The sequence below is a fragment of the Thorsellia anophelis DSM 18579 genome (assembly GCF_900111395.1).
GTDB classification, from domain to species: Bacteria; Pseudomonadota; Gammaproteobacteria; order Enterobacterales; family Thorselliaceae; genus Thorsellia; species Thorsellia anophelis.
On sequence record NZ_FOHV01000007.1, the window covers coordinates 115,343 to 173,013 of the forward strand.

Genomic DNA, 57,671 nt, shown 5'->3' on the forward strand with positions numbered 1-57,671 from the left:
AAGAAAGTTACCAGAGAAAAAATTTTAGCGATTGCAAAAGAACTCAATTATGTGCCCAATGCTTTTGCAAAAGGACTAAAAAGCAATAAGAGCCAAATTATTGGTATTGTAGCAAGTAGTATATATAACCCATTCTACTCTACACTGATTAAAACTGTTTCAAGAATTGCACATGAACAAGGCTATCAAATCATGATTTTTGATTCAGATGGTAAACAAGATGTTGAACACCAGGCGATTAAAACATTATTAAGTTATCAAGCAGAAGGAATTTTATTGTCAGTGATTAGGGATGATAAAATGTATAAGCCAGATTATTTAGACATGCTTGATGAATATAATATTCCAATTGTTTTAATAGACCGGGATATTCAAGATAAGACATTGAGTGGTGTTTTTTTGGATAATCATCAAATTGGTGTTGATTCGGGTATCTACATTGCAAAAAAACAAATTGACCGTTTATTGATTATTGGTGGACCTAAAGACTCTTTGATTACGCAAACTCGTATCAAAGGTATTAAACACGGCCTAGGGAATCTAAAAGATGAAATCATTATTGATAAACTATTTGGGGATTATTCATTTATAGAGCAAAAAGAAGCCTTATTCGAATATTTAACCCGAAAAGAGTTACCTAATATGATTGTATGCCTAAATGGTATTATTGCAATTGGTGCGTTGACGATTTGTCATGTATTAAACCTACAAGATAAAATATTATTTTTTTCGGTTGATCACCCGCCAAATTCTCAGGCTTATGGTCAGTTTATTCCCGGCATTTACCATAATTCTGACGAAATAGGGCAGATTGCAGCAGAGATTTTATTTGATAAGATCAATGTACCTGAATTAGTGAATCGACCGTTAAGAAAGGTAGTAAAAGGACACCTACAGACTAACAAAAGATTTTTCTTGAAAGATTTTCTTGCTGAACTAAGCTAATTTTCTTTATCTCTATTATGGAGTCGTTATGCAAAGAGAGTATTTTATTGGTGTTGATGTGGGGTCTGGCAGTGCCAGAGCCGGTATCTATGATAAAGATGGCAAACGTATTGCTTTTGATAGCCGGAATATTCAGCAGTTTCATTACAAAGAACTCTACGTAGAACAATCATCAAATGATATATGGTCTAATGTCTGTGCGGTAGTTAAAAATGTGCTTAAGTATGCAGATGTGAAGTCATCACAAATTAAATCTATAGGATTTGATGCAACATGCTCTTTAGTTGCCCTCGATAAAAATGATGAACCCATATCCATGAATATAGACAGTTCTTTGAATGAACAGAATATTATAATGTGGATGGATCATCGTGCAGGAAAACAAGTTGACTTAATTAATGCGACTGAACATGAAGTACTTAAATATGTTGGTGGCGAAATTAACATTGAAATGGAAATCCCTAAGATTTTATGGTTACAACAATTTGATGAGGCCCGTTATAAAAAGGTAGGACGTTTTTTTGATCTCAGTGATTTTCTTGTATTTAAAGCAACAGGTAATCCTGTTGGTAGTGTATGCACATTAACGTGCAAGTGGAATTATTTAGCGCATGAAAAACGTTTTAGTGATGATTTTTTAGCTGCAATTGGCCTTACATCACTTAAAGATAAATTACCTAAAAAAGTATTAGACGTCGGTGAGATGGCGGGATATTTGAATGCAATTGCTGCTGCTGAATTAGGGCTGGATGAGGGGGTGGTCGTAAGTTCAGGGTTAATAGATGCCCATGCAGGGGGATTAGCATTGGTTGGTGCTAATCCAGATCGCACGCTATCAATTATAAGTGGTACCTCAAATTGTCATATGATAGTCAATCCCTCGCCTGTATTTGTACCAGGTGTCTGGGGACCTTATTATTCAGCAATGATTCCAAACTTGTGGCTTTCTGAGGGAGGACAAAGTGCTGCTGGTGCTTTAGTTGACTGGACAATCAGACAAAATGAACATTGGCCTATTTTGGAAGAAGAATCTACAAAGCGTAACATCAGTGTTTATCAAGTTTTAAATGAATGGGTATTATCATTAGAAAAAAAAGAAAAATGGCCGACAATGCATCTACACGTACTTGCAGATCATCACGGTAATAGGTCTCCTCGTTCTAATCCAAATGCAAGGGGTGTCACAGTTGGGCTCACTTTGGAGCATTCTAAAGATAGTTTAGCAAGAATATATCTTGCCACACTTCAAGCTATAGCTTATGGAACTAAACACATCATACTTGAAATGAAACGCGCAATGCATAATATCCAACAAATCACGTTATGTGGTGGCGCTTCAAAGAATCCAATATGGCTAAGAGAATACGCTAATATCACTATGTCGCCAATTTATCTTTCTGAAGAGGAAGATGCTGTTACATTAGGGGCTGCAATCAATGGTGCTGTGGCAAGCGGCTTTTATTCAAATATTCAAGTAGCATGTCAACATATGGTTAGATTTAAAGAACCAATTATGCCCGATTCAAAAACAAATCAGTTCCACTTGGCAAAATATGATATTTATAATGATTTATATGAACAAATGATGAGTGCCCAAAAACGCATGGAAACGTTTAAGCGTAAATAAAATATCCATGACTCCGTAGAAAGGCCGCATAGGCTTGCTATTTTGCAGTACGTAATAACCATAAACTTTATTTTGAAGTTTATGGTTAATCCATTTTTGAATCTCAAATTAATTTTTTAGCACAGTTATTTTCTTCTAGCAAAATCAACAAATTTAAATTTATCTGGTCTATGTTTAGATCGTGTAAATTGAAATAAACGCGTATCATCTAAGTAGGTATATGACGTGACGCAGATTAAAAAATCAAATTGCTGCATATCTAATAATGATTTATCGCGTTCAGTTGCCGGAATAACGGTGATCTCTCTATGCGTATAACCAATCACAAGTCGCATTTCATCCTCGATATAGCTATACAGTGAGTCTTCAGCTGCTTTTTCTGTAAGATCAGTTATGATTTCAGCATTAAGATAATCTTCATCTAAGATAATTGACTCTTCATTAATGCAACGTAATCGTTCAACATAAGTGACTTTAGGTAAAAGACCGTTGGTATTTTGAACTTTAAGTTTATCTAAAAATTCAGCAATGGCTAGTATATTGGTTGTATCTATCTTTGTCTGGAATGTTATTAGCTTAGTTTCGATTTTCGTATCAGGAAGGGCTAGGGCGACCTCTTTAAAACTCCTAATTCCGGAAAAACTAAGCTCAATTGGCGCTTTATCTAATACAACTGATCCTTTCCCATTTATTTTTTGAATATACCCTTGAGTTTGCAGTAGGTTTAGAGTTTTTCGAATGGTGTCTCTAGACGCCTCAAATTCTGACATCAGTGCTCCTTCACTCGGTAAAAGCTCGCCTGGACGGAAGTGTTTGCGATGAATTTTTTCTAATAGGTAATCATAAATCTTTTGATATTTCGGTTTCATTTTTCTTTTTTACATCAATACTTAAGGTTGAACTGTAATGGTTATGCAATTGTAAGATTGAACTAAGGTAATGGTTAATCAACAATTATCCATATCGTGCATTATCTCAACTTTATGCCTAGGTAGATAGCATAATTAATCGGTAATTGCCTAAGAATCTAAAAAATACCCTAGGTAGTTATATATCAAAATGAATTTAGCTTAAAATACGGAAACTAAATACAGCATTCAGTTTCCGTTCAGCTTCATTAAGTACAATGAACCTACTTTCAAAGATGTTGGTTACTCATAAATCAAATATCAATCAATTGTTAGCTACAGATTGAAAACATCTTTGTATAAGTTCATGGTCATTATTCATTTTACTTAAGGAGTTATCTATGTCACATTTATTGAACCGTTCACCTAAACTACTGCGTACCAGTTTATTTACTCTAGGAACACTCGCTTTATTCACTCAAGCTTCGATGACTTATGCGATTGATTATGATGAAATGCCGTATGTTCAATCTGCAATCGCAGCAGGGGAAGTTTTATCTATCAATGAAATCGCAACGATTGCAAATAAAGCTATACCAGGGCACATTTCAGGAATAGAACTTGATTATGAGTATAATATTTTGGCTTATGAAGTTAAAATCATTACACCAAATGGCGCTAAGCGTAAGCTTGATATCAATGCTAAAACAGGTGAGATTTTATCAAGGTTTTAAGGTATTCTAGCGAAGTCACTATTCTTAGCACGTTTTTGTTATAGGTTAAGTTACTAGAATCCGCCATGTGAAAAATGAAGGAACGTATATAAATAATATTATAGGCCTATACCAATTGTTTTAACTCATTATTGTGAATATTTCTTTGAATTTAAACATGACTAAGTCGTGTTTAAATTCATCACCGGTTATGCTGTCCTATACGTATGTTTCTTATCTAACTGATATTTCAGATGAGGGACTTTTTTTGATTTCTAATTGAATAAATTGATATGAAAACACAATTTTTTCCTATGCTTTTAGTGGCAAGCCTATCAATATTACTTCCTAATACCGAAGTTTTTGCCAAAAAATCTGAGCAAGAGATGGTCAGAGACGCGGTGAGGCGAGGAGAGATTTTACCACTAAAACAAATATTAGAACTCGTTAATGCTGAGTTTGATGGAGATATTATTGAAATTGAACTTGACGAGGATGATGATGAGTGGGTGTATGAAATTAAAGTTCTTACACCGCAAAATCGGATATTAGAAATTGAAATCGATGCCCGTAAGGGCAGAATATTAGATGTTGATCATAAATAGATTCACGTTTTTAAGTTGAACTCATTCTATTTCAGAGAACTTTTTGTATGAAAATTTTATTGGTTGAGGATAACTTAGAACTCTCTGAACAAATTGCGCATGCACTTAGCGATATTGAATACACACTGGATATCACACATGATGGTATAGAAGCGCATTTTTTTGGAAGAGAGTTTGAGTATTGTGCAATTATATTAGATTTGGGTTTACCTAAATTAGATGGCTTATCTATTTTAAAGCAATGGCGCTCATCAGGTATTCATACTCCCGTTATCGTTTTAACAGCAAGAGGGGAGTGGCATGAAAAAGTTTTAGCAATTGATTCTGGGGCAGATGATTATCTGACGAAACCGTTTCATATAGAAGAACTACTTGCCAGGTTAAGAGCTGTTATACGCCGAGCTAATGGACATAGTAGTGCGATAATTGAAGTAGGAGCGCTAACTTTAGATACAAGAGCTCAGATCGTTTATTTGAATCAACAAAGGCTTTCTTTAACCAGCCATGAATATAAGTTGCTTGCTTATTTTATGCACCATCCTAATCAAATTATTACTAAAACTAAATTGATGGAGCAACTTTATGAACAAGATTCAGACAGGGACTCTAATACTTTAGAAGTTTTTATCGGGCGGTTACGCAAAAAAATGCCTAAGGATATGATTCAGACTGTTCGAGGCACCGGTTATCAATTAGTGGTTGAGGCTGAATGACAAAACAAACTTTATTTTCAAATATTTCTTTAAAGCTGAGAGTAACAATACTCACTAGCATATTGATTAGTTCAGGACTCTTTATTACTGCACTGTTATTAGTCAATATTTTTAATAATTATGCTGAAAATCAAGTTAAGCAGGAGCTATTAATTCATCTCAATCAATTAACTGCTGAAGTCTTAATAGACGAGAAAGGGACGTTAAAATTAGATGGTCCTTTATCTGATCCTAGGTTTAATACACCATACTCTGGCCTGTATTGGCAAATAAATGATTTTAAGTCAGAGCCTATTATGCGCTCTCGCTCTTTATGGGAAGAGGTGATAACGATTGATTTATCTTCTTTAGCTGACATGCCATTTGGTTATCAGGTTATTGAAGGACCACCTGACGAACATTTGATGGTATTGAGTCGGCAAATAGAACTAGGGAGCAGTAATCCCAAGCCTTATGTATTAAGTGTTGGTATTAATCAAGCTGTCTTATTAACGAGTTTATCAGAATTTAGGCGTATTTTACTGATTGCATTCGCAGGATTAGCAATTAGCATGATTATCATGGGATGGATTCAAATATACGCAAGTTTAGCGCCGATAAATAAAATCAAAATCTATTTAGCGGATATCAAACAAGGTAAAACAAGAATACTTGAAGGGAAATACCCAAAAGAGATACAACCCTTGGTTGATTCGTTTAATGATGTTTTGGATCATGATACAGAGGTGCTGACTCGGGCCAGATCCCAGGCAGGTAATTTAGCTCATAGTCTTAAAACGCCGTTAAGTATTTTATCTCAAGCATCTTACAATAGCCAACGTAACTTATCAGATGCTAAAGTCTCGCTACACTTACACGAAACACACGTAAATGATGCACTTTCACATCATGAGCCTATTAATCAATTACACCATCTAAATGAACTTATCGATAGTCAAGTTAAACAAATTAAACAATACATTGATTATCATCTAGCACAAACTAGAGCTGCAGCAAGCACTAAAATCCCTGGGCAAAAGACAAATGCCTTGGAGGTAGTCAATACGTTAGTGAAGACGATGAAAGTGCTTCATCGAGAGAAAGAACTTATATTCGAGGTAAGTCAACAAACGTTGTATTTTAAAGGTGAATCTCAAGACCTTTATGAAATGTTAGGCAATATTATCGATAATGCCTCTAAATGGGCAAAAAATAAGATTTGTATTCGGCTGGAGGCTAAGAATTCATCCCTTTGTATCATAATTGAAGATGATGGTAAGGGAATATCAAGTATTGAGCGTGAAGTTGTTTTACAAAGAGGTGTTAGGATTGATGAACAAGTACCAGGTTCAGGCATTGGATTATTTATTGTCAAAGAGTTAAGTCAACTTTATGGTGGGAGCTTGCAACTAGGTGAAAGTCAGCTAGGGGGGCTTTTAGTCGAGTTAATTTTGCCTCTTTATGAACCTTAAAACAAAATGGGTACTAAAACTTGGCTATGCAATAATGTAATGGACTTTTTTCCCTAACTTAACATTATTTCAACGTATATACACTGTATACTTACTTGGTACTTTTAAGAGGACCGAAGAAGATAAAATTTACACAAGGTGTTTGTTGGAGGCTAACGCAGAAGCGTTGGTTAATACTGTTGGAGTTATGGGCAAAACGTAACCTCAAATTGTTTGAAGTAACAAATCTAAAGTTTGCACTCATTTGCCTAAAACAGGTTAACTTACAAGTGGCAAGTTGAGTCTTTTGAATTAGGAGTCGGTAAGAAAGATATTGCGCGGATGTTTTCGTGTTTCTAAAATAAAAAAGGCGAGAGGAACCGTATTTATCTTTTTCAGTGGCGGTGAAAGAGGGATTCGAACCCTCGATACGATTTCTCGTATACACGCTTTCCAGGCGTGCTCCTTCAACCACTCGGACATTTCACCATTTTTAATTCAGGGACTTTTAATAGTATTGAAAACATTAACAGCCTTAAATTAGGCGAGCTAATATAGGGATGTCGGCAAGTTTGGTCAAGTGATTTTTAATATTTATCGAAAGCCTGCTTAAAATACCATCAATCAAGTCATTTTTTTGGAGTGATATCTAACTCATTATAAAGCCATTCAAGTAAATTTTCAGGTGCTTCTTTTAAGCTGTTAGAGCCCCGTGTGATAGTGGCAATACCTACACCGAGTTCTTCTTTTAACTCGCGTTGGCTTTTCACTTTTCTGAGCAATTCTTCAACTATTTTAACGCGGGTTGCAAGTGCACTACGCTCATCAGGCGTGAGAAGTAATGCAAGTAATGGGTATTGAAGATCATTTTCAAAGCCTCTATTTAATAGTTCAACACAAGTTTGCCAAGCATCATTGCTTTCTTTTTTGTCATATTGAGCCATATTATCCCCAAAAGTTTTGATGAGTTGAGTATTTGTCTTTTAGTACTGCATGATAGTTATGCATAATGATACATCAAATTAGCCTCGTAAGGGGAATTGATCTGATTTTTTCAAAAATTGTGATTCATTAACAAGATTTTATTTGGTGGTATTTAAAAGTGAGTCGTTTGAATTTGATAGCTTGTATTGAATGTGATTAACAAAATGATGAATTTATCGACGAATGGTTCATTAAATCTGTTGTATGATGAAAATATTCAAATTACTTCAAATTTAGGACTATAAATAAAATATGGATTTGCTAAAGTAAGCATAGTTTGTATAAATTTCTATACCTTAATGTAATATTTAATTTATTACATTAAAAGTATGTGACAAAAATTGAACGGAATTGAACTCTTATCCAGTTTTGGGGCTTAAGCCTCATTTTTAATTTTGATAACTCGTTATAATTCAGTTAGATTTTGAAATATATATCCACACGCTATCATCTTATTAAATCAAAGAATAATGCGTTGATTAGGATACTTGTCTTTTTGTGTAGCTTTATTAAGACAGAACAAACTAGTATGTATTATTACACCAGTTAATTATAAGATTAAGAAATGAATACCAAATTTTCATCTTTTGAGATTAACCATTCACAATTGGAGCTTTAGACATGACAATGCGTATTGAAGAAGATTTACTTGGACAAAAAGAAGTATCAAACGAGGTTTACTATGGAGTCCACACCCTAAGAGCTATAGAAAATTTTAAGATAAGCAATAGTAAAATCAGTGATGTTCCTGATTTTGTTCGTGGTATGGTAATGGTAAAAAAAGCCGCCGCACTTGCTAATGGAGAGCTAAAAGTATTACCTAAAAAAATCGTGGATGTTATTTTAAAAGCGTGTGATGAAATCCTTGTCCAAGGTAAATATCTTGACCAGTTCCCAATTGACGTTTACCAGGGTGGGGCAGGGACTTCGGTTAATATGAATACCAATGAGGTTTTGGCTAATATTGGTCTGGAGTTGATGGGATATAAAAAAGGGGAGTATGAACATCTAAATCCTAATGACCATCTTAATAAATCTCAATCAACTAATGACGCTTACCCTACTGGTTTTCGAATTGCACTATATCAAACTATGCTAAAATTGATTGAAGCGATTGATTATTTGCGCATTGGATTTGGCAATAAAGCGGTAGAGTTTTCAGATATTTTGAAAATGGGTAGAACTCAATTACAAGATGCAGTCCCAATGACACTCGGTCAAGAGTTTCAAGCCTATGATATCCTTCTTCGAGAAGAAATCAAAAATCTGAACTATGTGGCTAAGTTATTATTAGAAGTAAATTTAGGTGCTACAGCGATCGGCACTTCATTAAATACACCAGCAGGATACCCTGAATTAGCTGTCAAAAAACTTGCTGAAGTAACTGGATTCGAGTGTGTGTTAGCAGAACATCTTATTGAAGCAACCTCAGATTGTGGTGCTTATGTGATGATTCATGGTGCATTAAAACGTACCGCTGTAAAACTTTCTAAAGTATGTAACGATCTCAGATTGTTATCTTCAGGGCCTAGAGCGGGTTTAAAAGAAATTAACTTGCCTGAACTTCAAGCTGGCTCCTCTATTATGCCAGCGAAAGTTAATCCAGTCATTCCTGAAGTGGTTAATCAAGTATGCTTTAAAGTTATTGGTAATGATACCTGCGTAACAATGGCGGCTGAAGCAGGGCAATTACAATTGAATGTTATGGAGCCTGTTATTGCACAAGCAATGTTTGAATCAATCTCATTATTAACCAATGCTTGTTATAACCTAAGAGATGCGTGTATTGATGGAATAACAGCTAATAAAGAGCGTTGTGAGTCTTATGTCTTTAACTCAATTGGTATCGTAACCTATTTAAATCCATTTATTGGCCACCACAATGGCGATATCGTAGGGAAAATTTGTGCTCAAACAGGTAAAAGTGTTAGAGAAGTAGTCTTAGAGCGTGGTTTACTCACTGAAGCTGAACTTGATGATATATTCTCTCTAGATAACTTAATGAACCCTAAGTATAAAGCAAAAACTTACGAGGATTAAGCAAGCGGGAGTTGCAAATAACAAAGATCACCAATCTGATAGGTGGTCTTTGTTGTTATTATCATTAAGATATTTAATTTGCTATTTATTTGAATATTAGTGATAACAAATGTAAGGAAATTAATGTAACAATTTGAATTCAGGTGCCTATTTTAAAAACTCTGTTCATAACATAAATATTGAAAGTTAAATTCTCTCATTATGTATGCATTTGCAAATGTAAACTCGCTTAATGTCATAGTTAGAGGAAGTACTAGGTGCTCTGGGTATACAAAACTCGCTGTATCAAAGTTATCTAATTGAATACACTCAATCTCATCAAATTGATCTAATTGAGATAACATTAAGTCTATATTATTTGATATTTCTTCCTGAATTTTCTCTCCTTCAAAGGTTAAAAGGGCTGTTAATGATAATCTATAACTATTAGCATTTTCTTCATTCTCAGGCGAAACGTAAATTCGTAATGAATGAATGTTATTGATATTCTGGTGCAAAAATTCAATAAACCAGTGCCCCTTATCTTTTAAGTATTCTGCTAGTATCCTATTAAATTTATCTGGATAAGGCTCTCTATGATAAGCAAGGATTCGCCAATCAAGTAAAATTCGGATACAATTAAGTGATAATTCTCATTTGATCTCAATGTTATTGTTTTGAATGCTATTAGTTAATAATTCACTATTTACCTTAGTCAAAAGGCATTCCTCTACTTCGTAATAAAGGTCATTAAACTGTATATATAATTTGTTGTAATCCTTACCCAAAAATAAATGTTTGGATTTAGTTAGCTCTTTGATGTTTTTCTGTTTCAGTTGTGCTACTTCGATATGTTTTCCTGTAGATATAGTACAGTCTTGAGTCAAAACTACATATAGTTGGTCCTGATTAATTCCTCTTCCAGTGAATAAACCGTAACGTCCCTTTTTAAATTGATCTGCTAGTGAACTGAATGACTCCCGTGTAAGGTTACCAGAAAAGCCAATTACACTTCCTTGTTTCAAACCCAGTTTTATTAAAATGCTCAAAAATCACTCCTATACCATTTTTCCAATGCCATATGTTCTTAATCTTAATTTAGCAGGATCATATTCAGTTTCTGAAAAAGAAATGTGTTGTATTTTATTGGATAAAATATCAAGTAAAGGAAATATAGTGTCTAAATTATTACTATTTATAAACAGATGCTGTATTAGTGTTTTACGCTCAATTAGAACATTACGAGTATAATTTCTCAATTTATGGCCATGTAAATTTTCAACATTAATCATAAATTTATAAAGCTGATGATATTTAGTCATGCTTTTTATATTAGAACCTTTTCGATGCAAATCCAGTGTTGCTCTTGATATTTTTAATAATTTAGCAATTTCGTGGATTTTTAAACCTAAGACTGTTTGGCATTTATCAACGCAATCATTTACACTAATAGCACTAATAAGATTCACATTTAATTCATTAGTTTGATCGTCTTCTAAATAGCTTTGTATATTTAGCTGATTAGTTGAAAATAATAAATAATGCTCTTTGTTATTTGTTATGATTTTTATTGGAATTAATCCAACTGATTTATCAGAATAACGCTCAACCTTCTTTGTAAGTGGCAAATAATTCGAATTAGTAATGTTATAAATGAGCCCCATAATTTCCTCTCTTAAAATTTCTCAATCTCCCAAATTTTTTCACACACTTTTGAATCGATCATATAGTCAAAAGTTTTCCTACTTTGCACATATTGCTCTTCTAAGTGATTTCGAAGTGATTCAGGGTCAATCGTAACTGTATTCAATAATGTACCACAAGCCGTATGTACAATAGCGTAATCATTTATTTTATCACTACTAAATAGTCTATCTATAGATAATGGCATTGCTAATTTAGGATCTAGTTCAAATAATGCATCTGGTAAAAATTTACGGCTTAGATGTTCTTTTATAGAGAGGTGTTCTAAACTTATCGAGATTTTTCTTTTTTCAGATTCAAGAATTCGTGTAAAGCTCGTTATTCCTACTTTAATTACATCGTTCTTTTCATGGTAAAATTGAGACATCGGCAATGATATTTTGTCTGAAAACATCTGATTCAAACTATAGTTATTATTAGGCACAAATAAATCAACATAATGTAGTTCTACTTCATTCAGCGTTTTGCTTTGAACAAGGCCTAGATCAGCACATATCTTTATAATTGATTGAACATCATCTAAAAAGTGATTGTGATTAGTGTATTTAGAAAGTCTCAACTCTATGCTATTTTCGTCAATCATTACACATTTTTGTCTATTATTTGAAAAGAATCCTATTCTTTCCACACTAGCTGAAACGGCGCTAAACTCGTTATTTGATTGTTTTACCTGAACACCGCTTAATTTGCTTTTTGCCCATGAGGAGAATTCTAGTGGAGTAAGAGCCATTAGAAGTTTTTTATACTTTTCATCACTATAATTGCCGAAAGCCTCCAAAAAAATCAACTTTGCTACAACATAGATAACTGGGGGATTTCGATACTTAATCGCCATACTGCCTCCCTAATTAGACAAGAAATTAGACGTGATTATTGATTAAAAGTTGTAATATTGCAATAAAAAACAAGTTTCATTTTGTTTTTAGTTGTAATGTTTTTTTATTTCTTAAAATAAATCTGATAGATTGCGGATTGTCAATTGGTATAAGTAATGTTATTAATATAACAGAAACATAATGCTTTAATTGAAACTAAGACAGGTAAGATTTTAATATTGAATAATAGAAAATGTTTTAATAGGGTAAAGAAAAATGGGATTTCCGTTACCCTATGGAATTTTAAGCAAATAAATCTATTTAATTTTTGCTTCTTTATAGATCACGTGTTGACGAACAACTGGATCGTATTTTTTCATTTCCATTTTTTCTGGCATAGTACGTTTGTTTTTAGTCGTTGTATAAAAATGACCAGTACCAGCAGAGGAAACTAATTTGATTTTTTCACGAATACCCTTAGCCATGACCTACTCCTTAGAATTTAACGCCACGAGCACGAAGTTCACTAAGAACTGCATCGATGCCCTTTTTATCGATAATACGCATACCTTTTGTAGAAACACGAAGTTTCACAAAACGCTTCTCTGACTCAACCCAAAAACGGTGAGTTTGTAAATTAGGTAAAAAACGACGCTTAGTCGCGTTCATTGCATGTGAGCGGTGATTACCAACTAATGGCTTTTTGCCGGTCACTTGACATACTTGTGACATGATTTTTATCTCCAATAAATCTGATGAATTCGAGCTTTCTTTTGGGATTGAGCGCGAATTTAACCAAGGTAACCAGACTTGTGCAACCCAACTTACACGCTCATAAAGGCGGCGGATTATACGCATAAACAGAAAATTCCTCAAGTGAAAAGAGAAATAAAATCGAAGAGAATTGTATAAATGCCGCATATTGCTGAAAGATTCAGCAATATGGCTCGTGCAATTGCCTTTAACTAGATTTATTATTCTGCGTTTGCTTAGTGTACAACTCGCTGAGTTTTTATGTACTGATTAACCTAACCTACTCAAATTTGAATCAATATGCATTCTTTTTAAATTGACGCAATATTTTACCACAGACTAATAAGAAGCAACATACTCAGTGCTAATTAAAATTTAGAACGTTGCTTAGTATAGTAATATAAGCGTATTTTTAAGGAAGTAGCCCAAGTTCGGCAAAGGAACTTTCAATACCGTTACCAATAATGATGTGGTCGAGTACTTTTATATCACATATTTCACAAATAGTACAAATAGTACGAGTCAGCGTGATATCAGCCTGACTAGGGGTTGCAACACCTGAAGGATGATTGTGAGCTAAAATAATCGCTGCTGCATTTTGTTTTAATGCCTCTCTTGCTATTTCTCTTGGATAAACGGTTACACTGTTAAAACTACCTTTGAACATCTTTTTATAAGTAATCATTTGGTGTTGATTATCTAAAAATAGGACAATAAATACCTCATAATCGTATTTACCTAACAGAACGCGAAGATACCGCTTTGTTACAGTTGGACTATTGATAATATCCCCTTTTTCTAATTCACTTAACATATAGCGTTTCGCTATCTCGCCAATTGCTTTAAGTTGAGTATATTTTGCTGGACCAATCCCCTTAGCTGCAACCATATCTTCTTCTGAAGCAGTTAAAATAGCATGTAATGACCCAAAATATTCAAGTAAGTATTTTGACCAGTCTACGACATTCATACCTTTTATACCTGTTGAGAGAATAATCGCTAATAATTCAATATCGGTTAATTGTTCAGGGCCACTTTTGATTAATTGCTCTCTCGGTGGAAGATTACTTAGCCAAGTTGGTGGTTTTTGTTTGCGCTGTGTTAAGCTAGGAATGGTCATTTTTGCCGGTTTTTTGCTCATTATTGATTTCCTTATCATCAAAGCGTTCCTGATGTGTATAGTTTGTCAAACGTTAATACATACATGATCTGAATTTGGGGATGCAATTAAAACATGCTTAGATCCATCAACAACCCCATATTAGAGATAGTTTAACAATTCTTTTTAGAGGAAAGAGTTAAAATGTCATGTGCTGTGCGTTTTTTGAACATAAATAAAGTTCATAACCAAGTTCATATCAGTGATATAATCCAATGCAAATGAACTAGAACTTTATAAAAAGGCATGAAAAGGCAAGGGCAAATTCATATGCAAAAGTTTTGCACTCAAATGCTGCTTTGGCTTTAATACTAATCTGTTCTTATATTACTTATTTTAAAACTGCAGTTGAGCCGTTAAGGTAATGGAATCAAAAGTAATGAATGAGATAACACAACACAATGCTAATAATAGCGGACTGCCATTAGCAGATTTTAATTGTTTAATTGGCATTACAGGCGGAATTGCTGCCTATAAAATCCCTGAGGTTGTCAGGCGATTAAAAGATCAAGGCGCTAATGTTCGGGTCGTAATGACGAAAGGTGCTGAGGCGTTTATTACACCGTTAACTTTACAGGCGGTGAGTGGTAATCCGGTTTCAATTGATTTACTTGACCCACAAGCAGAAGCTGCAATGGGACACATTGAATTAGCAAAATGGGCTGATTTAGTTGTTATAGCACCTGCAAGTGCCGATTTTATTGGGCGCATGAGTGCGGGCCTTGCGAATGATTTATTGACAACACTATGTCTAGCAACAAGTGCACCAATTGCAATTGTGCCAGCGATGAATCAACAGATGTACGCCTCAAAATTAGTTCAAAGTAATATTCAGCGGTTAAAAGAGGTCGCAGAGGTTGATGTATGGGGGCCAGATAGCGGTGCACAGGCTTGTGGCGATGTTGGTATGGGGCGCATGATAGCGCCTGATGAGATTGTTAATTTTATTCTTAATGCAAAAGCCTCTAACGAGTACATGGAAAATCCAATCCAAGATTTTGCTGGATTATCGATTTTATTGACCGCTGGGCCGACACGTGAATCAATCGATCCTGTTAGATATATTACCAATCATAGCTCTGGAAAAATGGGGTTCGCACTTGCTGAAATTGCTGCAAAACGCGGTGCGACTGTTACGCTTATTACCGGTCCCGTGAATTTATCAACACCAGATAGAGTTAAACGCATTGATGTACAGTCTGCCGAGGAGATGTTTACTGCTGTAAAAGCGAATCTAGACGGGCAGGATATTTTTATAGGCACTGCTGCTGTAGCGGATTATAGGGTTGATACTATTAGTCAGCAAAAGTTAAAAAAACAGCCAGGGCAATCAATGCTTAACCTTACGCTGGTACAAAATCCTGACATCATTCGTTACGTTGGTCATGTAGCTCAAAATCGCCCTTTTGTGATTGGATTTGCGGCTGAAACGGAAAATATACAGCAATATGCACTCAATAAACTCGTCACTAAAAAACTTGATATGATTTGTGCAAATGATGTTAGTCAATCACATATCGGTTTTAATAGTGATGAGAATGCATTAACTGTTTATTGGGATAATTCACAAGCGCATATCCCTATTGCTCCAAAGCAAGCAGTAGCAAATGAGTTAATGACGCTTATTCTTCGCCAGTTTCATGCATCTTAATTATAAAGTGTTGAGAAAAATGTAAACAAATGAATAAGTGAGATTGCAGCAAACGCGTTAAGCCTTAATTGATGCTATAATTTTGCTGTGATTTTAAAAATTATGGTTTCATGTCAATTGTAAACCTGTTTTTATCAATTTAACTTGATTAATGATTATGTAAGTTTTACGTCACTGCAAATTATTGACCTAGACAGCTTACATGGCGAGATATAGCGCGTGTGCTTTGTGGTAGCTTAACTATTAAGTAGCTAAGCCATGATATAAATTAAGTCATGATATAAATAGAGAAGTAATTTGGCTACCTAACCTGAAATGTCAAGACTATAATGGGTTAAAAATAGATACTAATCATATTGAAACTGGAAATAAGGGCCTCGAACTTACAAAATTTAACTGTTTAAATAGCCGTTTGAAATATACGTGATATTCACTCAATATACTTATAACTAAGGATAACTCATGACCTCAATAGATATAAAAATTGTTAATAAATTGATTGGCAATACCATCGAATTACCCCAATACGCAACAACGGGTTCAGCTGGGTTAGACTTAAGAGCATGTTTGGAACATGCCATTGAACTTAATCCTGGTCAGACAGTACTTGTGCCAACAGGTATTGCGATTTATATAGGCGATCCAAGCTTAGCTGCAATGATTCTACCGAGATCGGGTCTTGGCCATAAGCATGGTATTGTTTTAGGAAACTTAGTTGGTTTAATTGATTCTGATTATCAAGGTGAGTTAATGGTTTCAGCTTGGAACAGGGGACAGACAGCCTTTGTTATTGAACCAGGTGAGCGTATTGCTCAGCTCATATTTGTTCCAGTCGTTCAAGCTAATTTTAATGTGGTTGAAGAGTTTAATGTCACGCAACGAGGAGAGGGCGGTTTTGGTCACACTGGGCGTAAGTAATGTCATCATACATTGAAATCGATAGGTTTTATTTAACTAAATAGTGCTTAACTCAACAGATTCTAATTATAAACAAATAAGTAGATTTGAAATTAAACACAGTGTTTTTGAGCTAAGGTAAATCCATATAAGATAATCAATACAAGGCAGAAATCTAAACTTAAATCACAAAAGTGATGAATGCTAAACAATATAAGTTATAAAGTACTTGGAATATTGTAACTGTAGACTCATTTTTTACTGATAACATTGTATGTTTTAATAGAAACGACACTACCTGATAGCCTACTAAATATGATGTGAATGACTGTTTATATGATTTGATACTAGCGGCATATAATGGATGTACATTTAAAGGAGAGATGTAATGAATAAATTTTTTGCGTTAACCTTATTAGCGTTAAGTTTTAATTCGTTTGCAATGGGAGGGAAACCAGAAGTCGAGTCACCTGTCGTTAAAGAAAGTGATAAGCAGGTAACTGAATCTGCTGATATCACCTCCAAAGAAATTACTTCCGCTGAGGCTTCATCTGTGAATTTAAGTCAAATCTTACCTAAATACCAATGGCATCTTATCAGCGCGCAAAATCAAGAAGGCGAAGCTCTTAAAGGGGTGATTGTTGAAGGGACGCCCAATATAGAAATGCTATTTAATGATAATAGCATGATTGTTCGTAATACATGTAACCAACTGATGGCCGGATATAGTGTAGAATCAACAGGCTCGCTGCTTAAAGTTGGTCAAATTGCACAAACGATGAGAGCCTGCATTGATCCAGATATGGCACTTAAAGATGATGCAATGATAGCATTGCTTTCAAATTTAAATACTGTTTCGGTTGAGCAAGTAGCTACACAAGTAACTACAGATGACACAGTTACGTTAGTTATGACCGATAATAATAGTAATGTATTTAGATTTAATGGTGTCTTAACACCTGAAGCGTATTTTGGACAAGCAGGTCAGCAGATGTTTTTAGAAATTTCACCAGATCATGTTGCTTGTGAATTGCCAGTTGCAAACAGTCAATGTATCCAAATTAGAGAAATTGTCTATGATGAATCTTTTCGTCAATCGGTTCCGGACCCAACCTGGATAGTTTACCCAAATGCAATTGATGGCTTTATGCATGAAGCAGGACAGCGTAATATTGTCAGAGTAAAACGTTTTACTCATTTATCAGAACAGGCTCAATCAAACTCGTTAAAGCCAGATCCATTTTATGTGCTTGAACTTGTGGTTGAGTCAAGTATTGCGAATCCACAATAATGGGCGTTAGAGCAGAACAAAAAGAGCGAACTCGTCGTAATCTAATTGATGCAGCTTTTAATCAATTAAGCTCGGATAAAAGCTTTTCTCAATTAAGTTTACGCGAGGTCGCAAGAGAAGCAGGCATTGCACCTACCTCTTTTTATCGCCACTTTAGAGATATGGATGAACTCGGTCTCACTATGGTAGATGAAAGTGGATTAATGCTAAGACAGCTCATGAGACAATCTCGTAAACGAATTGCGAGAGGGGGAAGTGTTATTCGTACTTCCGTTGAGACGTTTATGGAGTTTATTGTAAATAATCCAAATGCTTTTAGACTACTATTAAGAGAGAGATCGGGAACATCTGAGGCGTTTCGATTTGCTGTAGCGAGAGAGGTGCAGCATTTTATTGCTGAGCTTGCAAGTTATCTTGAAGCAGCCAATAAAATGCCAAGTGTATTTGCAGAGGCGCAAGCAGAAGCGATTGTTATTATTGTTTTTAATGCAGGAGCAGAAGCACTCGATGCAGATACATTTGCTAGGCTAACTCTACAAGAACGGTTGATTATTCAACTCAGAATGATTTCAAAAGGTGCACTTCATTGGCATAGACGTGAACAACAAAAAAATAGGCTGGCAAAACGTAGTAAAACGATCAAGCCCTAAAGGTGGTTGTCCTTAAAGTTTAAAGAAGGCTTTTATTTTTGGGTATAGTAATAGTTTGTAATCTAAAAAGTAAATGGCCTGCATATTATCTAGTTGCTTCAAGTTGTAGCTCTTAAGATAATTTTAATGAATTCAACTGCGCATGTTAAGTGATTAAGCCAAACAAAAAATCTGTATTTTATTCGAAGGCTGGATTGAGCTTTTTTAGTGTAAATCCATATTAAGTAGGTAAATAAAATACTTTTATGTGCAATTGAAATAGTCGTAAGATTAGATGCTTAATTAAAAAAGAGTATTATTGCAACACTACTTATAACTTCAATGAGATGAATATTAATCAATAGACTACATTTGCTTAATGATTTAGCTCAGTCAGGTAAGCAAATGTAGCAGGTAAAATTAATTAACTTAGTAACATGATTGCTGAAAGATCATCGCCAAGATTAACCTTATTGATAATTACATCAAGCTTTTTGTTAATATCTTGATTATGCTGTTTCAGCGTATGATAGCTATAGAACATCTGAATAATATCTGATTGTTCAAGTGATTTTCTTGAGGCAATTACGCTAAGCGATGTCTTCAGATAAAAATAATCGGTTAATAAATAATAGTATTGACGTAAGCTTTTAGTCAAATCTCTTCCTGGAAAACTATCGTTATAAAAGCGATATAAGAAATAATTTTTTAAAATATTAGGATTAGATAATACCCCTTCAGTCAATAAATTATCCCAGTGCGTATTGATATCTTTGAATTTTTCATCTAAATAGTCGATATTCATTTCTTCAGATAAATTATCAAAATAGGCTAATACACTACTATTATTTGCGGTTAAATAAGGTCTAGCTCTGCTATTACTATAATCATTGCTGACAGTTTGAAATAGAATCAATAAAGTCATTTTTAATTTACTGGCTGCATTTTTACGAAGTGTCTGAGCAATATCTTCGGTAGGATTTTGCAACTCGTCAATCAACGCTAAAAATACCCCTTCGATTTGTTCAAGATGTGTATTCACATCAAACTTTACTTTTTCACAAAATAGTAAGAATTTAACCACAGCGTAAAGATTTTCTTCAATATGGCGGCTTTGGGCCATAATCAAATTTGAACAAAACAGATTAATGATTTTATGTGTTGGATTAAATGGATGGGCGTTCGAATATTTTTGAATTAACTCAATACCTTGAGATTGGAGCATTGAATCATCATCAAATAATACTAAGCGTGTTGCCTCTGGGCAAGATAAAGATAAAGAGTTCAATTTTTCTTCTTTGAAATTTTGAGCAAGCCTAGGATAACTTGTACAGGTATGACTTAATGCAGTAGGTCCAATATGTTTGTATACTGAGCATAGTTTATCTGTATCTAATAAAGGGCAATCGCCTTGTTCATTTAATTTAATTTGGCTGTAGTTAAGTTGATTTTTTTTCAGCATTTTCATCTGGTTTTCAGCAACATCACGGATCAAATATACATCACTATTTTTATATTTATTGTAAGTCTCTTTATCAATTGTGACACTCCAGCCTCTGCAGCAATGCTCAATACAAGCATTACCTACACATTCAAAGCGAGAAACATAATTTGGTGTTGTTACATGAAGCTCTTTCATTGCATCATCCTTTAGTAGTCTAAATCAGTTAGTTATCCTGTAAATAATACTATTGTAACAAATATTCGACAGAATGTATCAAGAAAATAATGATTTATCTCTTAATCTATAATCAAATTAATGCCAATCCAATTTATTAATTATCAGCTGCTCGTATAATAATAGAGGGTGATTATTGATATGCTGCAATAAGAAATCATAGAGCTATACAACAAATTAAATACTGAGCTAAACAAAAAAAACCGCCTTTCGGCGGTTTAAATTATTACTGGTTAAATCCGATTGAATTAACGTAATAAAGAAAGTACGTTTTGTGGTACTTGGTTTGCTTGAGCAAGAACAGAAGTACCTGCTTGTTGCAAGATTTGAGCACGGCTCATATTAGATACTTCAACTGCGTAGTCAGCATCTTCGATACGGCTACGTGAAGAGGTTAAGTTATTAACGGTTGTACCTAAGTTGTTGATAGTCGAATCAAGACGGTTTTGTACCGCACCTAAGTCACCACGTAATTCATCAACTTGAGCAATTGCTTTATCTATAGTTTCTAATGGCATTACTGTTGAGCCAGTATTCAATTGCGAAGGGGTAAGTTTATCTGCGTCAATCGTAAATACAGCTTGAGTTTCATCAGATACATCTGCGCTGCCACCGTCTAATCCAATATAATATGTTTTACCAACTTCTAAACCTTGAGCTTTTAGAATTGTTGCATCTGCAGCTTCAGCTGTATCACCTAATGTCACTTCTGCAAATAAGTTACCGTTTTGGTCCGCTATGATTTTCCCTGTGGTTGCTAGAGACACACCAAATTTCTCAGCTATTGCAGTATCTTGAGATGCTTGGGTAACTGTTCCATCTAAAGTGAATGTTGTAACTTGAGTTGTAGAACCAAATAGTTTCTCAGCTATGGAAGCAGCAAGTGTACCATCACCAGCAGCAAAAGCAGTTTCCATTTCAGTTCCTAAAGGGTCTCCTGCTGCATCATCTAGGAAAACAGTTGCTGGTGTGTTTGCAGGTGTAGCATCTTCAGCAGCTTGAGTATCTATTCCTTTAGGACCACTTACATTATAGCTTCCAATTCCTAATGTATTACTATCTGTTTGTTTTAAACCAATTGTAATGGTTTCATTGTCGTTAGCACCAACTTGAAGAGTTAGGTTATTGTCTTTAGCAAGAACGTTCACACCATTGAACTGAGTTTGTTCAGAAATACGGTCAATTTCTGCTAAACGTTGTTTGACTTCTGATTGAATTGAATTTAAGTCAGTTTGTGAGTTTGAGCCATTTGCTGCTTGGACAGATAATTCACGCACACGTTGTAAGTTGTTATTGATTTCGTTTAATGCACCTTCAGTAGTTTGTGCAATTGAAATCCCGTCCATCGCATTACGGCGAGCTTGAGCAAGACCTTTAATGTTAGAAGTAAAACGGTTAGCGATTGCTTGACCAGCAGCATCATCTTTTGCGCTGTTGATACGCATACCTGAAGATAAACGCTCAATTGCTGTACCTAAAGCTGATTGTGAACGGCTTAAGTTTAATTGTGTGCTTAATGACATTACGTTTGTATTGATAACTGACATAGGTAACCCCTTAGTTATGTTTGGAACATTACGAGTATTTAATTCATAATGTAAAAATTTTATTTATTTCATGTAAATCATGTCTGCGATCTGCTCTTTGCAGTTGCAAATCATATAACGTCAGTATTTTGTAATACTTTAGCGATTTTTTTAATTAAATGTAATTAATTGAGTATTAATTACACATTAACTGTATTTTTCCTTTCTATGCTTACATTTCATAACTTGTAGAAATCTTTTTGTGTTGTCTGTTACTTGCATGAATATTTGTACGTTTAGGGGATGCTAAGATTTAAATTAAAATTTTGGAACGGGTTTGCTGTGTTGTATGTATTTGTTGTATCGATATAAAGGGGGTGTTAAGATTCTGATGAATCGTATGTTGATGGAGGAGACTTATTAAACTTAGTTGTTAATAAACGCTAGAGAATGTATGTAGGACTGAAAAGAAAAAACCGCCTTCCGGCGGTTTGAGTATTACATTAAATCAAATCCGTTTGATTAACGTAATAAAGAAAGTACGTTTTGTGGTACTTGGTTTGCTTGAGCAAGAACAGAAGTACCTGCTTGTTGCAAGATTTGAGCACGGCTCATGTTAGACACTTCAACTGCATAGTCAGCATCTTCGATACGGCTACGTGAAGCAGTTAAGTTGTTAACAGTTGTACCTAAGTTGTTGATTGTTGAATCAAGACGGTTTTGTACCGCACCTAGAGCACCACGTAATGAGTCAACTTGAGAAATTGCTTCATCTAATGTTGCTAAAGGATCAGTTGTTGCACCACTTAGGAAGTTTTGTGCTGTGAATTTGCTTCCATCAATTGTGAACGCAGCTTCAGTTGGATCAGTTGTTACATCAGCATCGCTAATGTTTAGAGCAATATAGTAATCATCACCTGCAACTAAACCTTGAGTTTCAAGGATTGTTACGTCAGTTGTCACTGCTGAATCACCTAGAGTTACTTTAGCAAATAAGTTACCGTTATCATCTTTTAATACAACAGGATCTACTGTCGCATCACTGATACCAAATGCATCTGCAATAGTTGTTCCTGCATCAGCAACTGCGCCAGTTGCAACTTGAGTTGTTTGTCCAAAAATAGCTTTAAAGGTATTTGCATCTGCTGCTGCTAATGTACCTTGTGGACCATTTACGTTAAAAGTTGAGACGCCTAAAGATGCACTATCAGTTTGTTTAAGGTTGATCACGATTCTTTCATTGTCATTTGCACCAACTTGTAGCGCTAGGTTGTTATCTTTAGCAAGTACTTTAACGCCATTGAATTGAGTTTGTTCAGAGATACGGTCAATTTCAGCTAAGCGTTGAGTAACTTCTGATTGGATAGAAGTTAAGTCACTTGCTGAGTTTGAACCATTACCTGCTTGAACTGTTAATTCACGAACACGTTGCAAGTTGTTATTGATTTCATTTAATGCACCTTCAGTAGTTTGTGCAATTGAAATCCCATCAAGTGCGTTACGACGTGCTTGAGCAAGACCTTTGATGTTTGATGTGAAACGGTTTGCGATAGCTTGACCAGCTGCGTCATCTTTTGCGCTGTTAATACGCATACCTGATGATAAACGCTCGATTGCTGTGCCTAAAGCTGATTGTGAACGGCTAAGATTAAGTTGTGTGTTCAATGACATCACATTTGTGTTGATAACAGACATAATAAACTCCTTTTATTAGTGTAATGCTCCAATTTAAGAGACCTCTTAAAAAAGTGCTCTAGTTGTTCTGCTTTATCCATTTGTATCTGCAGAGACAAACATATAAACGTCTATTAACTTTAAATCTTTAATCTATAATTTTTATTTGGGTTGCTTTTTGGTTTGTTTTTAACCGTTTCGTTGAATTTATATTTATTTTTCAATTAAATATAAATGTTAAAAGTAATGTTTGCTTTTGTAACATAATGTAATTTAGACTGATTTTGGATAAAAATGGCCTAAATTTAATATAACAATTGCATGCGAAATGCTTGCTTCATAATGTCAATTTGGGTGTTTTCTCATCATATAGGGGCTTTAGCTTGGTGTTTAAACTTGGTACTTTAAGTAGATATTTATATTAGCTGCTTGTGTTTACTTCTTATTGATGGATGATGGGTAGGATGAATATCAAAAAAAGAGCAGCATAAAAGTGAGCGTTATTAAAATGAAATTAATATATTAATTCACGTAAGAGTATTTTGTCATAGTGTTCTCTTATTTGATCTTGATGTAAGAAGAATATCGTATCGGTGCATTAATTCTACTTGAGTTGTAAAGATGAATATTGAATAAAGCAGGGAGCAAGTGATCTTCTGACAAAGAAAGAGGATAATTGCCAAAGATAACACGTGAGATTATATAAAGAATAATTAAATGGCTGTGGGTGTGGTGGAAATTGGGTATAATATTGTATAGAGTAAATTGAGTGTGTTTGTGATACAAATGGTCCTTGATTTATGAATGCATGACTAAAGTAATGAATGCAGCTATTTGCCATTTCATTGGTTGCAGAGTAATAGCAGTGGTGAAGAGCTACTTGTAGTCATTTGTCACTGTAGTTAGTTATTGTCAATAGTAAGTTCTATTATTGAAATGGAGTTAAATTAATTTGTACATTACAAATGTAAGATTGTAATTGAAATTGGAGTCATTAACTTCAATTTAGGCTGTAATTTAAATTATATATTTGACGTTTTGATTGATGAGTTTACCGAATAGGTGTATTCGAGTTTACTAATAATTGCTCAGGCTCAAGACTTAATGGTACCACCTATTTATTATCAGTTATCAGTAAGATACTATTATCAATGATATTTGTGCAGATACTAACCTGTAAGTGGTCTGCATTATACTAATTTACGCATTAATACGGATTTTTCATATGAGCATTAATATTAAATACCTAGCGCTTCATCAGTTAGTCGCAGTCACTCCCTCTCAACCTGATGAAGGCGCTCAAGTCTCATTACTTGTAAATGAGAAACTTATTGAGAATAGTCCTATTGTTGAGAGCATGATGGAAAAACTTCATCAATTATATAGTATGAAAAACAAAGGATTTGCTGTTTTTACTGATCCAAGTAATGTGAATCTATCAACTCAATCTGATGGTGAAGAGGGAGATGAGTTAGAGAATGACAAGGACACTAATGTAAATGTGGTAGGTGAATCGTTTTTGTCCTTATTTCAGTCATATTACAAAAATCAAGATGACTTCTTATCATTTTCTCTTAATGCTGCAAATAATTTAGTCGCTGAAATCAATCAATACAGTTTTGCAGAGCCTGGATTACTTTTGATGTGTCATTATCATCATGTAGCTAATGACTATCTTTTTATTGCTCAGCTAACGAATGTACATAGTACGACAGTTAATCAAGCTTTTGAGATAAAAGAAATTGATTATCTTGATATTGAAAAATCTGACATTATGGCAAGATTAGATATTACTGAATGGTCAGTTAATCAAGACTCTTCTCGTTATCTAACCTTTTTAAGAGGAAGAATAGGGCGTAAAGTAGGGGATTTTTTCTTGGATTTTTTAGGTGCAGAAACAGGTCTCGATCCAAAAGTTCAAACCCAAGCGCTTGTTCAAGCAATTGATGATTACTGTCAGCAGCATACGCTTGCTAAAGAAGAAGAAAAAGCCTATAAACAGGAAGTGTTTAGTTATTGTCAAACACAAGCAAAGCAGGGAGAGGAACTTTCTATCCAAGCACTGTCAGATTTTCTAGCACCAGACAGTAATCCTATATTAGCTAAAAAAGAGGATGTGGTGGATTTAGCGAGTTTCACACAAGAGCAAGGGTATCAATTCCCTGAATCATTTCCAGCAGATGCGAGTACTTTGAAAAAATTAACTAAGTTCTCAGGAAGCGGTGGTGGTGTGACAATTAGTTTTACATCAGCACAATTAGGTGAAAAAGTGGTTTGGGATAAAACAACTGACACATTAGTGATTAAAGGTACGCCTCCTAATTTAAGGGACCAGCTAGAGCGTTTTTACGATTAGTCATCTATCATATTAGAGAATTGACTTATCCTTAATTGATTATACCGTCGTAAAGTAAGACGTGTTCTGAAAAACTATTACAGTATGCATATACGAACTTAAGTGTATTGGGGCTTATTTTTAGTAAGTTAAGCACCCTGTAATAGGAATTCAAGAGCAATAATAGGTGGGATAAGTAGTTGGGTATGTTATTAACGTAAAAGCGTGGTCGCTTTTCTCACAAAAATAAGCCTGTACATAAAGGCTTACTTTTGTGAGCAGTTAGCCAGTCTGTTATAGGAACGTTTCCCATATTGGTTTGACATTAGCAGGTAACCAAAGATTTTTGCCTAAGTCATACCAAGGGGTAGGGTAGTGAAAATCTGAACCAACAGAAACGTATAGTTTAAATTCTTGAGCTAATTTAGCGAAATGAGTGCGCTTATCTGGTGTTAATTGACTATTTGTGACCTCAAGTGCATCTCCTCCCATTTCTGCAAATGCTTCTACAAGGCGCCTACCCCACTTACCTTTTAAGGGATAAGCAAAAGGATGGGCGAGTACAGCCTTACCTCCGGCTTTATGAATCACATCTATCGCAACTTGCATATCACACCACTCGGCACGTACATATCCAACACTACCCTTGCCTAATATTTTATCAAAGGCTTTTTGGTGAGATTTGACTTTACCTATCTGAACAAGATGCGTGGCAAAATGATTGCGGGTGAGCATGATAGGAAAGGGGGAAGATTGTGATTCGCTAAGTGAGGCTTCTATTTCACTTAAACTATTATACACTTCTATTTTCTCTAGTTTTTCAGAGATGCGCTTGGCTCTATCATAGCGAACAGTTGCTTGCGTGGCTAATAAGTTTGTTAGAGCGGGGTGGTTGATATCTAGATTGAGTCCAACGATGTGAATGTCATGAGACAGCCAGCAAGTTGATATTTCAACGCCACTAATTAATTGGATAGGGAGTTTATTTTCATTAATTTTTTTTAAAGCAAAAGGGATCGCATCGGTACAATCGTGGTCTGTGATTGCTAAATAGTTTACTTTTCGTTCAATTGCGCGTTCAATTAATAATTCAGGGGAAAACTTGCCATCGGATGCATTTGTATGAGAATGTAAATCATAAATTATTAAATTGATCACAGGGTTGCATCCTTTTTAAGTTGGTTGATTATGACAGTTAAAAGTTCAAAAAGTTCCGCGCATATACGTATCTTTACAAAAATAAGTGAAAATACAGACGATTTTGCTTTATTTACAGAAAATTTATGAAATAATGTACATCGCAAGCCAATTTAAGCTTGTGTAAATTTTATAAATAAACTTTAGTATGTGAAGTCGTTTTTGAAGTAACGATAAAGTAGCATAGTAAAGATAATAACTTAAACCTAGCAGAGGTATTAAAATGAATCGTAAAGTTCTTGCACTAGCAATTACAGCTTTATTAGCAGCTAACGCAGCTAACGCAGCTGAAATCTATAACAAAGATGGCAACAAAATTCACTTAACTGGTAAAGTTGAAGCTGATTATAAATTCCGTGATAAAGCTGCTGCTGAATATAATTATGCAGACAATAAGGTATCTGATGGTAAAGGTGAGAAAATCCATAATGAAGATAACACTTTTGCTCGTCTAGGTTTTATGGGTGAAACTCAAATCAATAGTCAATTAACTGGTTATGCTACTTTTGAGCATGAATTTAGTCAAGGTGATGCTGCTATTAATAATAGTGATGACACTCGTTATGCGTTTGTTGGTTTAAAATATGCAAATTTAGGTTCATTAGATTTTGGTCGTAACTATGGTGTTGTAGGAATTATTCGTGATTTCACAGATAATGCACCTGTATTTGGTGGTGAAGGCTTTAATGGTGAAAGAAGTACTGACGTATTCATGTTAGGTCGCGCTTCAAGTTTAGCTACTTATACAAATGAAGATTTATTTGGTTATGTGCCTGGTTTAACAACATATTTACAATACCAAGCTAAAAATTCTAAGAATGAAAATGTTTGGGATCAGCACGGCGATGGTTTTGCATTTGCGACAACCTATACTCATGAAGCTACAGGATTATCAGCGGGTTTCACCTACGCTAACAGTGATAGAGTTGATGACACTCAAGTTAATTTAGCTGATCAGGGTAAACACGCTGAAATTTGGGGCATAGCGACTAAATATGATGCAAATAATATTTATGCTGCAATTAGCTGGGCTCAAACAAATAATATGATACCTGTTAGAGATCGTGCTGGTGATATACATGAATTTGCTGATAAAACTCGTGGCCTAGAAGCAATCTTTAACTATACATTTGATTTTGGTAATAACTCTAGCTTTACACCTAGTATTGTATATAACCAAACACGTGGTAGAGATTTAGTAGGTTCTCCTGATGTCAATAATGATTTAACCAATGCATATTTAACTAAATATGTTGGCTTAGGTGCTAAATACCAATTCAATAAAAATATTGAAACTGCTGTTGGTTATAAAATCAATTTAGTAGATGAAAAAGCTGCTTATACTCAAGGTGATGCAAATATTGCTGTAGATGATCAAGTTGAAATGCGTTTAACTTACAGCTTCTAATTTAAATAGTGATACACTAGTATCATGAATTAAATTAATATATCTTAAAGACAGCAACATTGTTGCTGTCTTTTTCTATTTGGGCAATAGAAGTTTTTTAATTTACCTCATTTAATTTCCGCTATTTATTCCATTGCTTTTTAAGACTATTCTATAAAGAACAGTTAAGATTTTCGAATCCAATACACTTTAACCCTCCCACTTAAAATTGTTTTATCAACATACTTATTTGGTTTGCTTATTTAAAGCATGGATGTATACAACTTCTCAAAACTTTTTAGATGCTAGTCGTGTTGGTTTTAGCAATATTTTTTTACTCGAACGATTAAAATCATACTTTTTTGTATCATTTTACGGCACAATATGACTTGTTGTCGTCAATTGTTGTTTTTATGAAAATTCAGTTCGTTTTTATCCTCAACTTCGGAGTCTAAAATGTTTGAAAATATCCAACAAGCCCCTGCAGATCCTATTCTAGGCTTAGCCGATCTCTTTAAAGCAGATCCTCGCGCTCATAAAATTAATCTTGGTATTGGTGTTTATAAAAATGAATTTGGGGATACCCCTGTTCTAAATAGTGTTAAGAAAGCAGAAACACTTTTGCTTGAGTGTGAAAAAACCAAAAATTATTTAGGAATTGATGGACTTGCTGCTTTCGCAACCGCAACACAAGCGTTATTATTTGGTGCAGACAGTGACATTATTACAAATAAAAGAGCTTCAACGGCCCAAACACCAGGTGGCACAGGTGCTCTTCGTGTTGCAGCTGAGTTTTTAGCGAAGCATACTGGTGCTAAGCGTGTATGGATAAGTAAACCAACATGGCCAAACCATCACAGCATCTTTAAAGCGGTCGGTATCGAAGTGTTAGAGTATGCTTATTACGATGCAGAAAACCACTCTTTAGACTTAAATGGATTATTAGAGGATTTGAATCAAGCACAAGATGGAGATATTGTGTTATTTCATGGTTGTTGCCATAACCCAACAGGGATCGATCCTACACAAGGACAATGGGAACAGTTAGCTGAATTATCTAGAGCGAAAGGTTGGTTACCACTTTTTGATTTTGCTTATCAAGGTTTTGCTCGCGGATTAGAGGAAGATGCAGAAGGATTACGTGCGTTTGCCAAAAATCACCGTGAGCTGATGGTCGCAAGTTCTTATTCTAAAAATTTTGGACTCTATAATGAACGTGTGGGTGCCTGCACATTAGTTGCTGCTGATAATGAGAGTTCTGTGCGTGCGTTTAGCCAAATTAAATCCGTGATTCGTGCTAATTATTCTAATCCACCCGCTCATGGTGCATCTGTTGTCGCGACTATTTTAGATACACCTGCATTACGTCAAGAATGGGAAGAAGAATTAACGGCAATGAGAACACGTATCAAGGCGATGCGTGATAAGTTTGTTGTGTTGTTAAAAGAAAAAGGGGCAACTCAAGATTTTAGTTTTATACAAAATCAGTACGGGATGTTCTCATTTAGTGGTCTTACTAGCGATCAAGTGCAGCGTTTACGGGATGAATTTGCAGTTTATGCAGTTAGCTCAGGACGTATTAATGTTGCAGGTATGACCGATCATAATATTGAAGCGTTATGCCAAGCAATTGTTGCTGTACTTTAACTGTAGGCTAATTAAGAGTGATTGGTGTTTACTGGCGTAATTTTGGTTGTACGTTGTATTGACTTATCTCTGTAAACGCCTATTAATCCAAAGTTCACACTTGTTTTTACTCTATCTATGTTTTTTTGAGATGGTAAAAGTCTTGTGTGAACTGATGTTTCAAGATTAATCAATATCCGGATGTTTAGCACATATGCTTAATACAGATGTTCAGTACAGATGTTTAGTTTGTACTTTTTGTAAGTGGTTAATAAATAGAGTATAAGTCAAAATCATTTTGATTGGCTACTTTAATTACTGCCCTAATATAAGCACTTATGATGCTAGTTGTACTGATAGCTAGTCGTTGCAAGTATGATATAGGGGGAGTGCTATTATCTTTTTGTATTACCTCATCTGTCTTACCCTTGTAAATCGTATCAATCTTTTCCATTCCTCTGCCGTTTCCAAATGTAACGCACCTAGCCAACGTTATTAAATATTTTTTGATGCTCATAAATCATTTGTTATTATAATCCATTGGTTTTTTGATTTTGTGTTGTATCGTTTTAGTTCTTACAATTGAAGTGACATGATGATTTTAGGATATTCGTTAGTGATAAAGGTAATCTTTTAATTTTATCCTTTACACCTCTTTTGTTTATCCCTATTGAAGTGTATGATTTTAGAGTGTATGGCTATTGTTAATTAGAGAACTAGTGATTGTTAACATGTGGCTAATTTCAAATTGGTATTATTTACATAGCCATGGTTAGATGATCGTTTGATAATAGCAATCATAATCATTCATTGTATCTAGATGAGGTTCTAGTAATAAAAGGCTTCATTTTAGGTTTTGAAATATAAATAAAAAACTACACATGGATAAGTAGTTAAATTTACTCATAAGAAAAAGGAATAACATGAATCCATTAGATAAAATTAAACTCACCAACCCAATTCATTTGTTGGCGGTTGGATTGGGTAGTGGTCTTTCTCCTAAGGCACCAGGGACTTTTGGTTCTATTGCCGCAATCCCTATTTGGCTTTTATTCTATCAATTGCCTGATTTATACTACGGTATTTTATTACTGATAATGACTTTTGCAGGTATTTATATTTGTGATAAAACTGCAAAAGATATGGGAGAGCATGATCATGGCAGTATCGTATTTGATGAGTTTGTCGGTATGTGGATTACCTTATGGTTGATTCCATCGTTTCATTGGCTATGGATTGTGATTGCTTTTTTACTCTTTCGTTTATTTGATATCTGGAAACCTTGGCCTATAGGGTGGTTTGACCGAAAAGTAGATGGTGGTGTCGGTATTATGATTGATGATATATGGGCAGGCATATTCGCTGCATTTTGTTTATGGGCACTAGGTGCGTTATATCAATTAATTTAATGATTAAATCCGTTATCGTAAGCTTGTAAGAATAGATAGCGTGCTTATTAGGCTTTGATGTAATGGATTATCAATAATTCAGTATTATACAAAATGTCATTAGCACTGTTTCAATAAAACCATACCTAAATCGAGCAATACTTATTAATAAAGAATGTTTTGATTCTTTGGTTTTTTAACATTAAGCGGTTGCTTTAGTTATAGATAAGTATGCGCACCTAAGAAGTGTTTTAAGTATTAGATGTTAAATCATATGACCTTAAAGGAGAGATTATGCAAAAGCGTAAAACAGTGTTACCAGCTGATTTTTTATGGGGTGGAGCGGTAGCCGCACATCAATTAGAAGGTGGATGGAATAAAGGCGGAAAAGGCATGAGTACCGCTGATGTCATGACGGCAGGTGCACATGGTGTTAGGCGTGAAATCACAGATGGTGTGATAGAAGGTAAGTACTATCCAAATCATGAAGCGATAGATTTTTATACTCACTATAAAGAAGATATTAAACTTTTTGCTGAAATGGGATTTAAATGTTTTCGAACTTCAATCGCATGGACCCGTATTTTTCCAAATGGCGATGAGCTCACTCCAAATGAAGAAGGTCTTCAATTTTATGATGATTTGTTCGATGAATGTTTACGTTATGGCATTGAGCCTGTCATTACGTTATCTCACTTCGAGATGCCTTATCATCTTGTTAAAACCTATGGCGGCTGGCGTAATCGTCGTCTAATCGAATTTTTTGCCAGGTTTGCTGAGGTTTGCTTTAAACGTTATCATAAAAAAGTGACTTATTGGATGACGTTTAACGAAATTAACAATCAAGCTAACTTCCAAGATGACTTTGGTCCTTTTACGAACTCAGGCATTAAATTTAAACCAGAGGATAACCGTGAGCAAGTGATGTATCAGGCTGCGCATTATGAATTGGTCGCAAGTGCACTCGCAACTAAAATTGCTCATAGTATCGATCCTGCGATGCAAATTGGCTGTATGATAGCAATGTGCCCAATCTATCCCTATTCATGCAAACCTGACGATATATTAATGGCCCAAAGCGGTATGCAAAAACGCTATTGGTTTGCTGATGTGCATGCTCGTGGGCATTATCCTGCTTATATTGAACGTTACTTTGAGCGTAAGGGATTTGAGTTAGACATTACTTATGAAGATTTAGCTATTTTAGAAGTTGGAACGGTTGATTATATCGGCTTTAGCTACTACATGTCTTTTGCGATTGAATCACGTGCTGATAATCCTTTATTTGATTATGATGAAAATCGTGATTTGGTTAAAAACCCTCATGTCGAAGCCTCTGACTGGGGATGGCAAATCGATCCGAAAGGATTGCGCTATGCGATGAGCTGGTTTTATGAACGATATGAATTACCTTTATTCATTGTTGAAAACGGCTTCGGTGCAATCGATCAAAAAGAAGCTGATGGGACAGTGAATGATGAGTACCGTATTGAATACCTTAAAGCGCATATTGAGCAGATGAAAATTTCTGTTGATCAAGATGGTGTTGACTTAATTGGCTATACGCCTTGGGGTTGTATTGATCTTATCTCGTACGGCACAGGCGAAATGAAAAAACGTTATGGCTTTATTTTTGTGGATAAGAACAATGATGGCAGCGGGACTTTAGCACGTAGTCGTAAGCGGTCATTTGAGTGGTATAAGCAAGTTATCGCAAGTAATGGTGAAATTTTATAGCTAAAAATGTTGCAGTAAATTTGAACTAATTAGTATGATCCTTAAAGTGCAGATTAGATGTGCTTTAGGTGAATGCGAATTAGGAATGACTTACCTCGTTAAAAACGATCATTTAGGTGGTCGTTTTTTTATTTGTTTGTCTATGATTAGATCTAAGAGATCTTAGTCATCACAAAAAATTCTTCAGCATAGAAAGATTGATTGCTCTGATTTTTTAAGATTAGAATTAATATGATTAGCTACTGCGATTAGTAATGTATATTAATGAGGTATGAGAGTGCTTGATTGATTTTTATCTGTCTGGGTAGGGTTAATTACATTCTATTAATGAGATGATGGATTTTGAAAGCATCTTATTTATGGTAAAGTAGTAAGATATTTTAAATCGTCAGGATAAGAGTTATAAATGCAATCGATAACATTTGATATACAAGATTTAGATGAGATTCAGTTTGAATTACCTATTGGTGTAGAGCAATTTACAACAGAGATTGAAGGACTTTACCTTTCTGGGTTACGTGCAGGGCAGAGAGATAAACCTACTTTAGTATTTATTCATGGGCAATATGCAGGCGCTGAAAGTTGGCTATTACAGCTTGGATGTGAAAAGCTCCAAGCGCATTATCATTTATTGGCATGGCACGCACCAGGTTATGGGCAGAGTGAACATTGGTCGCATACCAATCCAAGTGCATTAAATTTTGTTTTGATGTTACGAGAATGGCTTATTACGCTTGTTGATAAACCCGTTGTCTTGGTTGGACATGGATTAGGTTCATTGATTGCGTGCGCCTATGCAGCTAGATTTCCTATGCAAGTAAGTGGTTTGCTACTAACAGCCCCAGCAATTGGATATGCAAAAGCGGGCGTTTTTAGGAAAAAGCAAGGCAACCAAGATAATTACATGTTAAATACTTTTGGGTTGATGTCTTATGCAAAAGAAAGGTTGAATGATCTGATTGTGCCTAATTCAGATACGATAAGTGATGAAGATAGCGCTAGCTTTCGAGTTATGTTCAACTTACCAGCTGATGCACCACTTGAATTTTATTTAACAGGTGAAGATTGGCAAATGTGCGTAAGACGTATCTTAAAGAGTTTACTTGCTTTAAATGCCGAAGCCTTTGCAGGGACATCTTGGACTTTAATGAATGAAGATATTGAAACGTATCGACACTATTTTCATGGTTATACGGAGGTTTGGGCTGGTGAATTTGACTTAATATCAAGGCAGCATGAAGCATACAGATTAGCTGTTCGGTATCATTCAAATTATGAATTATTTAAAGGAGTAGGACATCTATTCCAAATAGAAAACCCAACCTTATTTAATCATAATTTAATAGCATATATGGCTAATAAAGAGAATGCTGAGCGAATCAAGCGCGAAGAAGAAGATAATTTTTAACACTACTTAAATTTATTAACCTTATTACTTTAATTATCTAGTGGTTTGTATGCGCCTTGGAGTTAGGATGTTTTGATATGTGAATGCTCTGATGGCGAATACTTGAAATATTAAGCGTGTTAATTTTATTTAAATTAATCTAATCGAATATTGTCCGATATATCCTGTTTAATTACTAAGACATGAAGGCAAAATAATTACTGTAATGATAAATTGATTTTCTTAAGTCGTGCATAGCTGGCCAAAACTAGTGTTTTAGTAAACAATTTAGAAACGAATTTTAAGAGGTTCTCTAGCCATACCTAAAATATAGATTGTTAAATTTAGCAGAGAAAATAATAAACATGCATGGAAAGAGTCTCAATGAAATTGAGATAGTGAGTCAATTTTTTAAATAAGTACTTGTTCTTAAACTCTATTTAATAGATGAAAATATTTAGTATCTAATTATCAAAATACAAAAGGAAAATTTATGTCAAAAAAAATGATTGTTTCGGGTGCAACGGTACTCATATTAGCAGGCATTTATGCTGGTGCAACCTTTTACACTGGGAACCAAATCCAAAAACAAATGCCTGTAATGATTGAAAATGCCAATCTGTACCTTCAAGCAAAAAATATTCCTTATACACTTGTTGTAAGCGATGTGAAACAAGGTTTTTTTTCTAGCCAAGCTAAATTAACTTTGCAATCAGAACAAATGCCTGAACTTTCGTTCGATGTGACGACAAAAAATGGCCCACTGCCAGGTTTTAGTCAATTTGGCATGGTAGCGTTTGAAGCAACGTTAAATGATGATGCATCCCTTAAAGAAATTTTTGAAACGGCACAAGCCCCGATATTAGTCACAGCTGATGGAAGAATTTCATTTGCTGGCGATCTGAATATGGGGATTGCTATCTCACCTTTAGGTAAATCAATTGGGATGAATGAGTTAGATATTAATTCAGATAAAATCACATTGGCAATTGATTATCAAAAAAATAATACATTTACTTGGCAGGCTAGTACACCTAAATTATCGCTTACTCAGCTTATAAATCGTGTTCAAAGTAGTTTAGTATTAGAAGGCATTACGCTATCAGGTGAAAATAAGCCTAATGCTTCTGGTTTAAATGATGTAGTACATTCAATTAAGCTTGATAAAGTTGATTTGATTAATGGCGCTGAGCCAAGATTCTCAGGTAAATTAGCAAATTTACAGGCGACTTCAACGCTGACCAGTAAAGATGAGCTTGCTGGTGCATCATATAAAATCGATGCTAAGGATATCAAATTTGGTAATATTGAGTTCAATGAACTGAATTTGCTTGCCGCCATTACCAATATGCCAGTATCAAGCCTAGCAGAGCAAAACCAGTTTGCTGCTTATTTTATGCCTATGATTTTAAATCAAGCAACCACTTTAAATGATGAAGCGGTTTTATCAACTCATCCGAAATTAGATATATCAAGTCTAGAAATGAGCAATCAAAAAGGACTTTTGGCAGGACAAGCAAGCGTAGAATTTAATGTTGCGAAGAAGCCTGAGGCAAGTACCAGGAATGCAGAAGCCTTGCTTAAAGGTTTGCCTCTTTCATCAGCATTAATCGATGTAAAAGCAGATAAATCGTTTTTAACTGATTTCATAAGTCAATTTAATCAAATGAATCTAGGAATTGAAAAAGAGAAAGCTTTGAAAAGTGCAGAAGAAATGCTGGCAAGTATTCTTGAGATGTCTCAGCTATATGGCGGAATCTTAAATGCAAATGACACTCAAGTTACATTCAATTTATCCATCGAAAATGGAGTTGGTAAGCTTAATCAAGCGCCTTTGACTGAACAAAGAATGGGGCAATTATTAGGGGTAATGTTTGCGCCTAGCCCGTTTAAAACAAAAGAAGTTGCGCCTATTACTGATGAAGATGTGAGCGATACACCTGCCGTTGAGTAATAGTATTCATTTTAATTAGATGAGCCAATAACGTTGGCTTGTCTTATTTATCATAAAGTTTTTTATTTTATAACAATAATATATTCTCTTAGCTGAAATCCTCTTAGTTTAGGGAGGATTTAATCGCTACTTAGTGCTAAATTGGATTGAGTATTTGCAGGGTAGGACACTTTTTAATGCTTAGTTAATGCAGCAAAATGATTTAATATGACTTAAACTTGGCGTTTAGCCCAAATCTAAAGATGACAAAGGAAAGTGCTATGCAAATTATATTTTATCATCCAACCGCTGATTTTTTACGTTGGCAAGCAGCGCTTAAGGCGCATTTACCCCATGTTGTACTTCATAATTATAAACAACTCCCAGATAATATTGTACTAGATGAAATTCAATATGCGCTTGTTTGGGCACCTCCTGTTGAAATGCTCCAACAATTTAAGCAACTTAAAGGTATTTTCGTTTTAGGCGCTGGTGTTGATGCGCTTTTATCAAAAGCCGCCCTCGACCCTGATTATTTACCAGAATCTGTACCAGTTATGCGTATAGAAGATGGGGGAATGTCTGAGCAGATGATAGAGTATGCTTTAAGCCGTGTATTTCACTATTTTAGGCGATTTGATGAGTACGAGAGATTACAAAGACAAGGTCAATGGCAACCTCTTGAGTCTTTTGAGTATGAAACCTTTAACATTGGTATTTTGGGAGCTGGCATCCTTGGCCAAGCTGTTGCTACTGCTTTAGTGTCTCATGGTTTTAAAGTTAAATTATATAGCAGGACACAAAAGCAATTTAATTCAATCGATCATTTTGCAGGTAGTGAGCAGTTGCCTGCGTTTTTATCTGGTACAAAACTATTGATTAATTTATTACCTAATACACCAAAGACTCAAGGTATGATTAATTCTCAGTTACTCAGTCAGTTAGAAACAGGAGCTTACTTAATTAATCTAGCTAGAGGCGCACATGTTATTGAACCAGATTTATTGATAATGATTGAATCAGGGCAAATTGCAGGGGCAAGTCTTGATGTATTTGTTAAAGAGCCTTTAGAATGTAATCACCCTTTTTGGCGAAACGACAGAATCTTTATCACACCACATATCGCAGCAGTAACAAAACTAGATGAAGCGGTTTCTCAGATTGTGAATAATATAGGTGCAATCGAAAAAAATGCGCCTGTAACAGGGTTAGTGAACAGGCAACTAGGCTACTAATTTTTAAAGGTACTGCCCTGTTTATTTATTACCCTAGTCACGTATCTTTTTGGGTATATCAATTGTATCTTCTTAAATAAGTATGTTTTTTGATATCTAAAATGATGGATCTATACTAGGTATTTTTGTTAGAGCATGGATAGGCATAAAACTTCACAGCCTGATATTGATCAGTTTTCAATCGATTCCTAGTATCTCATTATGCGATAGCGCTTGAGGATTTTTGTGTGTTTTTTACACCATACTGGTGAGTCGATTGGAAAAAATGAAAAAAATAATCTATTGCGTTTTAATGTTGCTAACTTTATCACAGTCTGCTTTAGCAGAAAGTGCTTATGAATTAGGCAACCCTCTTTTTGTCAAAATTAAAATAACAGATGTGTATCATCCTTTATTAATTGATGCTGATAAAAATTTGGTCATAAAGGACTTTTTGCAGCATCTTTCTATTGAGGGGGCTTATTACACGCCCAAAGAAATCGAGGGCGTGACCCAGAAATCATCTTTATACTTTGAACGAGATATTACAACAGGGATAGGATTCGATAAAAAAGTGACCCAAATTACGGTACCTAATCAGCCCGTTACTATTATCAATAGATCAAATCATGAGGTGATATTAAGCATTCCGAGTACGGTTGATCAATACTGGGTAGCGAATATCCTTACCCTTGAACTGAGTAATAAAGATTTGCTCAGAACGCTACTTAAAGATGATGAGGTTGATTATCTTTGTTTGGATGGTTACTTACCAAGTGTATTGCTCCGGAGTGAAAATTTATCTCTAGAATCAATGGATATTGACTTTAATATAGGAAAATGTTTCCATACACCCATTACCTTCAAATTCGTAGTGAGTATTGCTGATAGCATAGAACAATTATCTCAAAATATGCCTGACGATAAGATTGCAGATGAAAAAAAGAAGCGACTTTAGCAAATTTTGTTAATCGTCTAAATGCTTATCAATACCGACCATTTAAGATAGTGTCAGACATTCCTTTATTAAATGGATTATTTGGTTTTGAATATGATAGATTCAGTTTAGAGCCGATCACGCTTAATGAGCAAAGTAAAACAACAACATTACTTGGTCGCTATGAAAAAAAAGGCGAGTTCACTGGTATTCAAGCTAAAGGCTATTTGCAAGACTATTTTGGCGTGACAAGTGAAACGCAAGCTAAAAGGCAAAATATTGAAATCCTACGCATCGAAAATATGATGCCGGGTGAATGGATTGAAATTCATACTCTATTTTTTAGAGATAGACTCATCGATTTTAAAGCATTTAGCTCAAGACTATGTGGTGTTGAATCAAAACGTCAGATCTCAAACTTGAGCAATTATGAACTGAAAACAATACTAACCATATCAGAACTTGGTAAGCTTCCTCAAGAGCATTGTCAACAGATACGAGATAGCATTTCTAAGCTTAGCTCCATGCCCGATAAACAATTAGAAAATCAGATGTTATTGCTGAAGCATGATATCGAGACATCTACGATTGAGGAGTAAGTGATCATATTTTTCGAGTGCATTTTGCTTGGAAAGGTAAGTGGGCGAATGATTGAATGCCAAGCATATTTTAAATTATTGATATTAAATTGTTTTATTTTTTGTGCCTTGTCATTGTGGCTTTAGTCGGGTATACTGAATCATTATTTTAAATATTTTCTTTAAAAATAATAAGTTAAAAAATACGTATTTCTACTCTCAAGCTATTTCTAAGTTACTTATACAGTAGTGGCTCTGGACGTTAGCTTTCATCTTTGCTGCACAAATCGTGTTCGCATACTCATGTGCTTATTAGCATATCGTAATTCAGTTGTTAAAATTTTTCTTATCCGAGTTAATTTTTTGATAGCTGTTTGCACCAAGCATTCTTAATGCGATGTTTAAAAAAGAACGGAGGACGCATGACAGTCATAGATTCACAATTTACTCGTCTATATAGATCATTTATAGGCTACTTTAATCTCAATCCATTTATCTTTATTACTGCTAACTTAAGTATCATTACCTTGGTCCTTAGCAGTATTTTTTACCAATCAACCCTACAGCGTGTGTTTGGTAAGATACAAAACTGGGTATTAAATGATGCAGGTTGGTTCTATGTCTTTAGTGTCGCTGCGATTTTACTTTCAGTGATCATTTTAGCAGTTAGTCGACTTGGAGAAATTAAGTTAGGACTTGATCACGATAGTCCTGATTACACTAAAACCACTTGGTTTGCTATGTTGTTTTCAACGGGCATGGGAATTGGATTGATGTTTTTTGGTGTTGCTGAGCCTCTGATTCATTTTATGACTCCGCCTATTGGAGAGGGAAGTAATGTACAGGCCGCAAAAGAGGCCATGAAAATTACATTTTTCCATTGGGGGTTACATGCATGGGCTATCTATGCAATTGTTGGTATTATATTGGCCTTTTTTAGCTTTCGTCATAATTTACCTTTAAGCTTGAGATCAGCGCTATATCCTTTCATCAAAGATAGAATCTATGGTCCAATTGGTGATTGTGTGGATCTATTCGCATTAGTCGGAACTTTATTTGGTATTGCGACCTCTTTAGGATTCGGAGTTGCACAAATTAATAGTGGTCTTAATTTTTTATTTAACTTACCTGAAACTGAGTGGGTCCAGATTATTTTAATTATTATCGCTATGGGACTAGCCACTATCTCAGTAACAACAGGTCTGGATAAAGGCATTAAATTTTTGTCTCAAGCGAATTTAATCTTGGCTGTGATTCTCATGGTTGCTGTATTAATTGCAGGCCCAACGACTTTTTTATTCAAAACTTTTTTGCAAAATTCAGGTGCCTATTTATCTGAAATTGTGGATAAAACCTTTAATATGTATGCGTATGAGCCAAATGATTGGATTGGTGGCTGGACGCTATTTTATTGGGGCTGGTGGTTATCGTGGTCTCCTTTTGTTGGACTTTTTATTGCGCGTATTTCTAAAGGACGGACGATAAGGGAATTTGTCTTTGGCGTTTTATTCATTCCAACTGGGTTTACATTTTTATGGATGACTATTTTTGGTAATTCAGCGATTGATTTGGTGCTTAATCAAGGTGCAGATACTCTAGCACAACTTGCAACTGATAATGCACCGGTAGCGCTTTTTGCATTTTTTGATTATTTACCTGCCTCAACACTATTTTCAATTCTAGCATTAGTGATGGTGATTGTCTTTTTTGTTACCTCCGCAGATTCTGGCGCTTTGGTGATTGATATGCTTGCCTCTGGGAAAAAATCACACTCACCAGCAGTTCAACGAGCGTATTGGTCTATTCTCATTGGTATTGTTGCGATTGCATTATTAGCAACAGGAGGCTTACAAGCCATGCAGGCAGTTACCATTGCAAGTGCTTTTCCATTTACCTTGATTTTACTCATCTCAATTATGGGGCTGTTTAAGGCCTTAAAAGTAGATGCAACGAAACAAGCATTAAGATATCAAATGCTTAATACTGCATCAAGTGGAAATGAAACCCGTCTATCTTGGCAAAAAAGAATGCGAACATTAACTACTTTTGCTAGGCGTAGTCATGTTGAGCGCTTTTTAGACGAAGTGGTTGAGCCTGCATTCGAACTAGTCTGTGATGAATGGAAAAAACAAGGGATACAGACCGTTATCACTAGAGGCGAAGAAAAAAGCATTAAGTTAGAAGTGCAGCATGGCTCGGAAATGGATTTTATCTATGAAATTGTGCCAAATGCTTATATCAAGCCTGATTTTGCTCAAGATAGTGCAGAACAGGGGGACAATGCTAAATACTTTAGAGCGGATGTTTATCTGAGAGAAGGAGGACAAAATTATGATGTGATGGGATGGCACCGTGATGAAGTCATTAGTGATATTATTGAACAGTATGAAAGGCATTTACATTTTCTACATTTATTACGGTAAATCTTGAGTCGAATAGACAGTTATCTTAACTTGGCTGATATTTAAGTCAGCCTGAACTGTTTTGGCGATAGCGTTTAATGAAGACTTATTGATGATGATTAATCTATGCAGTCTATTAATCTGTATACTACATTTTTGTAGAACTTCTGATGAGTGATGTCTATACTCTTTAATCACTCGACAAATATTGTTTTCAATCCACGAATAATCAATCAATTGTATTTTTTAAGGTGTTGATTGATTTGTCAGTGGGTGTGTTATGCTGAGTCAATAAGGAATACAGATGAATATTATGACTGCTGAGCAGGCAATTTTAAAACGCTCAATTCGATTCACTATTATTTTAGCCTCTTTGGGAATTAGTTTTGGTTTGGTGTCGGGCTCACTTGCCATTGTTTTTGATGGGATGTTTTCTGCAGTTGACGCAGGAATGTGTAGTTTAGCTTTTTTGGTATCAAAAATTTTAGCTCAGCCCGATAATCGCAAGTTTCAATATGGATTTTGGCACCTAGAGCCACTGGTACTAGCATTTAATGGCAGCATATTAACTTTCATTTGTATCTATGCATTTATTGGGGCTATTTTAGATATTATGGCAGGGGGACGAGATTTAACGCTTGGCTTTGCCATGATCTACTCGGCGGCTGTTAGTTTTATGGCATTTTGGATTTATGCTAAACATAAACGTTTAAATAGAAAAATTGAGTCTGATCTAGTGGCACTAGATACACAAAGTTGGTTTATGGCTGCAAGTATTAGTGCATCACTGCTTGTTGCATTTACGTTAGCCTTGATTCTACAGCAAACTCAATATGCATATTTAAGTCGTTATATGGACTCAGGCGTGCTGCTAGTATTGATCGTTTGGTTAATCCCAAAACCAATTAAAATGGCAACTGCAGCGATAAAAGAGGTGCTGCAAATGACGCCTGAAAGTTTAAATAATTCAGTGACTAGTTTAATGGAACGACTTAAACTAGGTTATGGATTTAAGCATTATCGATTTTATGCAACTCAAATTGGCCGAGGTATGTTTATCGAAATTCATGTAGTGGTAGACGGTGAGCTAGCCCAAAAAGGAGTCGCTTATTTTGATGAAATCAGGCAGGCGATCAGTGATGAATTAGGTGACAACGATGGAGAGATGTGGTTCACAGTTTCATTCACCTGTGATGAAAAATGGATATAAGCACTTTGTATGCTATATTTAATCTGATTACTTGATATTCCCTTATTGGAAACGTCTAAGTAGGTTAAATTCAGTACGATATGTCTATATTTTAATCTCTTGCTAAATGAATGTTAAAATATTTAAAATTGTTAACTGAAATGACTTCACTTTTAGTCAATTAAGACTTAATATTGAATGAGAATTTGTAAGTCACTTAGCTATATTACTAGATTAACAAATAACTTTAATTGTATCGAATAAAAAACACCCTCGTCACTTTAGCGGCGGGGGTGTTTTTTATTGGTAAATCAAAGAAATGTTATAAATTATTTAATCATGAGATACGAATTACGACAGATATATTACCAGTGTTCTTTATGTTGCTAAGAAACTTGTTTGACCTAGGTATTTTATATGGTTGTGATTCATAAAGATTGTTAAGAGTAAGGGATACAAACTAAATTTAAATAGCGAAAAAACGCTTAAGAACTAAAATAGGTATGCTTAAGCATAGGAGAATATCATGGGCAAACCAACAATTATAATTAACGAGCTTGATGCTGAACGTTTAGATGCGCTGCTATCAAGCGCTGAATTTGTAAATAGTCCAATCGCAAATGCCTTGAATGCTGAATTAGATAGAGCTGATATTGTTTCACCTATAGACGTTCCAGCAAATGTGGTGAGCATGAATAGCCAAATCGAATTTTTAGATATGAACAGTGGTGAAACGTTCATTCGTACGCTGGTTTATCCTGCTTCGGTTAAAGATCGTGCAGAGCATATTTCGGTTATGGCACCGATAGGCGCTGCGCTATTAGGGTTAGCGGTAGGGGATGAAATGACCTGGACACTTCCTAATGGTACCGCAAGTAAAATCAAGGTTGTGTCGATTTTATACCAACCAGAAGCGGCTGGTGAATTACATCGATAAGCAAGACATTCCAAATTGCTATTGAATATCGCCTTATAGAATTTGTATAAGTTTTTTATGAGGTGATTAATAGTACAATGTCTTCCTCTAAGCAATGATTTTTATATCATTTGGCTCAATATGATTTAAATCCTGATATCTAGCTCTCGTTTTTCTTTTGAAGCTGGTTAACTTCTGTGGGTCTTGTTGTTTATTAATTTTTCTCACTACGTAGAACCTTTTTACGGAACAATAATTTGCTTTTGTTTAGTTCAAGATTATCGGGTGTTAATACATTCTCAAGTTCTGATAATAGTTCCTTTGCTGGGCCAAATTGTTTGTCTTGGATAAGGTCCCTTAAATGATTAAATTTTTCTGAAATATGCTTATTCCTATGATGTGTATCCATTGTTGAGAGTAATACCGTGTTGACATCTTCCCCATACAAGGAAGGTTGCTGTAAGATATTTCCCTTTTCTAATGAATAGACTAAGATATCTTTAAAGTCGCTAATCACTATGGGGGAATGGGTCGATAAAATGAATTGGCAATTTGGGAAAGTACTAGCAAGGCGCTCAATTATAGTTCGTTGCCAAGTTGGGTGCATATGCATGTCAATTTCATCTATTAGAACGATACCATACCCAAGCAGAGGATCATCGTTTTTAGGATTTAGCGTGGCAAGTCGTCTTGCAATATCACCGACTAAAGCCATTAATGATCGCTCTCCTTGAGATAACTGCCTGACATCAAGTTGTAATTCATTTTTTGTGACTGACATGTGCAAATGAGGTATTCGATGAATTTTAATATCACTTATCTCAGGCATGAATTGATAAATTGCTTTACGAACAGCGCTAAGTTGTTTATCTTCTGTTTTATGTGCATCGCTTAAATGTTTAATGAACTCAAATGCATATTTCATTTCAGCTATTTCCATTTTTAGCTCAGTAATGTTGCTTGGTTCTTTTTTACTTAAATTTTTAACTTTTTTATTTAACCTAAAAAATTCATCAGCATTGTTCAATAAAAAATTATTGACATTGCTTTTAGATAGTTCATTTTCGATATCTTCACGTTCACGGAACCATACGAAGAAAGACTGGAAATCCACTCCTGTTAACAATGTTTTGGGGTATCCATCTATCTGATCACTCTGTATTTTGTCTTTACTTATTAATTGAGTGTTCATTACTGATCGTTCGACTGGATAAAATGCTATTAATGGTAAGTTAAAGTGCTCATTCTCTGTTAAGTTAAGCCTAAATAGTTCAGTCAATTCTCTGAGTTCATTAAAATTTGACTGAAATTTACCTTTTCTTCCAGTTTTGGTTTTAGCTAAGGACCACGTATAAAGTTTATTTTTATTATTTGTATCATGGCTATTATTGTAAGTTTCTAAAAATATCGATAAAGTGCTTAAAGCGGATACCTGACCTATTGAAATGATCTCTTCAAGGATAGGGGAGCCATTTGCCTTTTCATTACGCAATCTGGCAATAAACCAACTTAAATTAGTTGCAATTGCAGTTAAAATAGAAGACTTACCTGAGCCGTTATTACCTATAAAAACTGTAATATTTGTGGTTATATCTTTTATCGGTGCAAAGTCTATATTTAAATCAGCCAATCCAGCCATGTTTATTAGGCTTAAATTTTTGATTTTCATGATTTATTTTCCTTGCAAGTTTTATGTAAAGGTTGTGATATTGCTTTATATATGCATCTGTGAGCAGTGTAGTTCGATACAGCCATACTATAATAGCATAGCTGATATGAGTTATAGATTAAGACGTAAAATACTTACTGCACTAATAGCTCAAGGAATATAATTAACGTGCAGATATAAAATAGCTGAATTGATTGAAAACCGTGCAATTAGATTGCTAGCCCCTTGCTATTTTAGTTAAAATCTGAAAAATAGACGGTGTAGTGTTATTTATACTGCTAAGCATTTGCTTTCAATGCTTTTGGTATTCATAGCACCCAGAAGAGGCGCACTGTCTAGGTAACCTATAATAGGACCGCATCCGTTGAAAATAGGCTAGGGAGAACAGTGCCGAGATTTGTATGAACGCGGATTTATACAAGTCGACCGCAAAGGCTGAATCCTTTGGGTTGTCACACGAGCCAATCAGTTTGGCCGCAAGGTGGAGCACTTCTGGGCCAGAGATAAGCTGAGTTTGAGCGTCTACACTTTGTCACTGTGATGTTATTTAAACGTTAAGTGATAATCTGTAAATTAATCATTCTGATGACAATGTTTAATCTTGCCTAAATCGCCCTTCCTTGTGTTAACACGATTATTAACACGAGAACCATTATGAACACACAATCAACAAATACATCTTCAACATTCCAAGCTAGTTATTCGTTAAACTCCCCTGATGAATTTGGACTTAATGCCAGTCTTAATCAGCCTAAACTTCCTATTAGGATTGCAAAATTTGGTGGAACAAGTGTTGCTGATTTTGATGCAATGAGTCTTTGTGCACATTTGATTCTTTCAGATTCAAAAACTAAACTCGTGGTTCTGTCTGCTTCTGCTGGCGTGACGAACCATCTGGTTAAATTAGCGAAAGGCACTGAAGGGTCGGATAGAGAAGAGACCTTAAAAACAATCAGTGATATTCAAGCTAAAATATTATCAAAATTACCTGAGTCTCATAGACCAATTGCGCAAATTGATGCCTATTTAGCAAGAATCGAGGTGTTGGCACAAGCTTGTTTTGAGGCTTCATGTGATGCTAATTCAGATAATAATCAGCAGTTAGCGCTAGCAGATGAAATGGTGGCACATGGTGAATTATTATCAACGACACTGTTTACTAGTGTCATGCAATCTTTAGGTGCGCCTGCAAAATTTGTGGATGTCAGATCGATATTAAAAACCGATAGCCGTTATGGGCGTGCGATGCCAGATATTAATGCCATCCGGATTGCAGCGCAAACGCATTTAAAAGAAAGTCTTGGTCATCATATCATCATTACTCAAGGATTTATTGGATCTGATGGCGATGGAAATACTACAACATTAGGCAGAGGAGGCAGTGATTATAGCGCTGCGCTTTTAGCTGAAGGGCTTAATGCAAGTGAAGTGGCAATTTGGACAGATGTTCCAGGCATTTATACAACCGACCCTAGAATCGCACCTTTAGCTAGACCTATTGCGAATATTTCTTTTGTAGAGGCTGCTGAAATGGCAACGTTTGGTGCTAAAATTTTGCATCCAGCGACGTTATTGCCTGCTGTGAGGGCAAATATTCCTGTTTTCATAGGCTCAAGCAAAGCGCCAGAAGCAGGCGGAACGTATGTAAATCAAGTTGCTGACCCTTCACCTTTATTTAGGGCATTGACGCTTCGTAGGGAACAAACATTATTGACATTACACAGTCTACAAATGTTACATGCCAGGGGATTTTTAGCAGAAATATTCGCCATTTTAGCTAAACATCAAATTTCTGTGGATTTAATTACCACATCAGAAATCAGTGTCTCGTTAACGCTTGATACGACCGGTTCTAATACAACAGGTGATTCACTTATCACGCCTGCGTTAATTCAAGAATTATCCGCGCTTTGCCGAGTGGAAGTTGAAACTGATTTGACACTGGTTGCGATTATTGGCAATAATCTTACCCAAACAGCAGGTGTCGGTCAGGATGTATTTGATGTTTTAAGTCCATACCCAATTAGATTGATTTGCTTTGGCGCAAGCAGTCATAATTTTTGCGTATTAGTTCCCTCTGACAATGCTGATGCGATTGTGCGTGACTTGCATAAGCGTTTATTTGAGGGCTAAGCTATCTTAAGCGTCCCGAGGTAACCCTTTTTCAATACTTCTCACTAAGCGTTTTTGCTGCATTGTTACCTCTGCGCTTAGTGAGAGGTGTCTTTCTATTGCCCAATTTAGATGTTCATCGACTAAAGTACTTCTGCCTAATTGTGCTGTTAGAGCATCAATAATTTCAGTAGATAAAGGGGCTGATGGCGGGACGTTTCCAAGCGCAACTGCGATATTACGTTGCCAGCTATCAAACCCAATTCTTCTAATTGCACTGCCTTCAGTTTCTTTTAAAAATACTGATTCACTCCAATTGAGCAGTGTTAATAATTCAGGCGCGGATAACTGACTGTGTTTGATGAAAGCGGGTTCTTTGGTCAGTGGCGCAACTTTATTATAAGGGCAGATAAGTTGGCAATCGTCACACCCATAGATGCGATTGCCCATAAGAGGTCTGAGTTCTACTGCAATAGCCGATTTGTGCTCAATCGTCAGGTAGGAGATGCAGCGCCTTGCATCAACAATATAATCATCTACTATGGCGCCTGTTGGACAAATGGTTCGACAAGCTTGACATTTACCACAATCAGATTGATGCTCTAGACTCTGATTAGGAGGATTGGTTAAATGTAGTGGTAGGTTAGTCAGTAATTCACCAATGAAAAACCATGAACCTGCTTCATGGTTAATTAGCAAGGAGTGCTTCCCTACAAAACCTAGGCCTGATTTTGCGGCTAAAGGTCTTTCTAATATAGGCGCTGAGTCAACAAATGGTCGATATTCAAAGGAAAAGTCTAATGCTTCTTTCACTAGCAAATCATTAATTGCTGTAGCAAATGCCTTGAGTTGTTTACGTAATATTTTATGATAATCTTTACCTAGTGCATAACGGCTAACATAGCCTAAGGTCGGCGTGCCTAATACTTTCGCGAATTGTGCATTAGGCGGAAGATAATCTAATCGCACTGTAATTGCTGATAATGCGCCAGGAACCATTTTATCTGGTGATGTTCTAAATAGTTGATGGTTTTCCATCCATGACATTTCACCGTGATACTGTTTGTCTAACCATGATTGCAACGCCTGAGCGTGGTCGTTCAGATCTAAATCACAAAATCCAATCTCAGAAAAGCCAAATTCAAGGCTGAGTGTTTCAATTTGGTTTCGAAGGGAAAACAATATCTCTTTTGGAATCAAGCTAGACTCTGAAATGGATTCACTTCGATTGCATTGTATTGGTTCAGATGATATAGGCATAATAAAAAAAATCCTCAAGCCGGCAATTAAATCAGTATAATAGCCATATTTAGTGTGTGTAAAGTACATTATTAGTCTTTTAAAGAAGATGAATACTCAAATATTCGTCTGAGCCTGATAAATAATTTTGCCACAAGTTTACCTACAGCAGAGCAGAATTTTAATACATGGCTGTTTGGTTGATTAAAAATATAATCAAAATATCGATATTTTAAGGATTAATCACTATATGTTACACTATACTTTTTCATTAGCTAATGAAATTGAAACAGCTCAATTAGCGAGTGCTTTAGCGCACGCAATAAAATCACCTTTATTGACGCTTCATTTAGAAGGGGATCTTGGAGCAGGTAAAACAACATTTAGTCGAGGGATCATACGTGCGCTTGGTCATAAGGGAAATGTTAAAAGCCCAACTTACACATTAGTTGAACCTTATCATTTAGAATCGATAGATGTTTATCATTTTGATCTTTATAGATTAGCCTCTCCAGATGAACTGGAAATGATGGGAATACGGGATTATTTGAGTCAAGCGTTAAATAAATCGGTTTTGTGTTTAATTGAGTGGCCATCAAAAGGCAGCGGCATTCTACCCGATCCTGACATGAAAATTGTGCTCTCTTCTCCAGATGAGGCAGTGATTGATTGCAAAAGAATAGTAACCTTTCATGCACTAAGTGCAGCGGGTAAGACACTATTAACTCAATTGCAATTAGATTTTAAGGTTAATGAATATTGATTTACTAAATAAGGTTGAACTACACTCAATTAAATCAGTATACGCAAGGTGAAATTTAACGTAATGATACATCAGATGAAAAATAGGTTGCATATCGCTCATAAAATTGAATCTTGCCAATCGACTTTTGCTTATTATGCAAAGCAAGTCTTATTGCGAGTATTAAAGCATCTTAGCTCTATTAAACAGATACTATGTACGCTCATTTATTTCTTATTATTCGTGAGTTTAGATATTCAAGCAGGATATTTAGTTAATCTTAGCTATACAAATCAAACAAATGATGCCAGTCTTACATTAACATTTGATAGCGAAGTCAAACCTAAATTTGCTCTTGTCTCCGATCCTATTCGCTTAGTGATAGATTTGAATGCCAATAATGGTATACAAGGTTTACCTGTGTCATTTAATGGCTTAAATTTGATGAAAGGGATTGAATCTGTCAAAGCAAATGGCGTGCAAACCCGCCTTTCAGTACCTTTATCGCGTCATGCGACTGTGAACCATGCTCTAAAGAAGCAAAATGGAAAATATATTCTAACTATTCAACTTTCTTCTTCAGATGTCCAAGATAATTCTTCTAAAGCTGCAACTAATATCCAGCCCAAAGAAGATTTAGGTGCATTTATTAAGCAGTCAGATACAGTGAAAGAACCAAAAGTTGCTGCTCAGAATAAGCCAGTTAGCCCAGCGCCCGTTTCTAAAAACGTGACTAATCCTCCTATTTTAAAGCCTAAGCAAGGTACTCAATCAGGTAAAATTGTGATCGCGATTGATGCAGGTCATGGTGGTAAAGATCCTGGGGCAATAGGCTCTGCAGGTCATAAAGAAAAAGTGATAGCGCTAGCTGTAAGTAAAAAATTAGAGAAACTCTTAAATGATGACCCAATGTTTTCCCCCGTTTTGACCAGAACAGGAGATTATTACATTAGTGTGCCTGATCGTTCTGAAATCGCTAGAAAGCAAAAAGCAAATCTGCTGGTATCTATTCATGCAGATGCCGCACCTAATAAAGAAGCAAGAGGCGCTTCTGTTTGGGTGCTCTCTAATAAAAGAGCAAATAATGAAATGGCGGGATGGTTAGAAAAACAAGAGAAGCAGTCAGAGTTATTAGGCGGTGCAGGAGATGTCTTGTCTGGTAATTATAATGATAAGTATCTTAGTCAAGCAGTCATTGATTTGCAATTTGGTCATTCACAAAAAGTAGGATATGGCGCAGCTCAAGAAGTGCTCAAAGATCTAGGCAAAATTGGGAAGCTTCATAAGAAAAAACCAGAACATGCAAGCCTAGGGGTGTTAAGATCACCTGATATCCCCTCATTGTTGGTTGAGATTGGATTTATTAGCAATAAAGCTGAAGAGCATTTATTAGCAACCCCGGCTTATCAAGATAAATTAGCTCAATCTATCTATAAAGGGTTAAAACGTTATTTTGAAGCACATCCAGTGAATACCTCAGCATCAGATAAAATTGTGAGTGATGCCTCTAAAGGTTCATCTTCAGGTAATCGTAAGCATAAAGTAAAAAAAGGTGATTCATTAAGCAAGATAGCAGAAAAATATCATGTGAAACCAAGTGCAATTAAAAAAGCAAATAAAATGGAAGATGATAATGTGATGCTTGATCAAACATTAATTATCCCAGATTAGTATAGGTTTATTAAAAATCAGTGATAGTTGAGACTTTAATGTTAAGTAATTGAATTTAGGGTAAATGTCTATGGCGATAAAAATACTTTCACCACAACTAGCTAATCAAATTGCGGCAGGTGAAGTTGTTGAAAGACCATCTTCAGTTGTCAAAGAGTTGGTGGAAAATGCTTTAGATGCCGAGGCAACGCAAGTTGAAATTCAGATAGAGCAAGGAGGGGCTGGGTTAATTCTCATTAGAGATAATGGTAGTGGTATCAGCAAGGCTGATTTGCCATTTGCTTTAGCTCGCCATGCAACGAGTAAAATCAGTGATATGGAAGATTTGATCTCTATTTTGAGTTTTGGGTTCCGTGGAGAAGCGCTCGCTAGCATCAGCTCTGTTTCTAGGCTTACTTTAACTTCTCATACAGCCGAACAAGCCGAAGCTTGGCAGGTTCATGCAGAAGGCCGTGATATGAACGCAGTGGTTAAACCAGCTGCTCACCCGATTGGTACAACGGTTGAAGTCCGAAATTTATTTTATAATACTCCAGCAAGACGTAAATTTTTACGTACCGAAAAAACTGAGTTTAACCATATTGATGAAGTTATTAAACGAATTGCCTTGGTCAGACATGATGTGACGTTTACCTTAACACATAATGGTAAAAGAATACGATATTATAGAGCGGTACCCGCTCAATCTGAACTAGCACAAAAACAGGCAAGAGTTGCTCAGATTTGTGGAAACCGATTCATTGATTCGGCGAACCATATCCTTTGGAATCATTTTGACCTTGCCATCGAAGGATGGGTAATGCCGCTTTCGACCAGTGAATTAGAGTCCAGTCAAATCGTCCAAGGCATTCAATATTGTTATGTCAATGGCAGGATAGTTCGGGATAAGGTTATCATGCATGCTATAAAGCAGGCTTTTCAAACATATTATCCGGACTCTTTTTTATCAGATGATAAACTTGCTTATGTCATCTATTTATCGGTGTCGCCAGAACAGGTCGATGTGAATGTCCATCCAGCCAAACACGAAGTTCGATTTCATCAAAATAGAACAGTACATGATTTTATTTACCAAGCGGTGATGCAATCTTTAGAAGCTCATTGTGCACAGATAGATCTAGAAACTGGTGAAGTGTTAACTCAAAGCGTTATTAGCACGATTAATGATAATAACCGTTCCTCAGCAGGTACAAATCAATTTGCTGGCAAGCAAACCACCATTTCTAAAGGAATGAGAAATGAAACATCTCACCCCAAAGATAGCAGTCTAGCTAGGGCTAATATTTCTGAATTAGATGGCAATGATAGGCAAGCAGACGCTATTTTACCTGGACAGTTGAAACCAGATTTAGGGCTGACATCACAGCAAGAGATTGTTAATCATGATTTACAGGAACAATCGCTCCTAAAAAAAACGAATGTAACATCAAAACAGGAGTGTGAAGATTCAATAAAAGGAACTGATATTACTTCATCACAAAGCTCCTCTTCATCAGTTGAATCTTATTTACTAGACGAGGAGACATCATTAGTTGCCTCTGAGCCAGAAATAAAAAATCATTATCAGCAAATTTTTCCGACACGTGACAAACCTTTTGTATTTAATCCTGATAAATTAGATACTCATGAAGTAAAACATCAAAAAACGTTTCAAAAGGAGTCGCAAGATCGGCCGATGAGCCTTGCTGAAAAAGCACTTTATCAGCAGTTAATCACTCCCGCTCACTCCTCCCAAAATCCAGTATTACATGCTTCTAAGGGGCAGGCATCAAATGTAGAGGCACAGATTCAAACTTTTGGTAAGGCACTGTATGTTCTAAATAAAACCTATCTACTTGTTGTTAAAACGGATGAATATAATCTAGAACAACTTGGCTTAGTTTCTCTATATCATGCGAGTGTAGAGCTTAGAACGATACAATTTAAGCACGTAATTAGGCATAATAGTGCACAATCACTCTTGGTGCCGATGACTTTACGCTTAAAAGAGTCAGAGTGGTCACAGGTCCTTAGGTATCAGGATGTCATGACTCAAATGCAAATTATACATAGTCTTAATGATAAGCAAAAAACACTAGATATTCAGACTGTGCCTGCACCTATCAGGCATGGTGATATCGCAAAATATCTCACTAAATTATTTAGTTTTTGGATTAACAATACTTCTGAGCTGTTAAATCCACTTGATGAATCGATTCTATTTTTAGCTAAATTATTAGTTGAAGAGTTAAAAGGAAGTGATGATCAAGTTTGGACCTTAGCAGAAGCGATTAATTTAGTCAGTGAGCTCGAACGTATGCTACCTACTAGAATATCTGATATAGGTGAACCAATTTTCAAGCGGATTGAACTTCAGTGATTGATAGTAATTATTTGAAATTAATTGAATTATCACCCTTCTATTTACTTGGTGGTGTTAGCTCTGCTTAACTGTGAATATAGGTATCATGATGTGGCGTGTCAAAAATTTTATCCCTTTTCAAATGCGTTGAATGCGGATTTAAATAAAATGCGGATGTTGTTTGAGCGATCAATCCATTAAGGGCAGTAGTCAGCAACAAGAACCCCGATGCGAGTGATTAATAAACTAATCGCGGTAGGAATATCCTCCCTTTAGGGAGGGGAAGATGTCAAAGTTTAAATAGATGATTTAAGCAATTAAAAGGGTAATTTATGAATAATACAAAGCCTCCAGTTATTTTCATTATGGGGCCTACAGCGTCAGGTAAAACTCAGCTTGCGATGACACTATATGATAAATTACCAGCTGAATTAGTGAGTGTTGATTCAGCGCTGATTTATCGAAGTATGGATATTGGTACCGCTAAACCAACTTTAGCTGAGCAAGCTCAATATCCTCATGCTTTACTTGATATTAGGGACCCTGCCGAGAGTTATAGTGCTGCTGAGTTTTATCAAGATGCACAATGCGAGATAAAGAAGATTCATGCAAGAGGGAATATTCCTATTCTTGTTGGCGGCACCATGCTTTATTTTAAAGCCTTACTAGAAGGGTTATCCCCATTACCAACGGCAGATAGTCAAATTAGAGCAAGCATCGAGGCAGAAGCAATTGAAAAAGGATGGCCGTATATTCATGCAAAGTTAAGCGCAATAGACCCTGTATCCGGTGCTAGGATACATGAAAATGATAGTCAGCGTATTTGTCGTGCATTAGAAGTTTATTTAATTACTGGAAAGTCAATGACTGTAATGCAGCAGGCAAAAGGGATGCAATTTGATTATCCAGTTATTCAATTGGCCTTACTGCCAAAAGAGCGTGAGTGGCTACATAAAAGAATTGAACTTCGTTTTGAGCTCATGGTCAAAGATGGGTTTATCAGTGAAGTAGAACATTTAATCGCCCGTGGCGATTTAAATTTAGATATGCCATCTATGAGATCTGTAGGCTATCGACAAGCATGGGAATACCTTCATGGGGCTTATGATAAAAACGAATTTATATTTAGAGGTGTGTGCGCAACAAGGCAACTAGCCAAACGCCAATTAACTTGGCTTAGGAGTTGGAATGATGCTCATGCCCTTAATTGTCAAAATCAAGATCAAATGTACCAATCTGTAATTGAAATTTTGAAAAAGCAAGCTATTATCTAATCTTTAAAATGATACAAAACAAAAAAAAGTTAAACTATAATGCCATTTATAAGGCGATGGTGTATCATGTTTCGTATATTTAAGAATGATGGTTTTTTTTATGGGTTCGTTTAACGCATATTAATCACTTAGACAATTTTGATAAAAATGTTTATGTTAAATATGTGTTGTATTCTTTTTTGACCCAACCACATTTATTTTATGCTATCTGATAAAGATAGATTTTTTGTATTATGATTTATTAAAATAAAAGGTAAAGACTATGGCAAAGGGACAATCACTACAAGATCCTTTTTTAAATGCGCTCAGACGAGAAAGAGTGCCGGTATCCATTTATCTTGTTAATGGTATTAAATTACAAGGACAAATTGAATCGTTTGATCAATTTGTAATACTGCTGAAAAATACTGTGAGTCAAATGGTATATAAACACGCAATTTCCACTGTTGTACCTGCTAGAGCAATTTCACATGGTGCGACTAGTCAAAATCATTCTAATTATTCAGGTAGCACTCCAGTTAGTGGCGAAGACGATTTCGAATAATCTAAATATAGTTATACCTTCAAACAAAAATATTGACCGAGTATTGACTCGGTTTTTTCGTTGCTCTAATTTATGCATTAAATGTCTTCAAGATGTTTTACTAGGGCTTATTTTGATGACGGTTAGAAGGAGTCATTATGTTTGATAGGTATGAAGGTGGTGAAGAAGCCATTTTGGTACATGTAGATTTTCAGCAAAATGAAGAACAAGAAGAAGATTTAGCAGAGTTTGAAGCATTGGTTATTTCAGCTGGCGTCACTCCTTTGCAAATCATTACAGCAAGTCGCAAAGCGCCTAGTGCTAAATATTTTATTGGTGAAGGTAAAGCGTTAGAAATTGCTGAGGCGGTCAAACAGACAGGGGCGTCGGTGATTTTGTTTAATCACAGTTTAACCTCTGGACAAGAGCGGAGCCTTGAGAAACTATGTGAATGCCGAGTTGTTGATAGGATTGGATTAATTTTAGATATCTTCGCACAAAGAGCAAGGACCCATGAAGGAAAGTTACAGGTTGAATTAGCGCAATTGAGACATCTATCAACTCGTTTAGTCAGGGGATGGACCCATTTAGAGCGTCAAAAAGGTGGAATAGGATTACGTGGACCAGGTGAAACTCAGCTAGAGACTGATAGGCGATTATTGCGTGACAGAATTGCCTTAATATTAAGCAGATTAGATAAAGTTGCTAAACAACGTGATCAAGGTAGGCGTGCAAGAGTACGAGCACAGATACCTCAATTATCTTTGGTTGGATATACAAATGCTGGAAAATCTTCACTATTTAATCAATTGACTGCTGCAAGTGTTTATGCAGCAGATCAATTGTTTGCAACACTTGATCCGACTCTAAGGCGACTTAATATTGAGCAGGTAGGTGAAATTGTTTTAGCTGATACGGTTGGATTTATTCGTCATCTTCCTCATGATCTTGTCGCCGCTTTTAAAGCAACCTTGCAAGAAACGCGGGAAGCTACTTTGTTACTACACATTGTTGATGCTGCAGATGAACGATCAAATGAAAACATTGAGGCTGTAGAACATGTATTATCTCAAATAGAAGCAGATACATTGCCTACATTAGTAGTCATGAATAAAATAGATTTACTAGAAGATTTTGCCCCTAGAATTGATAGGGATGAGACCGGTGTGCCAATTAGAGTTTGGGTATCTGCTGCAAAAGCTTTAGGATTGGAATTACTATGGCAAGCTATTACTGAATGTTTGTTAAAAACAAATGTGTACATTACGTTAAAGCTTCCACCTGAATTAATAGGACAGTGGCGAAGTTATTTTTATACCAAGCGTGTTATATTATCTGAAATGCTTGATGATGAAGGATATATGACGCTTAGTTTAACTTTGACTCAATCTCAATGGGGAAGCTTAAATAAACGAGAACCAAGGTTATTAGCTTGCGTACAAGAAAAATTCACTAAAAATGGCAACATTAATGAGCCAATAGAATGAAATTAAGAGTGATTATGGTATGATATCGGATTGTGAGCCGATAGAATGCTTTTGGGTAAGGCGCTTTTTATCAAAAACGCGTAAAACTTTGCCCTTTAAGGTAGAAATGATACATAGTAAGATTTACTACCTAAGACGAGATAGTCTGCACAAAGCGACTACGACTATCAGCAAAAAACACGCGATGGTGAATTTAGAGGATTTGTAGATTCGTAATATGACTCAGCCGAATAAAGGGAGTATAGAACGACCTAGTAAGGGGGCGCTCAAAAGTCTAGCTTAATCTGCTCGATCCTTAATCAAGGGCTAGGGGGAATTTAGGCGACAGTTAAGGTATAAAATGGAGTGGAGTGGCGGTGATTTGATCCCAGTTCCACCAGAGTACGCAAGTCAGACGTGCCCGTGTTGTGGTCACATTGCTAGGGAAAACCGACGGACACAAGCCTAGTTTCAATGTGTCAATTGTGGTTACGAAAATCACGCCGATGTGGTTGTGGTAGGTGCGATTAAAATTTTAGAGCGGGGACACCGCTTGTTAGCTTGTGGAGAGAATGTGCGGTTAGACATCTCTATGAAGCAAGAACCCGCCGAAGTGACTCCTTTAAGTAATTGAAGGTGCGCAGTAGGAATCCCCCTTGCTTTAATGGGGGAGAGGATGTCAATGATATAAGTGCGCTCTGGCACTTAACAGAAAATACATTCACTCAAACAAAAATTAACGGAGCA

46 protein-coding genes, 1 tRNA gene, 1 pseudogene and 1 riboswitch (1 of these 49 cut by a window edge) are annotated in these 57,671 nt (G+C 35.6%); of the genes and pseudogenes, 32 read left to right on the top strand and 16 right to left on the bottom strand.

The window, feature by feature from the left end; all coding sequences use genetic code 11:
- Positions 1-945, top strand: partial view of a LacI family DNA-binding transcriptional regulator gene (locus BMW37_RS05945; RefSeq protein WP_093318578.1) — the 3' portion only. 96 nt of this gene lie to the left of the window's left edge; only the last 945 of its 1,041 coding nucleotides appear in the window; the start codon falls outside the window, past its left edge; its stop codon occupies positions 943-945.
- Positions 946-973: 28 nt separating this feature from the next.
- A complete protein-coding gene (locus BMW37_RS05950) occupies positions 974-2,572 on the top strand; it encodes an FGGY-family carbohydrate kinase (protein ID WP_093318580.1) in 1,599 nt (532 codons plus the stop codon).
- A 125-nt stretch (positions 2,573-2,697) separates the two neighbouring features.
- Here the strand turns inward: BMW37_RS05950 and treR are convergent, their stop codons facing one another.
- The gene (gene treR, locus BMW37_RS05955) at positions 2,698-3,441 is read right to left on the bottom strand and encodes a trehalose operon repressor (protein WP_093318582.1); all 744 of its coding nucleotides are present in this window, start codon (positions 3,439-3,441) and stop codon (positions 2,698-2,700) included.
- 380 nt (positions 3,442-3,821) lie between these two features.
- Between treR and BMW37_RS05960 the strand changes: the two genes are divergently transcribed.
- The 4 genes from BMW37_RS05960 to BMW37_RS05975 all read left to right on the top strand — a co-directional run bounded on the left by BMW37_RS05960 (position 3,822) and on the right by BMW37_RS05975 (position 6,902).
- Positions 3,822-4,154 (top strand): PepSY domain-containing protein, encoded by a 333-nt coding sequence (locus BMW37_RS05960; protein ID WP_093318584.1) that lies wholly within the window; start codon positions 3,822-3,824, stop codon positions 4,152-4,154.
- Between the two features lie 272 nt (positions 4,155-4,426).
- On the top strand, positions 4,427-4,738 hold the full coding sequence (locus BMW37_RS05965; protein ID WP_093318585.1) for a PepSY domain-containing protein: 312 nt from the start codon (positions 4,427-4,429) through the stop codon (positions 4,736-4,738).
- Between the two features lie 47 nt (positions 4,739-4,785).
- A complete protein-coding gene (locus BMW37_RS05970) occupies positions 4,786-5,451 on the top strand; it encodes a response regulator transcription factor (protein WP_093318587.1) in 666 nt (221 codons plus the stop codon).
- Positions 5,448-6,902 (top strand): sensor histidine kinase, encoded by a 1,455-nt coding sequence (locus BMW37_RS05975; RefSeq protein WP_093318589.1) that lies wholly within the window; start codon positions 5,448-5,450, stop codon positions 6,900-6,902. The genes BMW37_RS05970 and BMW37_RS05975 overlap by 4 nt, the downstream gene beginning before the upstream one ends.
- A gap of 378 nt (positions 6,903-7,280) precedes the next feature.
- Here BMW37_RS05975 and BMW37_RS05980 read toward each other — a convergent pair.
- Positions 7,281-7,370, bottom strand: a tRNA-Ser gene (locus BMW37_RS05980).
- A gap of 140 nt (positions 7,371-7,510) precedes the next feature.
- Positions 7,511-7,825: a trp operon repressor gene (gene trpR / locus BMW37_RS05985; protein ID WP_093318591.1), complete on the bottom strand. Its 315-nt coding sequence runs from the start codon at positions 7,823-7,825 to the stop codon at positions 7,511-7,513.
- Between the two features lie 661 nt (positions 7,826-8,486).
- On the opposite strand from trpR, the gene aspA reads away from it, so the two are divergent.
- Positions 8,487-9,905 (top strand): aspartate ammonia-lyase, encoded by a 1,419-nt coding sequence (gene aspA, locus BMW37_RS05990; protein WP_093318593.1) that lies wholly within the window; start codon positions 8,487-8,489, stop codon positions 9,903-9,905.
- 152 nt (positions 9,906-10,057) lie between these two features.
- Here the strand turns inward: aspA and BMW37_RS05995 are convergent, their stop codons facing one another.
- The 7 genes from BMW37_RS05995 to radC form a co-directional block, all read right to left on the bottom strand.
- The gene (locus tag BMW37_RS05995; RefSeq protein WP_093318595.1) at positions 10,058-10,402 is read right to left on the bottom strand and encodes a hypothetical protein; all 345 of its coding nucleotides are present in this window, start codon (positions 10,400-10,402) and stop codon (positions 10,058-10,060) included.
- A gap of 135 nt (positions 10,403-10,537) precedes the next feature.
- Entirely contained in the window at positions 10,538-10,933 is a 396-nt protein-coding gene (locus BMW37_RS06000) for a hypothetical protein (RefSeq protein WP_093318597.1), read from the bottom strand.
- Positions 10,934-10,942: 9 nt separating this feature from the next.
- The gene (locus BMW37_RS06005) at positions 10,943-11,548 is read right to left on the bottom strand and encodes a hypothetical protein (RefSeq protein WP_093318599.1); all 606 of its coding nucleotides are present in this window, start codon (positions 11,546-11,548) and stop codon (positions 10,943-10,945) included.
- A gap of 11 nt (positions 11,549-11,559) precedes the next feature.
- Positions 11,560-12,423, bottom strand: a complete 864-nt coding sequence (locus tag BMW37_RS06010) for a hypothetical protein (protein ID WP_093318601.1) — start codon at positions 12,421-12,423, stop codon at positions 11,560-11,562.
- Positions 12,424-12,720: 297 nt separating this feature from the next.
- Positions 12,721-12,888, bottom strand: a complete 168-nt coding sequence (rpmG, locus tag BMW37_RS06015) for a 50S ribosomal protein L33 (RefSeq protein WP_093318603.1) — start codon at positions 12,886-12,888, stop codon at positions 12,721-12,723.
- A 10-nt stretch (positions 12,889-12,898) separates the two neighbouring features.
- A complete protein-coding gene (gene rpmB, locus BMW37_RS06020) occupies positions 12,899-13,135 on the bottom strand; it encodes a 50S ribosomal protein L28 (RefSeq protein ID WP_093318679.1) in 237 nt (78 codons plus the stop codon).
- Between the two features lie 433 nt (positions 13,136-13,568).
- Positions 13,569-14,276: a RadC family protein gene (gene radC, locus BMW37_RS06025; RefSeq protein ID WP_093318680.1), complete on the bottom strand. Its 708-nt coding sequence runs from the start codon at positions 14,274-14,276 to the stop codon at positions 13,569-13,571.
- Between the two features lie 418 nt (positions 14,277-14,694).
- Here radC and coaBC point away from each other — a divergent pair, with 418 nt between their 5' ends.
- From coaBC to fabR, 4 genes are all read left to right on the top strand, one after another.
- Positions 14,695-15,966, top strand: coding sequence for a bifunctional phosphopantothenoylcysteine decarboxylase/phosphopantothenate--cysteine ligase CoaBC (coaBC, locus tag BMW37_RS06030; protein ID WP_093318605.1), 1,272 nt, complete (start codon positions 14,695-14,697; stop codon positions 15,964-15,966).
- A gap of 462 nt (positions 15,967-16,428) precedes the next feature.
- The gene (dut, locus tag BMW37_RS06035) at positions 16,429-16,884 is read left to right on the top strand and encodes a dUTP diphosphatase (RefSeq protein WP_093318607.1); all 456 of its coding nucleotides are present in this window, start codon (positions 16,429-16,431) and stop codon (positions 16,882-16,884) included.
- Between the two features lie 367 nt (positions 16,885-17,251).
- The gene (locus tag BMW37_RS06040; RefSeq protein WP_093318608.1) at positions 17,252-18,154 is read left to right on the top strand and encodes an META domain-containing protein; all 903 of its coding nucleotides are present in this window, start codon (positions 17,252-17,254) and stop codon (positions 18,152-18,154) included.
- Positions 18,154-18,804 carry an HTH-type transcriptional repressor FabR gene (gene fabR, locus BMW37_RS06045; RefSeq protein ID WP_093318609.1) on the top strand — a complete coding sequence of 217 codons (651 nt, stop codon included), beginning with the start codon at positions 18,154-18,156 and terminating at the stop codon, positions 18,802-18,804. The genes BMW37_RS06040 and fabR overlap by 1 nt, the downstream gene beginning before the upstream one ends.
- A gap of 403 nt (positions 18,805-19,207) precedes the next feature.
- Here fabR and fliB read toward each other — a convergent pair whose 3' ends face one another.
- The 3 genes from fliB to BMW37_RS06060 all read right to left on the bottom strand — a co-directional run bounded on the left by fliB (position 19,208) and on the right by BMW37_RS06060 (position 23,682).
- Positions 19,208-20,422, bottom strand: a complete 1,215-nt coding sequence (gene fliB / locus BMW37_RS06050) for a flagellin lysine-N-methylase (protein ID WP_093318610.1) — start codon at positions 20,420-20,422, stop codon at positions 19,208-19,210.
- 287 nt (positions 20,423-20,709) lie between these two features.
- The gene (locus BMW37_RS06055; RefSeq protein WP_093318611.1) at positions 20,710-22,008 is read right to left on the bottom strand and encodes a FliC/FljB family flagellin; all 1,299 of its coding nucleotides are present in this window, start codon (positions 22,006-22,008) and stop codon (positions 20,710-20,712) included.
- 501 nt (positions 22,009-22,509) lie between these two features.
- On the bottom strand, positions 22,510-23,682 hold the full coding sequence (locus BMW37_RS06060) for a FliC/FljB family flagellin (protein ID WP_425441761.1): 1,173 nt from the start codon (positions 23,680-23,682) through the stop codon (positions 22,510-22,512).
- A 1,204-nt stretch (positions 23,683-24,886) separates the two neighbouring features.
- Between BMW37_RS06060 and yejK the strand changes: the two genes are divergently transcribed.
- On the top strand, positions 24,887-26,017 hold the full coding sequence (yejK, locus tag BMW37_RS06065; RefSeq protein WP_093318613.1) for a nucleoid-associated protein YejK: 1,131 nt from the start codon (positions 24,887-24,889) through the stop codon (positions 26,015-26,017).
- A 273-nt stretch (positions 26,018-26,290) separates the two neighbouring features.
- Here yejK and BMW37_RS06070 read toward each other — a convergent pair whose 3' ends face one another.
- Complete coding sequence (locus tag BMW37_RS06070; protein ID WP_245711032.1) at positions 26,291-27,154, bottom strand: PHP domain-containing protein; 864 nt, start codon at positions 27,152-27,154, stop codon at positions 26,291-26,293.
- A 262-nt stretch (positions 27,155-27,416) separates the two neighbouring features.
- Between BMW37_RS06070 and BMW37_RS06075 the strand changes: the two genes are divergently transcribed.
- The 12 genes from BMW37_RS06075 to rnk all read left to right on the top strand — a co-directional run bounded on the left by BMW37_RS06075 (position 27,417) and on the right by rnk (position 43,908).
- Complete coding sequence (locus tag BMW37_RS06075) at positions 27,417-28,601, top strand: porin (protein ID WP_093318614.1); 1,185 nt, start codon at positions 27,417-27,419, stop codon at positions 28,599-28,601.
- Between the two features lie 435 nt (positions 28,602-29,036).
- A complete protein-coding gene (locus BMW37_RS06080; RefSeq protein WP_093318618.1) occupies positions 29,037-30,227 on the top strand; it encodes an amino acid aminotransferase in 1,191 nt (396 codons plus the stop codon).
- 902 nt (positions 30,228-31,129) lie between these two features.
- The gene (locus tag BMW37_RS06090) at positions 31,130-31,615 is read left to right on the top strand and encodes a phosphatidylglycerophosphatase A (RefSeq protein ID WP_093318624.1); all 486 of its coding nucleotides are present in this window, start codon (positions 31,130-31,132) and stop codon (positions 31,613-31,615) included.
- 273 nt (positions 31,616-31,888) lie between these two features.
- Positions 31,889-33,331: a 6-phospho-beta-glucosidase gene (locus tag BMW37_RS06095; RefSeq protein WP_093318626.1), complete on the top strand. Its 1,443-nt coding sequence runs from the start codon at positions 31,889-31,891 to the stop codon at positions 33,329-33,331.
- Between the two features lie 406 nt (positions 33,332-33,737).
- Entirely contained in the window at positions 33,738-34,739 is a 1,002-nt protein-coding gene (locus tag BMW37_RS06100; protein ID WP_093318628.1) for an alpha/beta hydrolase, read from the top strand.
- Positions 34,740-35,211: 472 nt separating this feature from the next.
- Positions 35,212-36,672 carry a YdgA family protein gene (locus BMW37_RS06105; protein WP_093318630.1) on the top strand — a complete coding sequence of 487 codons (1,461 nt, stop codon included), beginning with the start codon at positions 35,212-35,214 and terminating at the stop codon, positions 36,670-36,672.
- A gap of 260 nt (positions 36,673-36,932) precedes the next feature.
- Positions 36,933-37,886, top strand: coding sequence for an NAD(P)-dependent oxidoreductase (locus BMW37_RS06110; protein WP_093318632.1), 954 nt, complete (start codon positions 36,933-36,935; stop codon positions 37,884-37,886).
- Positions 37,887-38,151: 265 nt separating this feature from the next.
- On the top strand, positions 38,152-38,823 hold the full coding sequence (locus BMW37_RS06115) for a hypothetical protein (protein WP_093318633.1): 672 nt from the start codon (positions 38,152-38,154) through the stop codon (positions 38,821-38,823).
- 50 nt (positions 38,824-38,873) lie between these two features.
- Positions 38,874-39,401, top strand: a complete 528-nt coding sequence (locus BMW37_RS06120) for a hypothetical protein (RefSeq protein WP_093318635.1) — start codon at positions 38,874-38,876, stop codon at positions 39,399-39,401.
- A gap of 401 nt (positions 39,402-39,802) precedes the next feature.
- Complete coding sequence (locus BMW37_RS06125; RefSeq protein ID WP_093318636.1) at positions 39,803-41,803, top strand: BCCT family transporter; 2,001 nt, start codon at positions 39,803-39,805, stop codon at positions 41,801-41,803.
- A 283-nt stretch (positions 41,804-42,086) separates the two neighbouring features.
- Positions 42,087-42,992, top strand: a complete 906-nt coding sequence (locus tag BMW37_RS06130) for a cation diffusion facilitator family transporter (protein ID WP_093318637.1) — start codon at positions 42,087-42,089, stop codon at positions 42,990-42,992.
- A 505-nt stretch (positions 42,993-43,497) separates the two neighbouring features.
- On the top strand, positions 43,498-43,908 hold the full coding sequence (rnk, locus tag BMW37_RS06135) for a nucleoside diphosphate kinase regulator (RefSeq protein ID WP_093318638.1): 411 nt from the start codon (positions 43,498-43,500) through the stop codon (positions 43,906-43,908).
- A 193-nt stretch (positions 43,909-44,101) separates the two neighbouring features.
- Here the strand turns inward: rnk and BMW37_RS06140 are convergent, their stop codons facing one another.
- Positions 44,102-45,556: an AAA family ATPase gene (locus BMW37_RS06140; RefSeq protein ID WP_093318639.1), complete on the bottom strand. Its 1,455-nt coding sequence runs from the start codon at positions 45,554-45,556 to the stop codon at positions 44,102-44,104.
- A gap of 313 nt (positions 45,557-45,869) precedes the next feature.
- A riboswitch (Lysine riboswitch) is annotated at positions 45,870-46,056 on the top strand.
- Between the two features lie 154 nt (positions 46,057-46,210).
- Between BMW37_RS06140 and lysC the strand changes: the two genes are divergently transcribed.
- The gene (gene lysC, locus BMW37_RS06145) at positions 46,211-47,689 is read left to right on the top strand and encodes a lysine-sensitive aspartokinase 3 (protein ID WP_093318641.1); all 1,479 of its coding nucleotides are present in this window, start codon (positions 46,211-46,213) and stop codon (positions 47,687-47,689) included.
- A 6-nt stretch (positions 47,690-47,695) separates the two neighbouring features.
- On the opposite strand, the gene queG is transcribed toward lysC, so the two are convergent.
- Positions 47,696-48,928, bottom strand: coding sequence for a tRNA epoxyqueuosine(34) reductase QueG (gene queG / locus BMW37_RS06150; protein ID WP_093318643.1), 1,233 nt, complete (start codon positions 48,926-48,928; stop codon positions 47,696-47,698).
- A gap of 229 nt (positions 48,929-49,157) precedes the next feature.
- On the opposite strand from queG, the gene tsaE reads away from it, so the two are divergent.
- The 7 genes and pseudogenes from tsaE to BMW37_RS15900 all read left to right on the top strand — a co-directional run.
- On the top strand, positions 49,158-49,670 hold the full coding sequence (gene tsaE / locus BMW37_RS06155; RefSeq protein ID WP_093318645.1) for a tRNA (adenosine(37)-N6)-threonylcarbamoyltransferase complex ATPase subunit type 1 TsaE: 513 nt from the start codon (positions 49,158-49,160) through the stop codon (positions 49,668-49,670).
- A gap of 63 nt (positions 49,671-49,733) precedes the next feature.
- Positions 49,734-51,320 carry an N-acetylmuramoyl-L-alanine amidase gene (locus tag BMW37_RS06160; RefSeq protein ID WP_093318647.1) on the top strand — a complete coding sequence of 529 codons (1,587 nt, stop codon included), beginning with the start codon at positions 49,734-49,736 and terminating at the stop codon, positions 51,318-51,320.
- Positions 51,321-51,390: 70 nt separating this feature from the next.
- A complete protein-coding gene (gene mutL, locus BMW37_RS06165) occupies positions 51,391-53,679 on the top strand; it encodes a DNA mismatch repair endonuclease MutL (RefSeq protein WP_093318648.1) in 2,289 nt (762 codons plus the stop codon).
- 314 nt (positions 53,680-53,993) lie between these two features.
- Positions 53,994-54,935: a tRNA (adenosine(37)-N6)-dimethylallyltransferase MiaA gene (gene miaA / locus BMW37_RS06170; protein ID WP_093318650.1), complete on the top strand. Its 942-nt coding sequence runs from the start codon at positions 53,994-53,996 to the stop codon at positions 54,933-54,935.
- Between the two features lie 262 nt (positions 54,936-55,197).
- Positions 55,198-55,479, top strand: coding sequence for an RNA chaperone Hfq (hfq, locus tag BMW37_RS06175; RefSeq protein ID WP_093318651.1), 282 nt, complete (start codon positions 55,198-55,200; stop codon positions 55,477-55,479).
- Between the two features lie 137 nt (positions 55,480-55,616).
- Complete coding sequence (gene hflX, locus BMW37_RS06180; protein WP_093318653.1) at positions 55,617-56,945, top strand: ribosome rescue GTPase HflX; 1,329 nt, start codon at positions 55,617-55,619, stop codon at positions 56,943-56,945.
- A 322-nt stretch (positions 56,946-57,267) separates the two neighbouring features.
- Positions 57,268-57,393 (top strand): annotated as a pseudogene (locus BMW37_RS15900) (zinc ribbon domain-containing protein); the annotation flags it as partial.
- Positions 57,394-57,671: the final 278 nt, after the last annotated feature.

Coding starts and splice junctions, on each gene's coding strand:
- BMW37_RS05970 (WP_093318587.1), top strand. CDS start 4,786: ATGAAAATTTTATTGGTTGAGGATAACTTAGAACTCTCTGAACAAATT.
- rpmG (WP_093318603.1), bottom strand. CDS start 12,888: ATGGCTAAGGGTATTCGTGAAAAAATCAAATTAGTTTCCTCTGCTGGT.
- queG (WP_093318643.1), bottom strand. CDS start 48,928: ATGCCTATATCATCTGAACCAATACAATGCAATCGAAGTGAATCCATT.
- coaBC (WP_093318605.1), top strand. CDS start 14,695: ATGAATGAGATAACACAACACAATGCTAATAATAGCGGACTGCCATTA.
- rnk (WP_093318638.1), top strand. CDS start 43,498: ATGGGCAAACCAACAATTATAATTAACGAGCTTGATGCTGAACGTTTA.
- BMW37_RS06090 (WP_093318624.1), top strand. CDS start 31,130: ATGAATCCATTAGATAAAATTAAACTCACCAACCCAATTCATTTGTTG.
- BMW37_RS06055 (WP_093318611.1), bottom strand. CDS start 22,008: ATGTCAGTTATCAATACAAACGTAATGTCATTAAGCACACAATTAAAC.
- BMW37_RS06095 (WP_093318626.1), top strand. CDS start 31,889: ATGCAAAAGCGTAAAACAGTGTTACCAGCTGATTTTTTATGGGGTGGA.
- mutL (WP_093318648.1), top strand. CDS start 51,391: ATGGCGATAAAAATACTTTCACCACAACTAGCTAATCAAATTGCGGCA.
- fabR (WP_093318609.1), top strand. CDS start 18,154: ATGGGCGTTAGAGCAGAACAAAAAGAGCGAACTCGTCGTAATCTAATT.
- lysC (WP_093318641.1), top strand. CDS start 46,211: ATGAACACACAATCAACAAATACATCTTCAACATTCCAAGCTAGTTAT.
- BMW37_RS06125 (WP_093318636.1), top strand. CDS start 39,803: ATGACAGTCATAGATTCACAATTTACTCGTCTATATAGATCATTTATA.
- BMW37_RS06115 (WP_093318633.1), top strand. CDS start 38,152: ATGAAAAAAATAATCTATTGCGTTTTAATGTTGCTAACTTTATCACAG.
- radC (WP_093318680.1), bottom strand. CDS start 14,276: ATGACCATTCCTAGCTTAACACAGCGCAAACAAAAACCACCAACTTGG.
- BMW37_RS06130 (WP_093318637.1), top strand. CDS start 42,087: ATGAATATTATGACTGCTGAGCAGGCAATTTTAAAACGCTCAATTCGA.
- hflX (WP_093318653.1), top strand. CDS start 55,617: ATGTTTGATAGGTATGAAGGTGGTGAAGAAGCCATTTTGGTACATGTA.
- BMW37_RS06100 (WP_093318628.1), top strand. CDS start 33,738: ATGCAATCGATAACATTTGATATACAAGATTTAGATGAGATTCAGTTT.
- dut (WP_093318607.1), top strand. CDS start 16,429: ATGACCTCAATAGATATAAAAATTGTTAATAAATTGATTGGCAATACC.
- BMW37_RS06060 (WP_425441761.1), bottom strand. CDS start 23,682: ATGTCTGTTATCAACACAAATGTGATGTCATTGAACACACAACTTAAT.
- BMW37_RS06040 (WP_093318608.1), top strand. CDS start 17,252: ATGAATAAATTTTTTGCGTTAACCTTATTAGCGTTAAGTTTTAATTCG.
- BMW37_RS06010 (WP_093318601.1), bottom strand. CDS start 12,423: ATGGCGATTAAGTATCGAAATCCCCCAGTTATCTATGTTGTAGCAAAG.
- BMW37_RS06005 (WP_093318599.1), bottom strand. CDS start 11,548: ATGGGGCTCATTTATAACATTACTAATTCGAATTATTTGCCACTTACA.
- BMW37_RS05960 (WP_093318584.1), top strand. CDS start 3,822: ATGTCACATTTATTGAACCGTTCACCTAAACTACTGCGTACCAGTTTA.
- tsaE (WP_093318645.1), top strand. CDS start 49,158: ATGTTACACTATACTTTTTCATTAGCTAATGAAATTGAAACAGCTCAA.
- BMW37_RS06110 (WP_093318632.1), top strand. CDS start 36,933: ATGCAAATTATATTTTATCATCCAACCGCTGATTTTTTACGTTGGCAA.
- miaA (WP_093318650.1), top strand. CDS start 53,994: ATGAATAATACAAAGCCTCCAGTTATTTTCATTATGGGGCCTACAGCG.
- BMW37_RS05975 (WP_093318589.1), top strand. CDS start 5,448: ATGACAAAACAAACTTTATTTTCAAATATTTCTTTAAAGCTGAGAGTA.
- BMW37_RS06160 (WP_093318647.1), top strand. CDS start 49,734: ATGATACATCAGATGAAAAATAGGTTGCATATCGCTCATAAAATTGAA.
- rpmB (WP_093318679.1), bottom strand. CDS start 13,135: ATGTCACAAGTATGTCAAGTGACCGGCAAAAAGCCATTAGTTGGTAAT.
- hfq (WP_093318651.1), top strand. CDS start 55,198: ATGGCAAAGGGACAATCACTACAAGATCCTTTTTTAAATGCGCTCAGA.
- treR (WP_093318582.1), bottom strand. CDS start 3,441: ATGAAACCGAAATATCAAAAGATTTATGATTACCTATTAGAAAAAATT.
- BMW37_RS05965 (WP_093318585.1), top strand. CDS start 4,427: ATGAAAACACAATTTTTTCCTATGCTTTTAGTGGCAAGCCTATCAATA.
- BMW37_RS06105 (WP_093318630.1), top strand. CDS start 35,212: ATGTCAAAAAAAATGATTGTTTCGGGTGCAACGGTACTCATATTAGCA.
- trpR (WP_093318591.1), bottom strand. CDS start 7,825: ATGGCTCAATATGACAAAAAAGAAAGCAATGATGCTTGGCAAACTTGT.
- BMW37_RS05950 (WP_093318580.1), top strand. CDS start 974: ATGCAAAGAGAGTATTTTATTGGTGTTGATGTGGGGTCTGGCAGTGCC.
- BMW37_RS06140 (WP_093318639.1), bottom strand. CDS start 45,556: ATGAAAATCAAAAATTTAAGCCTAATAAACATGGCTGGATTGGCTGAT.
- fliB (WP_093318610.1), bottom strand. CDS start 20,422: ATGAAAGAGCTTCATGTAACAACACCAAATTATGTTTCTCGCTTTGAA.
- BMW37_RS06080 (WP_093318618.1), top strand. CDS start 29,037: ATGTTTGAAAATATCCAACAAGCCCCTGCAGATCCTATTCTAGGCTTA.
- BMW37_RS06075 (WP_093318614.1), top strand. CDS start 27,417: ATGAATCGTAAAGTTCTTGCACTAGCAATTACAGCTTTATTAGCAGCT.
- aspA (WP_093318593.1), top strand. CDS start 8,487: ATGACAATGCGTATTGAAGAAGATTTACTTGGACAAAAAGAAGTATCA.
- yejK (WP_093318613.1), top strand. CDS start 24,887: ATGAGCATTAATATTAAATACCTAGCGCTTCATCAGTTAGTCGCAGTC.